Genomic DNA, 51,712 nt, shown 5'->3' on the forward strand with positions numbered 1-51,712 from the left:
GATCAGGACCTGATGCGGGCGTTGTCCGGGTCGTACATCGGACGGAGCGAGACGACTGCAGGGTAGCGCTCCCCGGCCACCTCGACCTCCCACGTCCCGGAGTCGAGGAACGCGGCGCCGACTGGTACGTCGGCCTCGACCATGGCCAGCCCGACCGCCCCGCCGAGGGTGTGGCCGTAGCTGCCCGCTCGGACGTACCCCAGCGCCTGGCTGTCGCGGAGCACGACCTCGCCGTGGTGCAGGAACGGCTCCGGGTCCAACAGCCGCACCTGGAGCAGGCGCCGGCGCAGCGGCCCCTCCGCCTTGCGCGCGAGCACCGCATCGCGCCCGACGAAGCCCCCCGGCTTGTCCAGGGCGACCGCGAAGCCGAGCCCGGCCTCGAGCACCGAGTCGGTGTTGTCGATGTCGTGGCCGTAGTCGCGGTAGCCCTTCTCCATCCGCAGGCTCGCCAGTGCCTTGAGGCCGGTGTGGGCGAGGCCGTACGCCGTCCCAGAGCCGACGAGCTGCTCGTAGGCGTGCACCGCCATCTCCGAGGGGACGTACAGCTCGTAGCCGAGCTCGCCGAGGTAGGTGATCCGCACGCACAACGCGCGGGCGAAGCCGAGGTCGATCTCGCGGGCCGCCCGGAAGGGGAACGCCTCGTTCGACAGGTCGACGCTGGTCAGCGACTGGAGGAGCTCGCGCGACCGCGGCCCCTGGACGTTGACCTGGGCGAAGGCCGAGGTGACATCGGAAACCGTTGCGGTATAAGGTCTTCCGTGGCGTGAGAGCCACGTCTGGACATGCCCGTACGCCGTGTCCGACGCGACCACCAGGAACCGGTCCTCGGCCAGCTTGGTCACCGTCAGGTCCGCTTCGAGCGTTCCCTCGTCGTTCAGCCACTGGGTGTAGGTGATGACGCCGGGCTCACCGTCCACGGCGTTCGCGGAGACGTGGTCGAGGAGGGCTCCGGCCTGCGGCCCCTGGACGAGGAACTTGGACATGAACGACATGTCCATGAGGCCCACCGCCTCACGCACCGCGCGGTGCTCGGCGGCCCACTGCTCGACGTACGCGGGCCGCCCCCACGTGGGCTCGCCCGGCTCGGGGGTCTGCCCCGGGCCGGCGTACCAGTCCGCGCCCTCCCAGCCACTCACGTCCTTGAAGTACGCCCCCTGGTCGGCGAGCAGGTGGTGCAGCGGCGAGCGCTTCACCCCGCGTGCGGTCCGCATCGCCCGTCCGGGCGCATGCGAGGCGTACACCAGCCCGAGGGTCTCCACGGTCCGCTCCGCGCGGTAGCGCGGGTTCGTCTGGTAGCGGTGCGCCCGGTCGATGGAGAAGCCGGTGACGTCGACGTCCGGGCGACCCGAGACGATCCAGTGCGCCACGATGCGGCCCAGGCCACCGCCGGTGAGGATCCCGACGGAGTTCAGCCCGGCGGCGACGAAGTAGTTCTCGATCCCGGGCGCCTCGCCGACCACCGGCAGCAGGTCCGGGGTGAACGACTCCGGCCCGCAGAAGAACGTGCGTACGCCGACCTCGAGGCTGACCGGGACCCGCGCCATCGCCTTCTCCAGATACGGGGCCATCCGGTCCCAGTCCGGCGCGAGCTCGGTGAAGGAGGTGTCCGCCGGGATCCCGTCGACCCGCCAGGGCGCGCACACCGGCTCGAAGAGGCCCACCATGAGCCCGCCGCCCTCCTCGCGGTAGTAGCCGTAGGACGAGGGATCCTCGAACACCGGCCACGCGGGGTCCATCCCGGGGACTGTGTCGGTGATGAGGTAGTAGTGCTCCGCCGCCTGGAGCGGGATGGTCACGTCGTTACGCTCGCCGAGCTGCCGCGCCCACATCCCGGCGGCGTTGACGACGTACTCGCACTCGACGTCGCCGCGCGGGGTCGCCACCCCCGAGACCCGGCCGTCACGGACGAGGACCCGATCGACCGCGACCCCCTCCACGACCTGGACACCGCGCTGCCGGGCACCCCTGGCCAGCGACATGGTGACGTCCACCGGGTTGACCCGGCCGTCGCCCGGCACGTAGAAGCCCGCCAGCAGGTCGGACGTCTCCGCGAGCGGGAACCGGTCCCTGATCTCGTCGGGGGAGATCTCGTGGACCTCGAGGCCGCAGAGCCGGTTGAACGCGGCGACCCGGCGGTACTCCTCGAGCCGCTCCTCGTCGGGGGCCGCCTCGATGAAGCCCACCGGCTTGAAGCCCGTGGACAGACCGGTCTCCGCCTCGAGCTCGGCGTAGAGCCGCCGGGTGTAGAGCCGCATCGCCATCGAGGTCTCGGAGAACGACCCGAAGCAGGTCATGAGGCCGGCCGCGTGCCAGGTCGTGCCGGAGGTCAGCCGGTCTCGTTCGAGCAGGACGACGTCGGTCCAGCCCTCGCGGGCGAGGTGATAGGCGATCGAGCAGCCGATGACCCCTCCTCCGACGACGACGACCCGGGCACGGGTCGGCAGGTCGAGGCTGGGCGTGTCGGTCATCGGGGCACTCCGGGGTCGAGACGTCTGGGACCGCTCGGCATGCTAGAGGGATGGACCTGGGTCGTTTCGGCGTGTGGCGAAGAGGCGCGGAGCTCTCCCCGGACCTCGCGCGCGAGGTCGAGCGTCTGGGCTACGCCACCTTGTGGGTCGGCGGCTCGCCGACCGGGGACCTGGACATCGTCGAGGAGCTGCTCGACGCCACGACGTTCCTCACCCTGGCCACCGGCGTCGTCAACCTCTGGCGCAGCGACGCCACGACCGTGGCGTCGTCGTTCCATCGCCTCGAGGCCGCGCATCCCGGACGGTTCCTCCTCGGCGTCGGCGTCGGGCATCCCGAGTCCGTCGCGGGCTACCGGTCGCCGTACTCGGCCCTGGTCGCCTACCTCGACGACCTCGACGCGGCGGGCGTCCCGCCGCAGCGCCGGGTGCTGGGGGCGCTGGGCCCGCGCGTGGTGGGTCTCGCCGGCGAGCGTGCCCTGGGCGCGCACCCCTACCTCGTGCCGTCGGAGCACTCGCGGCGGGCGAGGGCGCTCCTGGGTCCCGAGCGGCTGCTGGCGCCCGAGCACCTCGCGGTCATCGACCCGGACCCGGTACGTGCTCGCGCGCGCGGCCGATCGGCGGTGGCGAAGCCCTACCTCGAGCTGACCAACTACCGGCGGAACCTGCTCTCGCTCGGGTTCGACGCCGCCGACCTGGCCGACGGCGGCAGTGACCGTCTGGTCGACGCGCTGGTCGCCCACGGCGGGCCCGAGCAGGTCGCGACCCGCCTCGCCGAGCATCTCGGTGCGGGAGCCGACCACGTGGCGATCCAGCTGCTCGCCGAGTCCGAGGACAGCTACGTCGCCGGGCTGGCCGCGCTGGCACAGGCGCTGCCGGGCTGAGCGCGCCCCGCGACCCGGCGGGCGTCCCAGCCCATGACCGCGTCCGCCTCGAGGAGGTCGGGGCCGCCAAGGACCCGGTCGTACGTCGGGTCACCGCCTGCGCCGTAGGGGTGGTTGATGGGGACTTAGGTCCTCACCCACGATCGGCCGGCGGGCCATAGGGTCGGACCAGGCATGGTCGACGTCGACCAGCGGCCCGGAGGGGAGTCCACCCGTGACCCAGATGCTCATCGTCGCCGGGTACGCCGACCCCGCCGCCGCCCAGGCCGACTTCGACGCACTCGCCGTCGCCGTGCACGACAAGCAGCTGCGCTCCGACGGGATGATCCTCGTCGGCAAGGACGACGCCGGCCAGGTCACCGTCCGCGACACCGGTGACCGGTTGGGCCGCAAGGGCGCAGGGTGGGGCGGCGGCGTCGGTGTGCTCGTCGGCCTCTTCGCCCCCCCGCTGCTCGCCTCGGTCGCGGTGGGTGCCGCCGCCGGTGCCGTGGTCGGGAAGTTCACCGGGCACAAGGTCCGCGCGGCGATCGAGGCCAAGGTGGGTGACGCGCTGCAGACCGGGTCTGCGGTCGTGATCGGGGCCTTCGACGCCGAGGACCGCCTCGCCGTGGAACAGGCCCTCGCGAGCTCGCCGATGAAGTCGGTCGTCGAGAGCGACGAGGGCGGCATCTCAGAGCTGAAGGCCGCGCTCGCAGAGGCGATGGGCAAGTTCAACCCAGACCGCACGGTGCTCCCGATCGCCGACCGTGCCTTCGGGGGCGTGGCCGGGCGAACCATGGACGAGTCCGTGGCCGACTGGGCGATCGTCGCCGGTCCGACGCCACCCGAGGGTGCGCCTAACGTGCTCGTCGTCCTCATCGACGACGCGGGCTACGGCTCGCCGGACACCTTCGGTGGCCCGATCGCGACCCCGAACCTGACCCGGGTGCAGCGCATGGGCCTGACCTACACCGGGTTCCACGTGACCGCCCTGTGCTCCCCGACCAGGGCGGCCATGCTGACCGGACGCAACCACCACCGGGTCGGCATGGGCTCGATCGCGGAGTTCCCCGGCCCATTCCCCGGCTACACCGGCGCCGTGCCGAGGAGCTGCGCCTCGCTGCCGCGGATCCTGCGGGAGAACGGTTACGTCACCGGTGGCTTCGGCAAGTGGCACCTGACGCCGGACCACGTCCAGGGAGCAGCGGGCCCGTTCGAGCGCTGGCCGTTGGGATGGGGCTTCGACCACTACTGGGGCTTCCTGTCCGGTGCGGCCGGTCAGTACGACCCGATCATCACCCAGGACAACTACACGCTGGGCGTGCCGGAGGGGAAGAACGGCGAGGAGTACTACTTCCCGGACGACCTCACGGACAAGGCGGTCGAGTGGCTGCACGCGATTCGCGCGCAGGACTCCGCGAAGCCCTGGATGATGTACTACTCGACCGGGTGTGCGCATGCGCCACACCACGTGCCGCGGTCGTGGGCCGACAAGTACGCCGGCAAGTTCGACGAGGGCTGGGACAAGCTGCGCGAGGAGATCTTCGAGCGGCAGAAGGCGCTCGGCGTCGTTCCCGCCGACACGGAACTGACCGAGCGGCCCGACCTGTTCCCGGCCTGGGACGGCCTCAACGACGCCGAGAAGAAGCTGTATGCCCGCCAGATGGAGGTCTACGCCGGCTTCCAGGAGAACGCCGACTGGAACGTCGGCCGGCTGCTGGACGTGATCGAGGAGATGGGCGACCTCGAGAACACGCTGATCTTCTACATCTGGGGCGACAACGGGGCGAGCCTCGAGGGTACGACGACCGGCTCGTTCAACGAGATGACGTTCCTCAACGGGGTCGTGCTCGACGCCGAACACCAGCTGCGGCTCATCGATCAGTACGGCGGCATCGACGCGCTCGGCGGCTCACACACCGCGCCGCACTGCGCGGCCGCCTGGGCGCACGCGTGCAACACCCCGTTCCAGTGGGGCAAGCAGCTGGCGAGCCACCTCGGCGGTACGCGCAACCCGATGGTGGTCGCCTGGCCGGAGCGGATCCGTCCGGACTCGAGGATGCGCGGCCAGTTCACGCACTGCATCGACATCGGCCCCACGGTGCTCGAGGTGGTGGGCATCCCGGAACCCCATCTCGTCGACGGGATCGAGCAGCAGCCGATGGACGGTACGAGCTTCGCCTACACCTTCGCGGATGCGACGGCGGCCGAGCGCCACAGGACGCAGTACTTCGAGATCATCGGAGCTCGCGCCATGTACAAGGACGGCTGGTGGGCCTGTACGAAGCTGGACAAGGCGCCCTGGGACCTCTCGCCGGAGACGCTCTCCAGGTTCGGCCCCGGCAGCGGCTGGGACCCCGATGAGGGTCCGTGGGAGCTCTACTACCTCCCTGACGACTTCTCGCAGGCCAAGAACCTCGTGGACGCCCATCCCGAGAAGCTGCAGGAGCTCAAGGCGCTGTGGTGGGTCGAGGCGGAGCGCAACAACGTGCTGCCCGTGCTGGGCTGTCTGTCCGTCTTCTTCGGGATCCTTCCGCCGTTGCCCACGATCACTCGCCTGTCCTTCGCCAACGACGTGCAGAACCTGCAGCGGGGCATGACGCCGCGCATCCTCGGACGGTCGTACGCCATCGAGGCGCAGCTGCACGTACCGGACGACGGGGCCGAGGGCGTCATCGTCGCGAACGCGGACTTCATCGGCGGATACGGACTGTGGGTGGACGAGAAGGGGCTGCTCAACCACACCTACTCCTTCCTCGGCGTGGAGTCCTATCGGCAGACCGCCACCCAGCCGCTGCCCTCCGGCGACGTCACGGTGAAGATGCTCTTCGAGGCCGACGACGTGAAGCCCGGCACCGGCGGCAAGGTCACCTTGTACGCCAACGATGTCGTGATCGGAGCCGGCGTGATCCCGCGCACGGTGCCGCTGGCCTTCTCCAGTTACGCCGGCATGGACATCGGGCGGGACAACGGCCTCGTCGTGGACCGTGACTACGAGGACCGGGCGCCGTACGCCTTCACGGGAACGATCAAGAACGTCGTCTTCGACCTGACGCCGCACACCCACGACGACGAGTCGGCCCTCCATGGGCTCACCGCCCAGGCGGGCGTGGCGCACGGGGCAGCCGGCTGAGCGAGTGACGGGGCCGCGCACCCGCGGCTGAACAGGAGGTGGTCCGCGTGGCAGGAACCAAGGTCGAGCACCCATCGATCGACGACCGGAAGAGGCGCGGCAAGCAGGCGGCCGAGCGGGCGGCGCTGGATTCGCACGGGATGTGGGCACCCAGTGCCGACCGACCCGACCCAGTTGCGCTCCTCGAGGAGCAGAACGCCACCCGAGAGCCCGACCTGGTTCCCGTGCGGCACGGGAGGATGGCCGTCTCGCCCTTCACCTTCTACCGGGGGGCGGCGAGGATCATGGCGTTCGACCTCCATGACACCCCGACCGCTGGCTTGACGGTTCAGATGTGCGGGGACGCCCACCTGTCCAACTTCGGTGGGTTCGCCTCGCCGGAGCGTCGTCTGCTGTTCGACCTCAACGACTTCGACGAGACCTTGCCCGGGCCCTTCGAGTACGACGTCAAGCGGATGGCCGCGAGCTTCACGATCGCCGCACGAAACAACGGGTTCGTGAAGGCGGACGTCCGAGAGGTGACGCGGGCGTCCGTCGCGGCTTACCGGGAGGCGATGGCCCAGTTCGCGTCCATGCGGACTCTCGAGGTCTGGTACGCACGGATGTCCGAGGACGAGGTCCTCGCCGCCGCCCGTACCTCCCCCAAGTCCAAGGCCGACGCCAAGCTGCTGAAGCGGGGGGAGCGGATCGTGGAGAAGGCGCACTCCCGCGACAGCCTGCAGGCGCTCTCGAAGCTCGCTGAACAGGTCGACGGCCGGTACCGGATCGTCAGCCAGCCACCGATCGTGGTCCCGCTGCGCGACCTCGCCGTGACCTACGGCATGTCGGCCGACGAGGTGGAGCCGGTGCTGCGTGAGCAGTTCCGTTCCTACCGGGCGACGCTGCAGGACGACCGACGCCACCTCCTGGAACGCTTCGAGTTCGTGGACGCGGCGCGCAAGGTTGTGGGTGTCGGGAGCGTCGGTACTCGTGCGTTCATCGTCTTGCTCCAGGGTCGTGACCAGGACGACCCTCTCTTCCTGCAGGTCAAGGAGGCCACCGCCTCGGTCTACGAGCACCACCTCCCGCGCAGCCGCTACAGCCAGCACGGGGAGCGAGTCGTGAACGGCCAGCGTCTGATGCAGGCGGCGAGCGACATCTTCCTCGGCTGGACCAAAGGGCTCGACACCACGCGGCACTTCTACTGGCGCCAGCTGCGCGACATGAAGGCGTCGGCGCTCGTGGAGAGCCAGACGCCGACGGCCATGGGCGTCTACGCGGGTCTGTGCGGGTGGACGCTGGCCCGCGCCCACGCGCGATCGGGCGACGCGATCGCCATCAGCGAGTATCTAGGCGACGGCGATGGCTTCGACAGCGCGATCGTGCGCTTCTCCTCCCACTACGCCGACCAGAACGAGCGCGACTACGAGGAGTTCCGCCGCGCGATCGATACGGGGCGCCTGCGCTGCCAGATGGGGCTCTGACCGGCTCAGCCGAGACGTGTGGCCAAGGACGTGACGATCTCGAGGTCCGCGTCCAGCCAGTCGACGCTGAGCAGATCCTCCCTGGCCAGCCAGCGCAGCTCGTCGTGCGCTCCCGTGGTCTGCGGAACCTGAGAGGAGGTCGCGAACCACAGCCGCATGCGAGAACCGTGGGGAAGCGGCCAGGAGCCGTCGTCCGCGCCGGGCAGCTCCGCCCCGAGCTCTGCGTCGATGCCGAGCTCCTCGCGCAGCTCCCGTCGCAGCGCGTCCTCGGGGCGCTCGCCCGGCTCGACCTTGCCGCCCGGGAACTCCCAGCGTCCCGCCAGCCCTTCCGGTCCCGTCCGCCTCGCCGCGAGGAGCACCGTCGGTGCCGACAGAGAGTCGACGAGGACCGCTCCCACGATGAGCGTCCCAGCGCCAGCCACCGTCAGACTCTAGGTGTCCCGGGGGCCGAGTCGTGACCGACGCTGTCTCGCAGGCCAGATTCGGCTGTCCCGCGGGCACGTCGATCATGGCCGAATTGGGGATGCCGGGCCGCGGGGCGCGCGCGTACGGTCGTGGCCACGCAAGGGGACCGCACACGCCGAGGGGGAGTCGCATGCACGCCAGGACGCGCCGGTTGGCCGGCATCGGGGCGGTCGGGGCCGCGGTCGTCGCGGCGCTGCTCGCAGGGCCGGCCGGCGCGTCGGCGGACACGCCCACCCCGGTCGTCGTCTTCACCGACGCAGGAGCAACCGGCGCCACCGCCCGGCTGTCCGTGGCCGCTCCCGATGGCTCCGGCGTGACGCGGCTGACGCCGTCGAACCTCTACACCTGGAGCTCGGCCGTCTCGGCCGACGGCAACACCCTGGTGCTGGGCGCCGCGATCACCACGCCGACGAAGAACGACGTCTTCGACTTCTCCACCGGTCTGGTTCTCGTGCGACGGGACGTGAGCACGGTCACCACCACCTTGCTGTCGTCGAGCTACGAGGGGACGCCCGCCGTGTCCGCGGACGGCTCGACCGTCTGGTGGCTGTACGACGGCTGCGTCTTCAAGCACGCGAACGGGACCACGACCAAGGAGTCGAGCGGCGTGTTCAGCCCTCCCAAGGGTTATGACACCTACGGCTTCGCGGTCTCGCCCGACGGAACTCAGGGGGCAGCGGTCTTCCTCAAGACGAACGCCGCCGGGGCTGCGACCGCCGGTGAGATCGTGACCCACCCGCTCGACGGCAGCTCGGGGCCGTTCGTCGACAAGAAGTACTCCGGTGGCCCGGTACCCAACCCGACCGACCTGGCCTGGGTGGACAACACCACGGTGTTCTACGCCGACCAGACCAGCGCCTCGGAGTCAGGCTTCGCCACGCACACCGTGGCCCTCTCGGCGGACGGGAAGAGCGGGACGACGGCCGACGGCCCGGCGAACTACTACAACGCCGGCAAGCTGGGCAGCGACTGGTGGATGTGGACCGACACGGGGACGGGCTCCTCGCTGGTCACCCACTGGGGCACGACCGCGGACCCGACCGTGGCTCCGTCGTCGCTGAGCGACCGGGTGGACGGCCAGCACTCCTACTCCTATCAGGCAACCGCGGCCGTCCCACCCGCGCTCGGTACGCCGGCGAACAAGGCCGGCGCCAACGCCTTCCTCGACGTGTCGACGAACGGCACGACCACCGGCAAGAAGGTCGTCTACCTCTCCCAGAACCTGTACTGGGTCCCGGTCCCGGGCACGACCTTCGCCAACGACGCGGACGAGGTCGACTACGGCGTGTTGCAGTACTCGACCGACGGTAGGAAGACCTACCGCACTCTCGCGCACACCAACGCCGACAACCCCGTCGCGTGGCCGGGCGCCTCCGGTTACTTCGGCAACGGACGAACCCAGGCGTTGACGCGCAACACCTGGTTCCGCTGGCACTACCTCGGCGACCTGTTCACCAAGGCCGGGTACAGCAATGTCCAGGAGGTGTCCGTCAGCCCGACGGTGAAGCTCTCCGTGGCCAAGTCGGGGAGCCGCCGCACGATCAGCGGCAAGGCGGCCCGCCAGGGCGGCAAGGCGACGCTGTACCGGATGTCCGGCGGTCACAAGACCAAGATCGCGACGGTGAAGCTGACGTCCAAGGGCGGGTTCAGCTTCGGCAAGCGTTCCCTGGCCAAGGGGACCTATGAGGTCGTCGTCGCCGCGGACAAGTCCTGGGCAGCGAGCACGAAGACGCTCAAGATCTGACCGTTCGAGGGTTGCTGCAGACGGGTGCATTCCCACAGCGGCTCCCTCAAGGCAAGTTGGCGCCGAGTCGAAGCATTCGGTTACGGTGCTTGGAGGGGCACGTCCTGACGCATGTCGGCCGGCGGGCACCGGGGGTCACGACGAACGACCGACCGCAGGCCACCTGGCCGGCACGGAAGGACAGACATGACCGCTCCTCGGCGATCCGCCACGCCCAAGGCGACCACCCAGCACCGGACCGTCAGGTACCGGTGGGCCGTGTGCGCGGCTCTGCTCACGGTCGCGGTCGTCGTCTCCGGGGGTCTGTTCGCGCCAGCGGACGCCACGACGCGCTGGCAGTCCGGGGTGTACACGAGCACGTGCGGCAAGTCCGCCGTCAAGACCTTCGGCTCATGGCGGCACGCCCGCGTGGAGCGCACCTCCGGATACATCTCGACCGGCACGTGGGCCCAGTTCGCCAAGTTCGCAGGGCTGGGTCGGTGCCTCAGCCAGGACGGCCTGCCGATGACGCTGTCCGTCGCGATGCTGCCCGGCAGCGGCGGCGACCTCGCGGATGGTGCCAAGGGCGCGTACAACTCCTACTGGGCCGCTTTCGGGCGCAACGCCGTGAGGTACGGCTACTCCCACGCCACGCTTCGGATCGGCTGGGAGATGAACGGAGCCTGGTTCAAGTGGAGCGCGACCAAGGATCCCGTGCACTGGAAGGCGTACTGGCGCCAGATCGTCCGCACCCTCCGCAAGGTGCACGGCCAGCACTTCACCTACGAGTGGTCGCCCGGCCTCGGCGAGAACTCCACCGGCTTCCAGGCGGCCAAGGCCTATCCAGGCAACGCCTACGTCACCTACGTCGGCGCGAGCGTCTACGACGTCTGGTACGGCTCGCCGTCGGCTAGCCCCGCGAAGCGCTGGGCGAGCCTGGTCCGTGAACCGTACGGCCTCGGGTGGCTGGCCCGCTTCGCCAAGACCCACCACAAGCGGATCGGCATCTCGGAGTGGGGCCTGGCCAGCTCCAGCAGCTTCGGCGGCCACGGTGACGGCGACGACGCCTACTTCATCACCCACTTCTACGCGTGGATGAAGCGCAGCAACGTCGCTTACGAGGTGTACTTCAACCGGCAGCACCAGGGCAACGACCACCGGCTCGCGGTCGGTGCCCAGACCAACGCGACCTTCACCAAGGCCGCCGCCGCCTATCGCAGGACCTTCGGCGGGGTCTGACCCTCACGACCCGTCCTGGACCTGCCGTCCGCTCTCCGGGCGGGTTGGTCCGGCGTGGACGCCTCGTTCACCGAGGGGTCGTGCATGGAGGGGTCGTGCATGGAGTGGTCGTGCATCGAGTGGTCATGGTGAGCATGCACGTCGGGCTCGCCGTTCATCATCGACAGCATCTCGCGCCCGCCGGTGCGCAGGAAGCGCCAGAGCAGCACGGCGGCGAGGGCGAGGAAGGCGATGTTGAGCCACGTCGTGTAGTTCCAAGAGATGTGCGGTTCGAGCACCGTCGCGTTGCGCTCGGTCGGCGTGAGATGCAGCAGGGCGAAGATGCCCTCCACCGCGTAGCCGGCCGTGACCATCGATACATAGAAGGTGGCCAGGAGGAACAGCATCATCCGCGTGCCGTAGTACTTCCGATAGATGACGAGGATCGGCAGGATGATCAGGTCGGCGAAGATGAAGGAGACCACGCCCCCGAAGCTGATCCCGCCGTTCCAGAGCACGGCCGCGAGCGGGACGTTGCCGATCGAGCAGACGAAGGTCAGGACCGACACGACCGGTCCGACCAGCGGACCCCAGACCGCGGACCAGAAGGGGTGATCGACGAAGAAGAAGCTCTGCCAGAACGTCTCCGGGACCCATGCCGCGACGGCGCCGGCGATGAGCAGCCCGGCAGCGATGTCGCGGATCACCGCGGCCCACTCCATGACGAAGACGTGCGACGTCGAGGTGAAGCCTGCGGGGGAGCGCAAGCGCTGCCACACACTGCCCTCACCCCGGACGCTCATGTCCATCGCGGCGTGACCCTCCATCGATCCCGCGACTCCACGGTCGGCCTGCACCCGGGCGTCCTTCAGGAGTCGCTGGCGCAGGAACAGCCGGAAGAGCAGCGCGAGGACGACGATCATCAAGGGCCCGCCGACGAACTCGGCGGCGGTGAACTGCCAGCCGAGCAGGACCACCATGATGATGCCGAGCTCGATGACCAGGTTGGTGGAAGCGATCTCGAAGGCCATCGCGGCCGCGAAGTCAGCCCCCTTGCGAAACAGCGACCGAGCCAAGGCGACCGCGGCATAGGAGCAGGACGACGAGGCGGCGCCCAGCCCGGTCGCCGCGGCCAGGCTGCGCGGTCGGTCGCTGCCGAGCAGGCGGGTGACCGCGTCGCGACGTACCACCGCCTGGACGGCCGCGGACAGCGCGAAGCCGAGGATCAGGGCCCAGAGGATCTGCCAGGTCATCGCCGCCGCGACCTGCAGCGCGTGCACGAGCGCGTTCCAGAGGCTCATCGGGGGCCGGCGCGGCTGTCGGTGATGGTCAGCAGTTGCCGCAGGCAGTGCTCGACCAGCTGGTGGGGGAAGCCGTCCGCGAGCCGGTAGCGGAGCACCCGGCCGTCGCGCTCGAAGCTCACCAGGCCCGCGGTGCGCAACAACTTAAGCGCATAGGAGACCGCGTCCTCCGAGACACCCAGGACGAGGGCCAGATCACCCACGCACAAGGTGTCGACGCTGCCGAGCGCCATGAGCACCCGCGAGCGCACCGGGTCAGCGACGAGGCCCAGCAGGTCCGCGAGGCGGCGCGCGTCGGGCGCGGAGATGCTCGCGGCGCGGGCCTCGGCGACCGCCGCGGGGTCGACCGGCGACGGCAGTGGGGTCGTCTGCACATCCGTACGCTCGCACGGGCATCCGGATGTGTCAAAGGCGGGAGTGGACGTGAGAAGGACGGCCCGGAAGTGGTTCTTGCGTGTTCGCCACGCGGGGGGCCACCGATAGATCGTGCAGCCCCAACCTCATCACAATCGCCACTCCCGTGGCCGTCCACTCATGAGTGTGCCGCTGGTCGAACCCCGGCGGTACGGTCCAAAGTCCCTACCGTCGGCGCGGAAGTTGCTACGGTCTCCGCGACCGGCCCCAGCAGTCTCGTGGAGGAGACCGATGAGCGAGCAGACCCCCGCCCAGCCCGAGACCGAGGGTGGCGCCGAGAACGCCCAGGCCGCGGAGGAGGAGTACGAGGTCGTCCAGACTGACGTCACCTCCGTCGCCGACGACGGGACCGTGGTCTCCGAGGACGTGCTCGCCATCCTCGACGAGGACGGCAACACGGTCGCGGTCGACGACTTGGTGACCGTCGAGGCCCCCGACGGCAGCGCGGCCTTCGACGAGGTGTTCTCCGTGGTCGACGAGGAGGGCAACCTCGTTCCCGTCGACGAGACGGTGGGGGTCCTCGACAGCGAGGGCAACGTCAGCGTCGTGGAGGCGGAGCTCACCGACGACGAGGGTGAGGGCGACGAGGGCTCGGCGGAATCCGAGACCTCGAAGTAGCCCGCGGCGGCTCGGCGGCCTCAGCCCCTGGGCTCCTGCGAGATCCGGATCATGTTGCCGGAGGGGTCGCGGAAGGCGCAGTCGCGTGCCCCCCATGGCTGGTCCATCGGTTCCTGGAGCACCTCAGCCCCCGAGGCGCGGACCCGCTCGAAGGTGGCGTCGATGTCGGGGGAGCTGAAGATGACCGCGTTCAGCGACCCCTTGACCAGGAGGGCCTGGAGGGCGTCACCGTCCTCCTTGGAGCGTCCGGCGTGCGGCTCGACGAGCACGATCTCGACGCCCGGCTGCGGCCGCGGCGTCAGGGTGAGCCACCGGAAGCCGTCCATGGCGACGTCGTTGCGCAGCTCGAGTCCGAGCACGCCGCGATAGAAGGCCAGCGACTCGTCGGGGTCCTGGACGGTGACGAAGCAGTGCGAGAGCGAAAGGTCCATGCCGCCAGCGCCTTCGCGCGTTCGATGCGCCGGGTGATCAGATAGGAGTACGGCGTCTCGCCGTAGGCGGCCTTGAACTGTCGCGAGAAGTGCGCCGGCGACATGAGGGCGGTCCTCGCCATGGCCGGGACGTCCAGCGGGCGGGCGTACTCCCGGTCCATGAGGTCACGCGCGCGCCGCAGGTGCCGCAGATTGGCGATCTCCCGCGGCGTCATGGGCCGAGCCGACGACCGGGCCTTCGCCGAGCCGGGCTCCTGCCTCCCAGGAACTGCACAGACGAGGTCACGTAGCCTCGCCCGGATGAGCGCGGGCGTGCTGGTGGCCATGACCACCTTCCGGGACGTCCAGACCGCCTTCGCGGGCTACGCCTACGCTGCCGCCCTCGTGCTCGTCGGCATCATCGCCTATCGGGGTGCCCCGCTCGCGCTGACCGCACTCGTGGTGATGGCGCTGGCCTGGTTCGGCATCGACACCCTGTGGGAGGGCCCGGTCGTCGTCCGGCTGACCGTGCACCACGGGATCACCCTCGCCGACTCGGTCGGGTTCCTCGCCCTCGCGGCGGCGGGCTGGATCGCCTGGCGTCGGCGGAGAACCTGACCGCTGGGGCGGCCTCGTGCCCTAGCGTGACCCGCAGCCCGAAGGGGGGTTCGCGGTGACCCAGCCGGTCGACGTGTGGGAGGCGCTCGCCGCCCGCCTGGACTGGTCGCTGCGCCGCCCCAAGGTCGCGCCGGACATCGAGTACGGCGCGGTGGAGGACACGCGCGGCGAGCCGTACGTCATGGTCGCCAACCCGCGCGACCTCGTGCACTTCCGCCTCAGCGTCCCCGAGGTCGACGTCATGCGGGCGATGGACGGGACCCGCACCATCGGCGACCTCGTCGTCGAGCAGCTCGAGTCCGGCGGCGGGCTCGACCTGACCCGTGTCGTGGACCTCGTGGCGAGCCTGGAGTCCGGCGGCTTCCTGGTCGACGCCGGCATCGACGTCGACAAGGCGCTGAGTCGGGCCCTGTCCCCGGTCACGTGGCGCTCGCGCCTCAACAACGCCATGTCCACCATGACGGTCCAGTGGTCGCATGCGGAGCCGATGGTGCGATTCCTCTACCGGTACGCGCTCCGCTACGTCTTCGCGCCCGTTGGTCTCGCGCTCTGCGCCGTCATCGCGGTCCTCGGCTTCGCCGCCTTCTTCGCCGTCGCCGACCGAGGCACCTATCACCTCACCAACCGCCACCTGGGGCTGGCCTTCGCCGTCCTCGTCCTGCTCGACCTCGTCATCGTGTTCATCCACGAGCTCGGCCACGCGGCGGCGCTGATCCATTTCGGCCGACGGGTCAAGGGCGCTGGCGTGCGCATCTACTTCGGCACGCCGGCCTTCTTCATCGAGTCGTCGGACGCGCTGATGCTCCCCCGAGGGCGACGCATCCTCCAGGCCGGCGCCGGTCCGGGCCTCGAGCTGGTGGGGACGTCGATCGCGGCGATCCTCCTCTGGTCCTTCCCGGACGGCGGCGCTGCCCTGACCCTCTACCAGTTCGTGCTCATCAACTACTTCGTGCTGTTCCTCAACGTCATCCCGCTGCTGGAGCTGGACGGCTACTGGATGCTGTCGGACTGGTTGCGGATGCCCGACCTGCGGCCGGACTCGCTGGCCTTCGTGCGCTATGACCTGTGGTCCAAGCTCCGCCACCGTGAGAGCTTCAGCAGGGGAGAGCTCGGCCTGGCCGCGTACGGGACGCTCGGCGTCGCCTTCACGATCTGGGCGCTGGTGTCCGCCCTCTACTTCTGGCGAAAGATCTTCGGCAACACGGTGCTCGGGATGATCCACGCCGGACCGGCGGGCTGGATCGGCCTCGCCCTCCTCGTGCTGCTCCTCGCCGGACCGGCGCTTCGTGCGCTCGGCCTGGCGGTGCTCGCCCTGGCGCGTGCCCTCCGGCGTCGCTACCGGGCGGTCCGTTTCCGGTGGGAGACGTCCTGGCGGGTCGACGCGGCGGAGCTCATCGACGACTCGGCGGTCTTCGGCGACCTGCCGGTCGAGGTGCTCAACGACCTGGCCGGCCGGGTCGAGCTCCTGCAGATCGGGCGGGGCCAGCCGGTCTTCCGTCAGGGCGAGCGCGCCCTCGCCTGCTACGTCGTGCGCTCGGGGACCCTCGAGGTCGTCGAGGAGGCACCGGACGAGGGGCCCGTCAGGACGCTGCGCGCGCTGGTCCGCGGCGACACCTTCGGAGAGCTGGCGCTGCTGCAGGGCTCGGTGCGCACCGCAACCGTCCGCGCGACGTCGGACGCCGAGGTGTACGTGCTCGGCAAGAGTGCCGTGGACCGACTGCTCGCCGACGTGGCGACGTTGCCCGAGTACGTCACGACCTGGCAGCAGTGCGCCGACCTCGCGGCGCTGCCGGCCTTCGAGCACCTCGACCCGGGACGACTGACCGAACTCGTCCAGCGCGGGCGGTGGATCGACGTCGCGCCGGGTCAGGCGGTCGTCCGCCAGGGGGAGGAGGGCGACGCCTTCTACGTCGTCAGCCGCGGCCAGCTGGCCGTCGACGAGGACGGCCACGAGGTGCGTACGCTCCACGCCGGAGACCATTTCGGGGAAGTGGCCCTGCTGCTCGACATCATGCGTACGGCAACGGTCCGGGCGGTCACGCCGTCGCGGGTGTTCCGACTGGAACGAGAGGACTTCGACGTCATGCTCGCCGAGGAGTTCCGTCGCGGAAGGCTGCACGGCCACACGCCCGAGCGCTATGTCTGGGACCACTGATGGACTGCTTCACCTGTCGACGTACGGCGGTCGGCTCCTGCCGCTTCTGCGGGCGTGGCGTCTGCGAGAACCACCTGGCGTCCCGGCCGTACATCCTCGAGCTCCTGAAGCTCGCCGGGGTGACCCAGGCCCTCGTCGTCGAGGATGCCCTGTACTGCGGCGTGTGCCATCCCCGCCCGACGCCCGTCGCGATGCCGGAGCTGGACGGCTGATCTGCGCCTCCGAGGGCGTTCGGAGGAGTGTCAGCGAGCGAACAGACGTCGTGACGGCGGGGGAGCACTCTTGCGTCAGCGGTTCCACACCTCGAAGGAGCAGGCGATGTCCGACAAGAAGATCACCCCGAGCAACCCCGAGATGGCGCCGTCTCCCTCGCTGGAGGCGGAGACCCCTGAGACCACTCGCAAGACTCAGCGCCGGCGCCTGAGCCTGCGCAAGAGGATCGCGTCGCGCAAGCGCATCAGCCTGAGGCGGCGGTAGGACGAGGCATCGGACGTGGTCCCGATCATCGGGACCACGTCCGATGCGTTCCGAGGAAGTGTCAGCGGTCTGACAGACGTACCTGGCGACGATGGCCCACAGTGGTGGGCGAGCGGTTCCCAGACCTCGAAGGAGCAGGCGATGTCCGACAAGAAGATCACCCCGAGCAACCCCGACACCGTGCCGGCTCCTGCGACGGAGAGCTCGGCCGACAGCCCCGAGACAAGTCGCAAGACGCCGCGCGGGCGCCTCGCGCTTCGCAGGCGGGCGATGCGCATCAACCTGCGCCGCCGCTGACCTGACCGCGCCGGACGTGGCCCCGAGCCGAAGGGGCCACGTCCAGCCGTCTGTTGTGCTCTCCTTGGCCCGTGGAGTGGCGACTGCTCGAGGGGCTCACGGAGACCGACCGTTCCCGCGTCCTCGCGTCGGCGCAGCGGTTGAGCTTCGCGGCCGGGGAGACCGTGTTCACCGAGGGGGAGCCGGGCTCGTCCCTGCTCCTCATCGAGTCGGGGCATGTCGCCGTCAGGGTCGCGACCGCCACGGGGGAGGTCGCGACCCTGACGGTGCTGGCGCCGGGCGACGCCTTCGGCGAGATGGCCCTGCTGCGCCGCTCGTCGCGACGTACCGCGACCGCGGTGGCGCTGGAGACCACCGTGGCCCTGGCGCTCGAACGGTCGGCCTTCGCCCGGCTCCGCGCGGAGCAGCCCTCGGTGGAACGCCTGCTCGTGGCGGTCCTCGCGGCCAGGGTGAACCGGCTGTCGGCACACCTCGTCGAGGCGCTCTACCTCCCCGTCGACAAGCGCCTGCTGCGTCGCCTCGTCGAGCTGTGCCGGGTTTATGGTGGCCCGGGAGCCACCCGGGTGGTGATCCCGCTGACCCAGGAGGACCTCGCCGGGCTCGCCGGGACGACCCGACCGACCGTGAACAGCGTCCTGCGCTCGCTGCAGGACGCGGGCACGGTGTCCCTGTCGCGTGGCCGGGTCGAGGTTCGCGACGTCGCCGCGCTCATGGCCGCCTGCAGATGACGCGCGAGACGCGACCACCCGGGCGATGAGTGGCACGATGCGGGGATGATCGACCACGTCTCCATCCAGTGTGCCGATGTCGCCGCCAGCGCGGCCTTCTACGACGCGGTGCTCGAGCCCCTCGGCGGGTCCCGGGTCATGGACTTCGGCGACTTCATCGGGTACGGCGTCCCGCCCAAGCCGGACTTCTGGGTCGGCCCCCAGGTCACCGGTGAGGGCTTCCGGGAGAACCACCTCGCGTTCGTGGCCCCGGACCGGGCGGCCGTCGACGCCTTCTTCGCCGCAGCCGAGGCCAAGGGTGCAGAGGTGTTGCACGCGCCCCGGCTGTGGCCGGAGTACCACGAGAACTACTACGGGGCCTTCGTCCGCGACCCCGACGGCAACAACGTGGAAGCCGTCTGCCACGCGCCCTAGTTCGTCGGTGCGGCCCACGTCCCTGGCTTCGATGGGCGATCGCGGGCATCGAGCCGGTTCACACTGATGGATTCCATCAGCGTGGCGCGAGTCCAGTGCATGTCATCGGACCCAACGGCTTTGCATATCGGCTCCCTGGTGCGCTCATCGCCTCTAACCTTGAGCCAGATCGTCGGCAGGGGGCTCTGAGCCGAACCGACGGAAGGGCGGACACTCGTGAATCGAGCGTGGGCTCTCGTCAGCGCCGCCATCTACATGGCCGCCCTCGTGGGGTCGATCGTTCTGGACGGCAACGCGCCCGACAGCGGCGTGACTCCAGGTGCCAAAGTCATCGCGTTCTACACGAGCCACCGTGGCGCGATGACGGCTTCCTCAGTCGTCGTCGTGGTGGCAGCCGTGTTCGCGGTCGTGAGCGTCGGAGCGTTGCGGGAGTACCTTTGCCGGGACCCGCGGGCGCGCATGATGGCCACGACGGCTTTGGCTGGCGCAGCGGTCTATGCGGGCTCTCTGTGCTTGAGCGCCGGCGCAGCGCTGGCCCTCGCCGACGCGCCAAGCCAGCTGGACCCCGCGGCCGCTCAGGCCTTGAGCCTGCTCCGAGCCGACGTGAATACTCCCTTCGCATCCGCCGGGACGGCCCTGCTGCTTGGCTGCATGGGATGGGCCATCGTCCAGACCAAGCGACTGCCCGCCGGGCTGGCCTGGGCAGCCCTCGTTCTCGCGGTCGTGGCCTTGATCCCCCCGATCGCTCCCCCCACGGTCCTCGTGGCAGGGGTTTGGCTCATCATCGCCGGAGTGGTCATCTACCGTCGCAACGCCCCCGAACCCATCGACCCCACGGGGGCACACCGTTGAGTGTCGCTGAACTCGGACGGTCGCTCAGGGCTGAGGAGCCTGACCCGATTCCCCGGATCCGTACTTCTCGTGCACGCAGAGTGGCACGCGATCGACACATCTGTGCTCAGCTCGCGCCGCCATTGCCGTAGGTCTGCTGGCGCTCCGCCCCTGTCTCGAAGAACGACGCCAGGTAGGGGTCCGCGCCCAGGCTGCTGCGCCGGATCAGCGAGAAGACCTCGACTCCGGCTCCGGGCGGATCGGGGAGCCAGTACGCCTGAGCGAGGCCGAGGTATTCGCATTCGAGAACTGCCGCGTAATCCTCCGCTTCCGCTTCAGCTCGCTCGATCGCCTCATCCAGACTGCGCGCCTGCCAGAGAGTGATCCGTTCCTCGTAGTCGGACTGCCCTGAGGGGAGATCGTGTGGTCCCCACGGCTTGTTGGAGCGAGCCGCGAAGACGCAGCGGACGGCGAACCACTCGACTGACCGGGCTCCCTCGGAATCGGTCACGGCCACAGGATGCCCGATCTCGGGTGGTCGTGGTCGCGGGTGGAACGCTGTCGGCGCAACGATCGGAGCCGTCGGCCGCGCGCTCGAGCGGCCGCTCTGAGTAGGTTGGCGCGATGGGGTTGCTCCGGCGGGGTCCGCGGATCCCGGACGCGCGGGCGCAGGCCGCCGCGATCGCGGAGTTCTGGGCCTGGTGGCAGCCGATGGGGGCGACCGCGGTGGCCAGGGTCATCGAGTCGGGTCGGCCGCGCCGCGTGTCTGCGTACGTGACCCACCGCGTCCGTGAGATCCACCCTGACCTTGACTGGCAGCTGGGGCCGGGGACCAGCAGCCGCCACCAGCTCGTGGTCACCGCGGGCGGTGACCCCGCGCTGCGCGCCGCGGCTCGTCGGTGGCTGCTCGCCGCGCCGCGGGCCGACGAGGTCTGGTCGTACGCCGACGCACGGCCGCCCGTGCAGAAGCCGGCGACGGCCGTCCTCACCATCGAGCGCAAGCGCGTGGCGATGTCGGACGCGACGGCCATCGTGGTGCGCCGCCAGACCTGTATCGACCTGAGCGTGCAGCACCCGGCCTTCGCGTCGCTGCCGCAGGAGCACCAGGCGCAGGCCACGTACCTGCTGCTCGACGCGCTGCTCGGGGAGGACGCCGTCCAGACCTGGATCCGGCATGTCGAGTGGTCCGCGGACGTCGACCCGACGGCCGTCGCGCTGCTTCGTTTGCAGGCGATGGTGGCCGACCTCGAGCAGCGGTGGCGACCCAGCCCGGACGGGCGACGCCCGTGGTTGAGCACGGAGGCCGATCTCGAGGGCGGACAGTCGCTCCTGGTGGGCGCCCAGGTCCCGCTCCGGCCGGTCACGGCGCCCTGGCTGGACACCCACGTCGGCCTTCACGTGCCTTACGTCGCCGGCCCCGACGGCCTTCCCGACACGCACGCTCTGGAGGAGATCCTCGCCTTCGAGCGCCACATCGACGATCGCCTCGGCGACTCCGGGCATGTCGTCGCCCATGAGCTGGCGCAGGGGTCCGGACAGCTCCACGCCTACGTGGAGGGATCGACGCCCGCCGTCGATGTGATCCGGGCCGCGGTGACCGGTTGGGCGCACGGCAACGTCGGGGTCGACGCGGCGAGCGATCCCGGGTGGACGAGGGTCTCCCACCTGGTCACCTGACGCGCGGTGTTACCCGCCAGCGACGCGGCCCGTTCCCGCGGTCACGACGAGACCTCCCCGGCATCCGCGAGCGTGGGGCATCGCGAGTGCCGGGGAGGTCCAGGGAGCGAGGTCGTCAGCTGCCTTCGACGACCTCGAGGATCTCGTCGGCCACGAGGCCGTGCGCCTCGCGGTGGACCCGCTCGGCGGTCTCGGCGTCCGGTGCCTCCACCAGGCAGAAGATGTTGCCCTGCTTCTCATCCACCCAGTACGCCTTGTAGGTCACGCCGTAGCGGTCCTGCGTCTCCAGGTCCGCCTTGTGCGCCTGGGCGACGTCGGCCACGGCCACGCCCCCTGCGATCGTGTGCCGGTCCATGTACAGCGGCATCGCCGGAACCTCCTTGTCGGGCCGGACGACGCGGCGGGTACGCCGTCGGCGGAGCCGGCTGCGCCCAGGAGACCGCGGCGGGCACGCGCCCCGCATCGGTGATGACTACCCACCTTGGGGAGGGTGGCTACCCATGCCTCGAGCCCGGGCCGACTCGGCGGCCTCGCGGCGGGTGCGGGCGCCCAGCTTGGCGCAGACCGCGGCGACGTGATGCTCAGCCGTACGCGTGGTCACCCCGAGCGCCGCCGCGATGTCCGCGTTCGAGCTGCCGAGCAGCAGCTGGTCCAGCACCTCGACCTCTCGCGCCGTCAGGCCCGCAGGGTGGGACCGTGTCGTCGGCCGGGGTCCACGGACCGTCCGCCCACCCAGGCGCGCGACGTGCTGCGCCGCCCGAGCCGCGGCGGCGGGAGCGCCCAGGGTGTCGAGCGCGACGACGGCACGGCGTACGTCCTCGGGCGAGGAGCTCGTGGCCAGGGCCATCGCCGAGTGGTAGGCGCAGCCGAGGCCAGCCCACGCGTCGGCGGCGGCGGCGTGCTCGCCCGACAGCTGGAGGGCGTACGGCATGGCCACCTCACCGGGCGGGCTGGTGAGCCGGCCGGCCAGCTGCAGCCAGACCGCGAGCTCGCCGCGGCACCAGGGCGAGCCGATCCGCAGGGCGAGCGCGTACGCCTGGTCCAGCGACTCGTCCATCGACGCGACGTCACCGGACAGCCAGGCGGCCTCGGCCCGCGCGGCCGCGACCGGGGCGACGCGCTGCAGCTCCTCGGTGGGCACGGCGACGGCGAGCGCCTCGTCGAGCTCGCCCGCGAGGGAGGCGCCCCGCCGCGCGCAGACCAGGCCGGCGACGAGCAGCGGGCTGATCCGGTTGACCGCGGCGACGTGGGGGCTGGCCAGGACCCGCGCGGCGTCCTCCGCGGCCTCGTCCAGCCGGCCCAGCAGCAGCCGCAGCCTGGCCCGGTTGCCGGTGAGGTAGAGCAGCCACGAGTCGAGGTCACGGTCGCGGCAGAACTCCAGTCCCGCGCCGACCCAGCGCTCGGCATCGGCGAGGGCGTAGTCGTCCACGGCCTGCCAGCCGAGGTTGGAGTAGGCGCGCGCGGCGTGCTCATGCAGGTCCGCCGCGAGCGCTCGCTCGAGGCTCTCCTCCAGCTGCTGCCGCCCGAGCTCGCCGTCCCCGGCGCGCAGCCGCGCGGTCCCCACGTTGTTGAGCGCGTGGACGACCACCTCCTCGCTGCCGATCGCCTCGCCCATGGCGATCGCCCGCTGTCCCCACTGCACAGCACCGTCCCGGTCGTCGGCGAGCATGCGCAGCTGGGCGTAGTTGCTGAACGCCATCGCCGGCTCGAGGCCGGGCTCGGCGTCCGCCAGCAGCTCGAGCGCGCGCAGGCCGTGGCTCTCGGCGGCCGCTCGTCGGCCGGCGAACCAGTGCAGCCGCGACAGCCACCGGTGGCAGGTTCCCATGACGAGGAGGTCCTCGCGCTGCCGGGCGATCGCCAGGACGTCCCCGAAGGCGCTGAGCGCCTCATCGGTACGGCCCACCAGGTAGAGCTCGTAGCCGAGGCCGCGGAGCAGAGGAAGGCGGTGGTCGTCCCCGGTGGCGAAGCGCAGGGCGCGCTGGTACTGCTGGACGGCCTCTCGGTGCCCGCCGAACTGGGCGGCCCGACGCGCTGCCAGCGCGGCAGTCTCGACGACGAGGGGCCCCATCCGGGCGGCCTCGGCGTGGTGGGCGACCCGCGCCGGGTCCACCGTGGCGAGCGGGCCGCGCATGACCGACACGAGCTGGCGATGCAGGGCGAGGCGCCGCAGCGGCGGGATGTCCGCGTCGACCGTCTCACGCGCCAGCTCGTGCCGGAACCGCAGCGCGTCGCCCTGGGCGACGAGCACCCCGGCGGCGACCGCCTCGTCCAGGCAGGAGACGCCCTCGCCCAGGAGCGCCTCGAGCAGGTCGAGCTCCGCCGGTCGCCCGAACACGGCCACCACGTCCAGGGCAGCGCGGGTGCCGTCGGTCAGGCGGGCGAGGCGTGCCCGCACCGCGTCTCGCACGGTGGCGGGCAGCTCCTCACCCCGGGCGGCGAGCACCTCGGAGACGAAGAAGGCGTTGCCCCCGGTACGCCGGTGGAGCAAGGCGGCGTCGACCGATGCGTCCCCGGCGAGGCGGCGTACGCCCTCCGGCGACAGAGGCGCTACCTCGACCCGGTGCAGCGAGGAGGTGGCGAGGTCGCCGAGCAGCTGTGCCAGCGGGTGGCCCGGAGTCACCTCGTCGGCCCGGTAGGTGAGCACGACCAGTGCGCGGGTCGTGCCGATGCGGCGCCCGACGGCGCGGAGCAGGTCCAGGGTCGCCTCGTCCGCCCAGTGCGCGTCCTCGAGCACGAGGACTGGTGTCGAGGACTCGCCGTCTCGCAGGTCGGCGAGGACGCGGGCCAGCAGGGCGAATCGGTCGTCGAGGTCGGGCATCGCGAGCAGCGAGGGCATCGCCTCGAGCATGGGGTCGAGGGGACAGGGCGTCGCCGAGCCGTCGCACGTGCCCCAGTGGAGCCGTACGCCGCCTCGCTGCCTCACCCACGAGGTGACCAGAGCGGTCTTGCCGACACCGGCGTCGCCCGAGAGCACCACGACGCGTCCCGCGGCCGCGGCCGCGGCGAGATGGCGGTCGAGGGCGGCCAACGGCTCCTCGCGCTCGACCAGCTGCACCCGACGAGACTAGGCGCTGTCGTCCCGCGGTCGATACGGCGTCGCCAGCGGTCGGACCGGGCCGTTGAGGACCTCCTCGGCGTCGGTGGACGCGAACAGCTGCGCCAGCCGGGCCACCACGCCGGTCCACCCGGTCTGGTGCGACGCGCCGAGGCCGGCGCCGTTGTCCCCGTGGAAGTACTCGTGGAACAGCACGTTGTCCCGCCAGGCCGGGTCCTCCTGGAACTTCGTGCTCCCGCCGAAGACCGGGCGGTGACCGGAAGCGTCGCGCGTGAAGGTGCTCACCAGGCGGCGGCTCAGCTCCTCGGCGACCTCGTACAGGGTCATCTGCTGCCCGGACCCGGTCGGGCACTCCACGAGGAAGTCGTCGCCGTAGTAGAGGTAGAACTGCAGCAGCGCACGCACGATGAGCACGTTGATCGGGAACCAGACGGGGCCGCGCCAGTTCGAGTTCCCGCCGAACATGCGCGTGGTCGACTCGGCCGGCTCGTACTGGACGGAATAGGTCTGGCCGTCCATCTGCAGCGAGTACGGGTGGTCGAGGTGCCAGCGCGACACCGACCGGATCCCGTGTGGGCCAAGGAAGCGGTCCTCGTCGAGCATCCGGCGCAGGATCAGCCGCAGCTTGCGCTCGTCGACCAGCGCGAGCAGCCGACGGCCCTTGACCCCAGGCACCCGCGGGTCCGCGACGTTGCCGAGCAGGTCCTCGTTGCGCGTCAGGTAGGTGCGCACCTGCTCCATCACGGAGGGGAAGCGGCTCAGCACCTCTTCGGGAACGACCGCCGTCGCGCACAGCGGCAGCAGACCGACGAGGGAGTTGACCCGGATGCGCCGCCCGCTGCCGTCGGGCATCCGCAGCACGTCGTAGTAGAAGCCCTGCTCCTCGTCCCACATCTCGTCGGGATGGTCGCCGAGGGGGTCCATCGCGGTCGCGATCTGGAAGAAGTGCTGCACGAACTTCGCGACGAATCCCTCGTACGCCGGCTCGTCGAGCGCGAGCAGGATCGACAGCTCGAGCATCGACTGGCTGTAGAACGCCATCCATGCGGTGCCGTCCGACTGCTCCAGCGTCCCGCCTCCGGGCAGGCGCGCGCTGCGGTCGAACACCCCGATGTTGTCCAGGCCGAGGAACCCGCCCTGGAACAGGTTGCGCCCGGTGGGGTCCTTGCGGTTGACCCACCAGGTGAAGTTCAGGAGCAGCTTGGCGAACGCCTCCTCGAGGACCACCCGGTTCTCGATCGACGGCTTGCTGGGGTCGACGCCGATGCCGGTGAGCATGGCCAGCGCCCAGGCGTGCACCGGCGGGTTGACGTCGTCGAAGTTCCACTCGTAGGCGGGGATCTGGCCGTTGGGGTGCAGGTACGGCCCCGAGAGCATCAACGACAGCTGCTGGCGAGCGAAGTCGGGGTCGACCATCGCGAGCGGCAGCGTGTGGAAGGCGAGGTCCCACGCCGCGTACCAGGGGTACTCCCACTTGTCCGGCATCGAGATCACGTCGTCGTTGATCATGTCGAACCACTGCTGGTTGCGTACGCCGTGCCGGGTTGGCGGGCGCAGCGGGTGGCCCGAGTGCTCGCGCAGCCACAGGTCGAGGTCGAAGTAGTAGTGCTGCTTGGTCCACAGCATCCCCGCCAGCGCCTGGCGCACGACGAGCGCCTGGTCCTCGTCGAGCTTCGGCGGGATCACGGTGGTGTAGAAGGCGTCTGCCTCGTCGGCTCGTCGCGCCATCACCTCGTCGAAGTCGGCGAAGGCGTCGCCGGACGGCGCCTCGGCGGTCAGCCGTACGCGCACCTCGACCGACCCCCCGGCCGGCACCGTGAGCTCGTGGTGGGCCGCCACCTTGGTGCCCGAGGAGGCGTTCACCGTGTGCGGCTCGCCCTCGACCACGGCGCGGCCGATGCCGTCCTTGACGTAAGGCCCGTCATTCGGCTCGCCCCACAGCCGCTCACGGTTGTGCTCGTTGTCGCAGAACAGCAGCGGCACGTCGTGCGCCACGTGCAGGTAGTACTCGCCGAGTCGGTCGTGGGTGGCACGGACGCACGGGCGTGCGCCGGGCAGTGCCTCCAGCGACGGCTTCGGCGTGCGTTCCCCCCACGACCAGGTGTTGCGGAACCACAGCGTCGGCAGCACGTGGATCGGCGCGTCGTCGGGGCCGTGGTTGGTCACGGTGACCGAGACCAGCAGGTCGTCGGTTCCGGCCTTGGCGAAGTCGGCCACGATCTCGAAGTACCGGTCGTCGTCGAAGACGCCCGTGTCGAGGAGCTCGTACTCGAAGTCGTGCGGCCCACGGGAGGCGTTCGTGCTGACGAGGTCGGCGTACGGGTACGCCGCCTGCGGGTACATGTAGCGCCAGCGCATCCACGAGTGGGTCGGCGTGTTGTCGACGTAGAAGTAGTACTCCTTCACGTCCTCGCCGTGGTTTCCCTCGGAGTTGGTGAGCCCGAAGAGCCGCTCCTTGAGGATGGGGTCCTCGCCGTTCCAGAACGCCAGCGCCAGGCAGAGCAGGCCCTTGTCGTCGCTGATGCCCGCGAGCCCATCCTCGCCCCAGCGATAGGCGCGGGAGCGCGCCTGGTCGTGGCTGAAGTAGTTCCACGCGTCGCCGTTCTCGCTGTAGTCCTCGCGAACCGTCCCCCACTGGCGCTCGCTCAGGTAGGGCCCCCAGCGGCGCCAGGGGACCCCCTCGCGCGCCTGCTCGAGCCGGTCGCGCTCCGCGTCCTTCATGCAGCCCTCCCGCAAGTCAGCCGGAAGCATCCAGTGTCAGCACGTGCGCGCCCCAGCCGTCGCGTGCGACGTACAGGCCGCCGCCGGCGAGGTCGTCGCCATCGCGCTCGTACGTCGTCCCGTCGAGGAGGTCGGTGAGCCTCACCCGCCGGCCGGCAGCCGCGCCGTGCCCGACGTCGACCATGCCGTCGGCGCGTGCCTCGGACAGGTTGACGACGACGAGGCTCAGCCGATCGCCGTCGGTCCACGTCCACGCGGCGAGCCGGTCGGCACTGGGGTTGTCCGGCCAGCCGTGCACCGGGCGCAGGCTCCACTGGCCGACCCGCACCCGCGCCGCGAGCGCCCACAGCTGGTGGTGGAAGGCGGCCAGGTCAGCGTCCGGCACCTCGTCCGGGCGGCGGCCGAGGAAGACCGGGCAGAAGACCTGCCGTCCCTCGGCCTGTCCCTGGTGCCACAGCGTCATCCCGGGCAGCGTCGCGATCGCGACCGCCGCGACGCGCTCGTAGCCGGCCGGCAGGAACGTCGTGGCCGCCCGCGGCTCGTCGTGGTTCTCCAGGAACCGCACCAGGCGGGCCTGGTAGTCCAGCGGTGCGCCCAGGTGGCCGCGGACCGCGCCCGGGTCCCCGCCACGCATGCGGTCGTACAGCCGCTTGTCGTAGCAGTAGGCGAAGCCCAGCTGCTGCAGGTCCCACTCGCGGTCCCAGTACGCCTCCGCGACGAACCGGAAGTCGGGATTGCGCTCGTGGACCCGGGCGATGACGTCGGTCCAGTACTGCGTCGGCAACGGCTGCCCCGCGCGATCGCCCCACGTCGCGCGCACGACGTCGTCGAGCATCAGCATCGCCATGTCGCAGCGCACGGCGTCCGCGTGCTCGGCGATGCGGGTCAGCGTGCGGGCGGCGAGCTCACGCAGCTGCGGGGCGAAGGCGTTGACCTGCACGACGTCGGGCCACGGCGCGAAGTACGGGTCCTTGCCGCGCGCGAAGACGCCGGTGCCGACGGCGACGTACGCCTTGTCGTCGGCCGTGAGGTCGGCCGGCGTTCCGTGGATGAACGCGGCCGGCTCACGCTCGAGCCACGGGGAGTCCGGCGCCATGTGGTTGGGGACCCAGTCGAGCATGAGGCGGGCGCCTCGTGCGCGCAGTTGGCCGCGCGCGTGCTTCAGGTCGGCCCAGGTGCCCACGAGCGCGTCGGGGACGTAGTCGCGGATGCAGTACGGCGACCCGACGACGTCGGAGTCGGCCCAGCCGGGCAGGGAGGTCGACCAGGAGCGGCGCAGGCCGTCGTCGAGCAGAGCGATGGCTCGGCCCGCCTCGCTGCGCTGCCAGACGCCCATCAGCCACACGACGTTGACGCCTGGACGTACCAGCGCGTCCCACTCGCCGCGCGGGACCTCGCCGAGGGTGACGCGGTGCCCGACCCGCCGGCTGACCTCGCCGAGCCAGACGGCCGTGTTCACCTCGAACACCGTCGGGGGCTCCGGCCAGGTCACATCCGCAGTGTGCCCCAGCCGCTCCGGGCGTCCAGCCCCGGGAGGGACTGGTTGCCGGACGTTCACCTTCGCGTCACCTGCCTACCGGCGTGCCCCGCCCCCGTCCGCCCCGCCTCTGCCCGCCCCGCCCTGCCCGCCAGTTTCTGCAGAAGTCCCAATTGTCCGGTCGGGACCGGCCGAAGAACCGGACAAATGGGACTTCTGCAGAAGATCGCGCCGGGAGGAGGCGCAGGGGGCGCGGTGCGTGGCGGGCGGGGCGCGGTGCGTGGCGGGCGGGGTGGGGTGATCAGGCGCGGCGGTCGTCGACGGCGCGCTTCAGCAGGAAGAACGGCAGGATCCACGCCGCCAGCATCCCGGCCAGCCAGACGATCACGGTCGCGAGAACCCAGGTCGACAGGCCGGTGATGGTCAGCCCGCTGGACAGCACGTCGGTGATGATGAGGGCGACGAGGGTCGCGAACAGCGTCGAGCCGCTACGCAGAGCCCGCGCCTTGCGCTCGGTCGTGGTCCTGAACAGCGGCTCGGCGATCAGCGTCACGACGGTGTAGATGATGACGGCGACGATGAACGCCGAGAAGTCCAGCGTCATCCCGTCGAGCAGGACGGCGGCGACGACGAGGCCGATGGCGCTGGCCAGCAGCGTGATGCCGGCCCGGATCAGCGCGCGGATCATGAAGGAACGCTACCGCCGGTCGCGGCTCGGTGGTCGCGAAACAGCTACTCCGTGGTCGCGATGCCCAGCGAGGCATACCCCGCGAACTTGGGCCCGACCTCGTAGAAGCTGTCCAGCTCCTTGATGGCGAAGCCCGCGCCGGTGAGAAGCTCAGGGATGTCGCGGGTGAGGTGGCAGCCACCGACCAGCCGCTTCCACGTGGGCTCGATCCGTCGCTGCCACCGGCGTACGCCCTCGTCCGGGGCGAGCCCGTGCTCGACGAAGTGCAGCGTCCCGCCCGGCTTGAGGACGCGTCGCACCTCGGACAGCGCTCGATGGGCATCCGGGATCGTGCACAGGGTCCACGTCGACAAGGCACAGTCGAAGCTCGCGTCCGCGAACGGCAGCTCCTGCCCGTCGAGGCCGGCACGTTCGATGAGGACGGACGACGTGCGCATCCGCTTGTCGGCGAGCCGCCATCCCACGTCGGACGGCTCGACCGCTGCCACCCGCGTGACGGCGGACGGATAGAAGGGGACGTTCAGCCCTGACCCGAAGCCGATCTCGACGACCTCGCCGTGAACCGTGTCGCAGACCCGCTGGCGAAGCGGGCGAAGCGGCTTGCCGCCGCAGGCACCGTTGAGGATCCGAGGCAGGACCTGCTCACCGTAGATGCCCATGCTGGCCTCCCTGTCTGTCCGATGCGTCCACGCTAGGTCGAAGACCTGGACATCAGCCATGAGGCGTTCTCCTCACGGCCGTGACTCAGTCGGTCTCGAACTGGCCCATCAGCCCATGCTGGGTGGCCCACAGCGTCGCGGCCGCGCGGCTGGAGACGCCGAGCTTGACGTAGATGTGCTGTACGTGGTTCGACGCGGTCTTGTGCGTGACACCGAGGCGTCGCGCGACCTGCTTGTCCGATTGCCCCCGCGCCACCAGCTGGAGCACCTCCACCTCGCGGGCGGTGAGTCCGCCGGGCCACTGCCGCCGCGCCGGAGCGCGACGTCCGGCTGCGGCGAGCACGGCGTTGACAGCCTCGCCGTCAAGCCGGCCGTCGCGCACCTCCGACTGCAGCACGCGCGCGGCATGGTCGGCGCTGGCCGGCGGGCGGTACGGGCGCGGCTCGGTCATCGCGTGGTAGACGTCGGCGGCGGCCAGCAGGCGATCCTGCGGGGACAGCGCGGCGGCGCCGAGCCCGCGGGGGTAGCCGGACCCGTCGAGCCGCTCGTGGTGGCGTGCGGCGATGGTCCGGCTCGCCGTGAGGGCATCCACCCTGGCCAGCATCCGTTCGGTGAGATGGGGGTGCAGCTGCACTCGGTCTCGCTCGGTCCCCCCGAGCAGGGCGGGCTTGTCCCAGATCGCGTTGGACACGCCGAGGCGACCGAGGTCGTGGATCAGCCCGGCGCGGCGAACGGTCGTGACCTCGTCGTCCGACCCTCCCGAGACCCGGGCGGCCGCGGCAGCCAGGTTCGCCACGCCCCGCGAGTGCCCGGCGAGGTGGGGTGACTTCATGTCCACCAGGTCGGCCATGGCCTCGAGCAGCTCGTCCAGCTCGGCCCCGTCGACTCGGCGGTCGAGGAACGGCTTGTCCGCCAGCACCACGTCCCAGTCGGCGGCGTTGTCGAGGTCGGCGAGCACCTCCTCGGCGTGGTCGCAGAACGCGTCGACGACCCGCGCGTCGAACTGGGTGCCGCGTCGGCGCCGGGCGATCGAGCGGGCGGCCTCGACCCCATGCCGCCGGCTGAACACTTCGACGGGACTCGCGAACGGGACCAGCCGAGCCGGCAGGCAGATCTGCTCGCCCTTGAGACCGCGAGGTAGGCCGCGGCCGTCCCACTGCTCGTAGCCCTGGCCGATCGCGCTGGCCGAGGCCTCGCCCAGGCCGATCCGCATGGCGAACTGCGAACCGAGCGTGGCGTGAGTGGTCAGGAAGGTCATCGCCGTCCGCTTCCCGACCACCGACGCGACCGCGACGCGCCGGGCTCGCTCGAGCCCTGACCCGCGAGCGGCGACACGGCGGAGCATGAAGGGGACGAACTGTGCGGTGGTCATGTCGAACGCCTCGAACAGGTCGCCCTTGAGCCCGATGTCGTCGCCGAACCACTCCGCCTGCTCGGCCGCATCCGCGTGGCAGTAGGCGTTCATCAACAGACCCAGATAGAACGTGGCCTCGCGATCCGCGGCGTCAGCGCCGAGGAGGTCGGCGAGCCGGAGCGCGATGACGGTCTGGCGCATGCAGTGCGCCATGGGCTGGCCGAGACCCAGGTCGGCGGCATAGGAGAGCGTCGCCACCAGCTCGGCGACGCGTACGCCCTCAGGGCGTGGGCCCATGACGCCGGAGTCTAGGGTCCGAACGCGCCAGTGCCGACCGTCGAGCCGGTCTCCCGGCCCGACGATCGGCACTGCTTCGTTGGTGCGGCCTCAGCTGTTGCCGAGGGCCTTGGCCTTCCCGGCCTGGAACTCCGCCTCGCTGATGACGCCCTGGTTCTTGAGGTCCGACAGGCGTGCGATCTCGTCCGCGGCGCTGGGCGTTCCCGCCACGCTCTGCACGTACTGGCGCGTAGCCGCCTCCTGCGCCTGGGCGGCCTGCGCCGCGTGCTCCTGCATCTTGTGACCCCGGGCGATGATGTACACGAACACGCCCAAGAACGGCAGGATGATCACGAACAGGACCCACAGCGTCTTGGCGAAGCCGCCCATGTCGTGACTGCGGAAGATGTCCGAGAACACCACGATGAGCAGCCAGATCCAGACGAAGAACAGGAAGAACCAGAGCATCGACCACAGGACCTGACCAACGCCCCACTGCTCGGCGATGAGCGACATCGTCAATCCCTTCTCATGGGTGCCCCATGCACCCGTCGACGACGGGACGCAACCGTGTGCCGCGACCCGTTCGTGATCGATCCTAGGGGTTCCGACGCTTGAACGTCGTAGGTCCTTGGTCACTGACGGTGGAATCGCGGAGGTGGGGCATGTCACAAGCAGGCCGGACGGCTGCGCCCAGGACACGGCCGTGACGGCCGATCCGCGGGGCCTGCGACCCCACGCGCCGCTCCTCGACGCCTATCTGCGAGCCCTCGACCGCCCGGGCCTGCCGTTCTGCATCCCCGGTCACAAGCAGCGAACCGACCTGGTGGGCCAGGTCGTGCGCGGCGACGTCCCCATGTTCGGCGCCGTGGACACGATGAAGGTCGCCCACGGCAGCTTGGGGGAGGCCGAACGGCGCGCTGCCGCGCTCTGGGGTGCGGACGTGTGCCGGTTCTCGGTCGGCGGGTCGACGCACGGCAACCAGACTCTGGCGCTCGCCATCGGCGCACCCGGGGACAGCGTCGTCGTCGCGAGGACGCTGCACCGTTCGTTGCTGCTCGGGCTGGTCCTCGCGGGGCTGCAGCCGGTGTGGGTACGTCCGGAGGTGGACGACGACACGGGTCTGCCGCTCGGCGTCCCTGTTGGCGACGTCTCGCGCGCGCTTGCGAGCCACCCTGACGCCAAGGCGGTGTTCCTCGGCGACCCGTCGTACGTCGGGACGCTGAGCGACGTCTCCGCGATCGCCGACGCCGCGCACAGCCACGGTGTGCCGCTCGTGCTCGACGCGGCGTGGGCGGCGCACTTCGGGTTCCATCCGGCCCTTCCGCAGCACGGGCTGCAGCGCGGTGCGGATGCCCTCGTGACGAGCGCGCACAAGACGCTGCCGGCGTACACCCAGGGAGCCCTGGTCCTCGCGCGGACCCAGCGCATCGACGAGCAGCGCCTCGACGCTGCCTTCGAGGCGACGCACACCACCAGTCCGGCCGGCTCCATCCTCGCGAGCATCGACGCGGCGCGAGCGCTGCTCGAACGCGACGGTGAACAGCTGCTCGGCCGCCTCGTCGACGTCGTCGCCGACGCACGTCAGCGGCTGGCTCTGGTCCCCGGCCTTCGCGTCGTCGACGGTCCCGTCATCGACCCGGCCAAGCTGGTCCTGGTGCTCGCCGGCACCGGGGCCGACGGCACCGCGGTGGAGCGTGACCTCATCGAGGCGGGAATGCCCGTCGAGATGGCAGACCGCGACACGCTCATCCCGATGGTGACCGTGGCCGACAGGCCCGAGCACCTGGGGCCGTTCCTCGACACGCTGGTCGCATCCATCGAGCGGCACCGCACGGACCCGCGCGCGGTCGTGACGTCGGCGGCCTGGACGGTGGAGCCCGAGACCGTCCTCCTCCCGCGCGAGGCGTTCTTCGCCCCGCGTACCCAGCTCGCGCTGGACGACGCGGTCGGCCGCGTGAGCGCCGAGCTCGTGGCGCCGTACCCGCCGGGGATCCCGGTCCTCGCGCCTGGGGAGCGCGTCACGCGGGAGAGCGTGGACGCCCTGCTGCACGCGCGTGCCACCGGGGTGCGCATCGCCTATGCGGCGGACCCGACCCTGTCGAGCCTGCGTGTGGTGAGCTGATCCCGGTCAGGGGAGCAGCACGAACTTGCCCGGCCCGTGCGGTTCGAACAGCTCCTCGTGCGCGCGGCGTACCTGCTCGAGCGGATAGGTCCGCGCCACGATGACGGTGAGCTTCCCGGCGGCGGCGGTCCGCACGAGGTCGAGCCGCGCCGCGTCGCGGATGTCCTCCCCCTTGTCGCCACCCGCCCCGAGGGTCTGGATGCCGTCCTTGGCCCGGCCGAAGGCCACGAGGGAGGCGATCCGGTGCGGGTCCGGGACCACGGCGAGCGAGACGTCGATCGCCTCGTCGGTCCCGACGGTGTCGATCGCCGCGTCCACCGGCCCGATCGCTCGGACCCGCTCCAAGAGCCCCCCGTCGTAGGTGATCGGCTCGGCGCCGAGGCTCCGTAGGAGGTCGTGGTCGGCCGGGCGCGCGGTCGCGACAACTCTGGCCCCGCGGGCGATCGCGAGCTGGACGACGGTGAGGCCGACCCCGCCCGCGCCGCCGTGGACGAGGACGGTCTCCCCGTCGGAGACCCCCGTCGCGACGACGGTGTGCGCCGCGGCGACTCCCGCGAGCAGCAGCCCCGCCGCCGGCTCCCAGGCCATCGTCGACGGCTTGGGCAGGACCGACGACGCCTGCACGATCAGCCGCTGCGCGTAGGCGCCGGCGACGGGGTAGGCGATGACCTCGTCGCCGACCCGGATCGGGCCGGCCGGCCCCAGCGCGTCCGGGCCGACGGCGCTCACCACGCCGGCCGCCTCGAAGCCCAGCCGTTTGGGCAGCGCGGCCGGGTCGTTGCCCCAGGCGCCGCTGTAGGACTTCACGTCGGCCGGGTTGACCCCGGCGGCCCGTACGTCGACGACGACCTCACCAGGCCCTGGATCGCCGACCTCCACCTCGACCAGGTCGAGCACGTCGGGACCGCCGTATGCCGTTGCCACCACCGCGAGCGTCATGCCGCCGTCAACCTCCGCGCCGTCCAGGTCGATTCCCCGGCTTACTCAGGCCACTGGGCCGAGGACGACCCAGCGGCCGCCCCTCGTGCGCGCCACCATGCCCACGAAGCGGACGCCGATGAACGCCGAGAGCCCCCGCCCACACCCCGCCGATGCCCCATCCGGCAAGTACACCTGGTGGCGCACCGCCGCCGAGGAGGTGAACAGCGTCGGCACCACCCACCACCCGGCGCCGAACAGCGTGGCGAAACGGATCCCCGTCCCGACCAGCGCGGTCAGGAAGGCGACCTGGAACCCGATCTGGCGCATCACCAGGTCGCGACCGATGACCAGCTGCTGGCGCAGCCACGGCCGAGATCCCATTGGCCACCAGCACGACAGCGCCGACGCCGAGGCCGGCGATGGCCACCGGTCCGAGGTGACCCACCACGGCCGTGTCCACCAGCAGGTAGAGCGGCTCCGCCGCGAGGACGACGAAGGCCGAGGCGGCGACGGCGACCAGCCCGCGTGACCGGGCGTCGCCGCCGACCGCCGGTGGCGGGCCGTCCGGCGACCTCGCCGGACGCGTCGGTCACGACATCGGAGCGAAGACGTCCCAGTCCTCGGCGACCAGGCCCCCCTCCAGACGGCAGTGATAGGCCCCGGCACCCTCGACCCGAGAGCCGTCCGAGCGACGAGTCGCGACCCACCGGACGTATGCCGCCACGCGGTCACCGTCGACGAGGACGTGCTGCACGGTGTACGCGCGGTCGGCGAACACCGAGTCGACCCAGGCCATGCCCGCCTGCCACTGATCGAAGGACCAGTCGCCCATCGCTGTGTGGTGGACGTAGTCGCTCGTCACGTGCTCGCGCGCCCGGGCCACACCGGAGGCGTCGTGCCAGCACTCGACCAGGCTCCGCACCAGCGTCTCCTCGCTCCGCACGTCCCGATCCTGCCGCATCCGAAGCGTCGGTCAGTTCGACAGGAAGACCAGGCGCGGCCACGCGGCCGCCCACCCGTCGACCGGCCCCGCGCACACGTAGACGGATGCCCGGTCGGACTCCTCATTGGAGACCGGGGCGGTGACCCTGCCGAGGTCTCGGCAGTCGCGGAAGAACTCGGTGGGAGCGCCGTCCTCCCAGACGACGACCACCGGCGCCATCGACGATGGCGGCGGTCCCCAGAGGCCGTACCCGTTGATACCGCTCCACGCGTGCGGCAGGCCGGCGGCGGCGCCGAAACGGTCGACCGCACCCGCCTCGCCGTAGTTGGCGGTGAAGATGCCGGCTCGCTCGCGCTGGTCCGGGGGGATCGAGCGGTACGCCGCCGCGACCTGCCCGACCAGGTGGGGCCAGCCGACGGTCTCGCGCTGCGTCTCGCCGAGGCCGTTCCACGGCGAGGCCCCGAGCGTGGCGGGGGAGAGGACCGGAAGGGCCGCCGGCAGGAACAGCGCGGAGACCGCCAGGACCGCGACGACGAGCGGCCAGCGCCGGCGGCGTCGCTCCACCGCGACGGCGCCGGCGGCGATGAGCACGGGGTAGGTCCCCGCGGTGTAGTACCCCTGGCCGGCGCTGACCACGAAGAAGGCCAGGACGAACAGCCACGTCCACGCCAGCACGCGGTAGATCCGCCAGCGGGGGTCGCGCCACAGGTTGACCAGGCCCACGACCCACAGGTAGGTCCCGACGCCGAACAGCAGCAGCTGGAGGGCCACGAAGCCAGCGCGCTGGCCGGCCGTGCCGTACTCGGCGCGGATCTCGTGGGCCAGCGTCAGCTGGGGCCAGCCGTGCGCGGCCTGCCAGAGCAGGACCGGCGTCCAGCACACCGCGGCGATCGCCGCGGCCACCCAGGGCCAGGGCCCGCGCAGGAGCGGGCGGGCCTCCGGCGTGAGCAGGATCCCGACCACCAGCCCCCCGAGCAGCACGATGGGCAGCTGCTTGTTGAGCAGGCCGACGCCGGCGGCCAGACCCACCAGTGGCCACAGTCTCCGGTCGCGGGTGCGCAGGATCCGGACCACCAGCCACAGCACGGCGACCCACGCGAGCAGGTCGATGGTCGAGGTGACGAGCAGGTGGCCCGACAGCAGGACGTAGGTGCTCGAGCCGACAGTCAGCGCGGCGAGCACTTGCGCGAACGCGCGCCCGCCGAGCTCGCGCGCGCAGAGCGCGGCCATGACGGTGACCGCGACGGCGGTGAGCGTCGCCGGCAGCCGGAAGACGGTGAGCGAGCCGTGACCGACCCCGTTCATCACCCAGGCGAGGAACGGTGTGAGCGGTGGCTGGTCCGGGTATCCCCACGCCAGGTGCCGACCGCACGCGAGGAAGTAGAGCTCGTCGCGGTGGTAGCCGTAGCGGGAGCTCATCGCCAGCAGCAGCAGCCCCACGGCGGCCGCGACCGCCGCGATCCCTCGCCAGGCGATGCCGGGGGTGGCCTCGGCGGAGGCGCTGTCCACCGGACCAGCCTGACACCCGATCGGGTGGGGTCGTGGAGGATGGCCGGCGTGCTGGCGATCGACCGTCACGACCTGGACGCCCTCCTCGGGCGGGCGCGCGCGTTGCTCGTGCCGCGAGGGCGTCGTCTGCTCGGGGTCACCGGGCCGCCGGGGGCCGGCAAGTCCACCGTGGCCGAGGCGGTGGTGGCCGCGATGGGCGCGGACGCGACCCTCGTGGGCATGGACGGCTTCCATCTGGCAGATGACGTGCTGCGCCGCCAGGGCACGTACGAGCGCAAGGGCGCGCCCGAGACCTTCGACGTCGGCGGGTACGTGCACCTGCTCGCCCGTCTGCGGGCGGCCGACGAGGCGGTGGTCTACGCGCCCCGGTTCCACCGCGAGATCGAGGCGGCCGTCGCCGGCGCGATCCCGGTCTCGGCTGCCACCCCGCTGGTCGTCACGGAGGGGAACTACCTCCTTCTCGACGGACCAGGCTGGTCGGCGGTCGCGGGGCTGCTCGACGAGGTCTGGTACGTCGACCCCGGGGAGGACGTACGGCTAGAGCGGCTGACCGCTCGCCACGAGGCCTACGGACGTCCGCCGGACCTCGCCCGCGCCCGCGCGCTCGGCTCCGACCAGGCCAACGCCGAGCTTGTTGCGCGTACCCGGGAGCGGGCCGACGTCCTCGTGACCGGCTGATCCCACCGACGCATCCCCGCGTCCGGAAATCCATTGTCTTCGCTGGGGATTCCCCCTTGCGCGGGTCCCGGTGACCCGCTACAGTCGAACACATGTTCGAGACAGTGGTCGACGACAGCTGGGAACTGCTGGCGCTTCGCGGCGCGCTCGTCGACCCGGCGGACGAGCTGGACCCGCTCGACTGGGACGAGCAGCCGTGTTCCGGCGAGCTCGGGCCGGCGGACTACGACGAGGTCAGCGGCTTCGAGCTCGCCCAGCTGGTGCACGCGCGAGCGAGCCACCCCCTCGACTCCCCCGATGCGAGGCAGTTGCTCGAGCGGCTCGCGGCCCTGGACCGCGTCCAGGGCTGGCTGTGGGCCGAACGGACCCGGGTGATGGCATCGTTCGCGCTGTGCCGCCCGCCCGACCCGCGAGCGCTCGGCGAGCCGGACTCGGGGCGGCGGGGGGCACAGCCGCTCGGGAGCGGGCCGGCAGCGCGGGTGAGCGAGTTCGCACCGGATGAGATCGCGGCCGTCCTGCATGCCTCTCCCCGCACGGCCTGTGCCTGGGTGGGCGAGGCGCTCGGCCTGGTGGAGGGGCTTCCCGCGACGCTGAGGGCGGTCGAGGCCGGATCCATCAGCCCCGCCGTGGCCGGGATGATCTACCGCGAGACCCATCACCTCAGCGCGGAGCGACGGGCCGAGGTCGAGCGACGCGTGCTGGCGCGCGCGGCCGGCCGGACGTACGGCCAGATCCGCCGGCACACGCGCCGCAGCGTGCTCGCCGTTGACCCCGCCGGGGCTGTCGCACGTGCCCAGGAGGAGGTCGGGTACGCGCGCGGCGTCCGGCTGCGCCCGGCGGGGGACGGGCTGGTCGCCATCGACGCTGTCCTCGGCACCGAGGAGGGCTTGCTCGCATTCGCGACGCTTGATGCCTACGCCGCGGCGAACGCCGGTGAGGGCGAGACCGACGTCCCGGCCGGGCAGGCCTGGCGGCGCGCCGACGTCCTGGTCGACCTGCTGGGCGCGCTGAGGGAGCAGCGCCTGCCCGAGGTCCTCGGCGTCGCTCCCGCGACCGGACCGGCCGCCCAGGCCGTCCAGGCCGTCGAGGCCGTCGAGGGCGAGCGCGGGCCCCTGCCCCCAGTGATCCGCGTCGACGTCGTGGTGGCCGCCTCGACCCTGCTCGGGCTGGACGAGCAGGCGGCCGAGGTCGCCGGTCTCGGCCCCATCCCCGCCGACGTCGCGCGGGCGCTGGCTCGCGACGAGGCCGCGGTGCTGCGCCGGATGCTGACCGCGCCTGGTCCTGCCGGCATGGAGCTCGTGGAGCTCTCCTCGCCCTCCTACCGGCCACCACCCCGGCTACGCGCCAAGGTCGAGGCTCGCGACCGGACCTGCCGGTTCCCGGGCTGCGCGAGACAGGTGACCGGCACCCGGTGGGGGGCGGAGCTGGACCACACGATCCCCTGGCCGCTCGGCACGACCACCGAGTCGAACCTCGAGGTCTTGTGCACCCATCACCATCGGCTCAAGCACGAGGGCGGGTGGCGTCTCGTGCAGCTCAGCCGAGGCCACTTCGAGTGGACCTCACCCGAGGGCAGGACCTACCGGGTCGAGCCGGAGCTGTGCGTGGTCGACACGACCCTCGACGAGCGGCCGGAACCGCCCGCTTCGGATCCGCCCGTCCCGATCCCGTTCTGAGCCGGTTCTGAGCGCGCTTTGAGCCGACGCGCGCGGTCGGCCGCCGCCGGTCAGTCCTCGCGGAAGCCACCGAGGAAGCGGCGGAACAGCCCGCCCTCGCGCGGCAGCGGCTCGCCCGGGGGCGGCGGGGTGGGTGAGGGCGAGTCGATCGGCTTGTCATAGTCGGTGCTCGCGATGGCCAGCACGATCTGGTCCTCGTCGTAGTCCTCGGACCCCGGGATGAGCGGGACGAAACCGACCAGCTCGCCGTCCAGCATCACCTCGGCCTCGAGCCCGGCGGCGCCGTCGGCGTCCCAGATCGCCTCGCGGCCACCGGGGATGCGGACCCGTACGCCGAAGACGTACACGCCGGCCTGCTCGAGGTGAGCGTCCACCCCGCGCTCCCGGAGCCGGTCGACGACCCGCCGGGCCCTGTTCTCGTCCACGTCGCCACGCTACCCGGAGGGGCCGAGTCGAGCCGTTCGCCACCCAGGGGACCCGCATGCGTGCTTGGCTCGGGTGGTCGTTGGTCGCTTGTTGGGGGTTCCCACATGAAGGTGTTGTCGCTGCGCCGTGCCGCCCTGCTCGTTCCCGCGGTGGGGATCGCCCTCGTGCTGCCGTCGGCTGCTTCGGCGGCTCCTGGAGACGCCACCGTCGCCGCCCACGCACCGGGGCTGGTGGGTTCGCCGATCCTGCTCGAGAACAACGCCTCGTTCTCCGGCTACGACGTCGCGGTGGACGGCACGGGGCGGACCTACGTCGGCTGGATCTCCTCGTCCAACAGCAACTCCGCCGGCCGCAAGGTCCACCTGTGCACGCTGGCTCCCGGCGGCACGAGATGCGTCGGCGGGATCCAGACCATCGACTCCCTCGGGGCGTCCTCGGCCGAGGGCCTGCGGGTCCTCGCCACGTCCTCCGGCAAGGTCACCCTCGTGTGGTTCCACGACACCTCGCCGGGGTCCGGCAACGGCCCACGGGGCGGTCGGATCGCCACCGCCACCTCGCAGTCCGGAGGGACCCTCTCCGCGGCGACCGACGTCGAGGACGCGCCCAGCTACGGCGCGCTGCTCGACGCCGAGCTCGGGCCGAACGGGACGCTGTGGACCCTCGCCTACAAGGGCGTACCGACGACGTCGGTGGAGCTGCGGGAGGGCACCTCGGCGACGCTGCAGACCCTCAAGACCCCGTACGGCGTCGGCTACGGGGAGATCGCGATCCACGGGAGCAGCGCCGTCGTCGCGATCCAGAAGTACGGCTCGATCACCGTCCCGATCGGCGTGTCGCACGCCAGCAGCAGCGGCGGCTCGTGGTCGGCGTTCAAGGCCGTCGCGCACACCTGGAGCGCCGGCTGGAACCCGGGACTGGTCTCCGCCAAGTCGGGCATCCGGCTGTACGCCTCCGTCGACAACGCCGACTACTCACCCGTCGTGGCGAAGTGGACCGGGACCTCGTTCAGCCGGCCGACACTGATCGGCGACACCAACTCCTGCACGCCCAACAGCCATGATCCCGTCGCCGACGCGAGCGGGCGGGTGGTGGACGTCACCGACGAGTGCGGCAAGATCACCGTCACCAACCTGCCCGACACCACGCACGCCTCGATCGTGCGCTTCTCCGACCGTGGGACCGAGGCCGGTGGATCCCCGCAGATCGCGTCCACGCCCAGCGGCAAGGCCGTTGTCGCGTGGTCGATCGAGTCAAGCAACGGCGACCGGCTCTATGCCGCCCGCGTCCTGCTGCCGGCTCTGCGCGGCACGGCCACCAAGTCGGTCAGCCATGGGCGGGTCACGGTCACGGGCCCGAAGTCGTGCCTGCCCGCGGTGAGCGTCGCGGTCTCGGTCACCGGGCGACCGGCGTCCGGGTGGAAGGTCGCGAGCAAGACCCTGAAGCTGGGCTCGAAGAAGGTGGGATCCTCGCTCAACGGGGCCAGCCTGACCGCGGGGAGCGCGTACTCCCTCGTGGGAACAGTGGTCTTCAGCAAGGCAGGCTCGCACGTCAAGGCCAGCGCGGCGCTGAAGTTCCGGACCTGCCCGAAGCCCTAGGGCGAGTCCTCGAGCAGGCCGCGACGACGGGCGACGGCCACCGCCTCGGTGCGCCCGCCGGCTCCCAGCTTGGCGAGGATGTTCGACACGTGCACGCTCACCGTCTTGGCGCTGATGAACAGCCGGCCGGCGATCTCGCGGTTGCTTCGTCCTGACGCGATGAGGGCGAGTACCTCTCGCTCCCGCGGCGTCAGCTGCTCCTCCGGGTGCTCTGAGGCGGAGCGCGTACGTGCTCCGCCCGCGAGGCGGATCTCGGCCAGCAGCGGCCGGGCACCAAGGGCGTCCGCGGTCAGCCCGGCGGTCGCCAGCAGGGCGGCGGCCTCGCCGGCCTCGCCGGTGCCGCGCAGCGCCTCGGCCAGTCGGACCTGGCAACGCGCGACCTCGAAGACGTTGCCGAACTCCTCGAAGCCGGCGAGCGCCGCTCGCCACGCCGTCACGAGTTGGTCCGCGTCGGGTGGGTCGACTCCCGCGGACCAGTGCAGGCGCAACCGCTCCGCTTCGACGCGCATGGTCCACGCCCGCCCCTCCACGCCGGCTCCGCGAGACTTCCAGGTCCCCGCCGCCACGGCAGCCTCGGCGGCCAGGCGCTCGCCGTGCTCGACGATCGCCGTGCGCTCCCGGGCCGTGGCCTCACGCGCCTGCACGGTCAGCGCGGCGAGGGCGAGTGCCGCGAGACGTACCTGGGCGGCGAAGCCCTCGCGCTTCCAGACCGTGGACACCGCCGCTACCACCTCCTCGTAGGCGCGCAGCGCGGCCGCTGCGTCCCCGCGCGCCGTGTGGGCCTCGATGGCCGCCCCGCCGGCGAGGATCGCGACGAACCCGTCGCGCGACCACCACGGCCGCAGCGCCGGCTGCAGCTCAAGAGCTCGGTTGCTGCCCCGCCAGGCGAGCACCCCCACGTCCACGGCGGCCAGCATCGCCTCGGCCATCGCCGGCGGCGCCTCTCCGGTCACGTCGACGATGCGCCTCGCCTCGTCCCACTCGCCCTGCACCTGGGCGACGATCGCGGCCAGGGCACGGGCGTCGATGCCGTACGGCGCCCACGCGCGTCCCGACCGCCGCGCGAGGTCGGCCGCCGCCGCGTAGGTCTCGCGGGCTCGTGCGAGCTCACCCCGCTCGTAGAGGAGTCCGGCCAGGGAGAACAGGCTGCGCAGCTCGGCCCCGACCTCTCCCGTCGCGCGAGCCTCGGCGACGCTCGCCTCGAGCAGCGCGAGCGACGCCTCTGGGTCGCCGCGCCGGCGCTCGATCCGCGCGATGAGGGTGGACGCGTCGACGGCCACGTCGGCGACCTCGAGCGTTCGGGAGAGCTGGAGCGCCTCGTCGACCCAGCGCGCGCCCTGGTCGTCTCGGCCGCGCTCCTCGAGGGCGCGCGCGTGCGCGAGCAGGATGCGCGCGTGGAGCTCGGTGGAGGGTGACGACGCGACCAGCGCGACGGCCTGGGTGGTGAGCGCGAGAACGTCGACGCCGGTGTCACCGAGCAGGCCGATGGTCGCGACACCGAGCAGCAGCCGGGCTCGGTCGTGCTCTGGCGCGTCGTCGGGGAGCGCGTCGAGCGCGTCCTCGACCAGCGCGAGGCCGCGGAACAGGTGGCCCGCTGCGGCGGCGGCCTCCGCCGCTCGCAGGGTCAGGTCGACGACGTCGACGTCGAGGCGCTGACCGTCGGGCTCGGCGAGCAGCTCGAGGGCGAGCTCATAGCTTCGCACCGCCTCGTCCGGGCCCCCGACCGCCATCGCCTCGTCGCCGGCCCGGATCCCGGCACGGACGGCGGTGGCCACGTCGTGGGCGGCCCGCGCGTGCCGTGCCAGCTCGACCGAGGTCCCGCCGAGCTCGGCGAGGACCTTGGCGTAGGCGGCGTGCAGGCGGACCCGTTCGCCGGGGAGCAGGTCGTCGTAGACCGCCTCCGCGAGCAGGGCGTGGCGGAAGGCGTACCCGGCGCGGTCGTCTGTCCCGGCGGCGAGGAGGACGTTGGCGTCCACGGCGGCACGCAGCGCCCGGTCCAGACGCTCGGGCTCGAGGGCGGCCACTGCCGCCAGCACCGGATGCGTCACCCGCCGGCCCGCGACCGAGGCGGCACGCACGATCGCCCGCGCGTCGTCGTCGAGGCGCTCGATGCGCACCAGCAGCAGGTCGGCCAGGTCGGCCGGCAGGCTCGCCGCGCCGCCCTCGGCGGCGGAGACCAGCTCCTCGACGAAGAAGGCGTTGCCGTCGGCACGGGCGAGCAGGCTGGTCACCGCCGAGTCGGGCATCGGATCGCTGTGCAGGAGCTCGACGAGGCGGCGCACGTCGGCGTCGTCGAGCGGGCCGAGCGCCACCCTGGACAGCGTCGGCAGGCGGTTCCACTCCGAGAGCGTCGTCCGCAGCGGGTGGCGGCGGTGGAGGTCGTCGCTTCGATAGGACACCACGAGCGCCACCCCGGCGGGCACCCCGCGGGCGAAGAGGAAGCTCAGGAGGTCCCGGCTGGACTGGTCGGCCCAGTGCAGGTCCTCGACCACGATCAGGGTCGGCTGGAGCGACCCGAGGTGGGCCAGCGCGGCCTCCACCGCCTCGAACAGGCTGCCCCGCTCCGTCCGCTCCCCGGTCGCGGCACCCACGCCGCGGCGGTGGGAGGGCAGGAGCGGGGCCACGCCAGGTGCCGCCGCGAGGAGCTGCTCGGCGAGCTCGGGCGCGTCGGCCTCGAGTCGTCCGAAGGCGTCGCTGAACGGCAGATAGGGCAGTCCGCCGTCACCGAAGTCGACGCAGTGGCCGACCAGGACCAGCCGTCCCGCCGCGACGGCGCGCAGGCGAAGCTCGTGCAGCAGCCGGGTCTTGCCGACGCCGGCGTCACCGGAGACGAGGACCGCGCCGGGCGGGGCACCGTCGAGGCCGACGAGCGAGCTCAGGGCGGCCAGCTCCTCGCTACGCCCGACCAGCGGGCTGAGGCGCGGGGCGGAAACGGTCACGGGCTCCATCATCGGCCCGACCCCTGACAGCGAGGGCGGCGTTCCGGCGGGCGTCGCGGCGGGTCTGCCGTACGCGCCTGGAGCGCCGGGAGCGGGCAACGCCTTGCTGGACCCATTGCTGGCGGGCGGTGATCTCGGCGAACTCGGACGCCGGGAGCTGGGACATGGTGCACTCCTTGGACTCGATCGACGTGGTCGAGCCTGCGCGTCTGAGGAGGGCCGGCACATCGGACGTCGTCCCTATCTCGGGCGTCCGGGGGCCTCAGACGGTGGGGATGAGCAGCGGGGATGGTGGGTAGGCTCTGGGCAGACGCCCCGAAGGAGGCGGACATGGCCGCTGCCTTCCTGCCCTCCGTCAACGCCTTCTCCTTCACCAACGCCTGGCCGAAGGAGCCGGCGGTGAGCCTGGACACGCCGTTCGGGACCGTCGCCGTCGGCGACGCCAGCAAGGGACTGTGCGGCGGGATGACGTACGCGGCGCTGGACTACTTCTACGCCGGCCGGATGCCGCAGCCCGACCGGCCGGCCCCCGGGAGCCCGCTGTACGCCTTCCTGGTCCGCCGCCTGGTCGACTCCTGGCACGTGCCGGCCGGCGTGGCGCAGTACTACCAGTGGATGAACCTGCCCGACTCCGACCAGGGCTTCGACGTGCTGGGGCACCAGGTCGTCACCCAGCGCGGGGTGTCCTGGCGAACCGTGCAGCAGCAGTGGCCCGTGGTCAAGGAGGATCTCGACGACCAGCGGCCGAGCCCGCTCGGGCTGGTCACGATCCGCTCCAGCCGGCTGTCCGACCTGGGCTGGAACCACCAGGTCCTGGCGTACGCCTACGCGACCCAGGGCTCCGTGGTCACCCTGCACGTCTACGACCCCAACAGCGGGCAGGACGACGCGGTCACGATCGCCTTCGACACCGGCGCCCCGACCCGAGCCACGACGTTCACCGACACGGTCAACATCACCCGGCCGATCCGCGGCTTCTTCCGCACGGCGTACTCGCCGGTGCCGCCACCCTGACGGCGGGGAGGGTCTCGCCGCGTCCGGGCGGCAAGATGCCCGGATGGCCCTCGCCCTCTCACCCGCCGACCTGCAGCGCCGCACCAGGCTGCGCAAGGCCAAGACGTTCGCGACCGGGCTGCTGGTCCTCGCGGCCGTGGCGTACCTGCTGGTCCGCGGCAACGACGCCACCTGGGCGCAGTACGCCGCCGCGGCGGCCCAGGCCGGCATGGTCGGCGGACTCGCCGACTGGTTCGCGGTGACCGCGCTGTTCCGCCGCCCGCTCGGCCTCCCGATCCCGCACACCGCGCTCATCCCGACCCGCAAGGACGCCCTCGGCGCGAGCCTGAGCAGCTTCATCGGCGAGCACTTCCTCGTGGCCGACGTGGTCCGGCGGCGCCTCGACCAGGTGGACCTGCTCGGGCGCCTGGGCACGTGGCTGTCCCGCCCTGACTCGGCGCGGCGGGTGACGGCGGAAGCGGCCGCGGCGCTGCACGCTGTCCTGGAGGTGCTCAGCGACGAGGACGTCCGCGCGGTCGTCGAGGAGGTAGCCGGCCGACGGCTGCGGGACACCCAGGTCGCACCGGTACTGGGCCGGCTGCTCGCCGACGTCGTCGCGGACGGTTCCCACCACGCCCTCGTCGACGTCGTCGCGAGGCGTACCGCGGCCTGGCTGCACGACAACAGGGACACGGTGATCGCGCTGGTGGAGTATGAGGCGCCCGCCTGGTCGCCGGCCTTCGTGGACCGCGCGCTCGCCCGACGGGTGTACAGCGAGCTGGTTCGCGTCGCGGAGCAGGTGGTGGTCAACCCCCAGCACCCGCTGCGGATCGCCCTCGACCGGTGGCTCGCGAGCCTGGCCACCGACCTGCGCGAGGACCCCGACACCGCGCGCCGGCTGGGCGAGCTGGCCGACCGGCTGCTCAGCCACGACGCGACGCGCGAGGCGCTCGGGACCCTCGTCGGGGCGACCCGCCGGGCGGTTGTGGAGCTGGTCGACGAGCCTGACGGCGAGCTGCGTCACCGGGCCACCGCGTCGGTGCAGCGATGGGGGGAGCGCTTGCGCAGCGACGCGGTGCTTCGCGGGAAGCTCGACGGCTGGATCGGCGCAGCGGCCGAGCACGTCGTCACCGGCTACCGCGACGAGATCACCCGCATCGTCACCGACACCGTCGACCGGTGGGACGGCGAGGAGGCGGCACGACGCATCGAGCTCGTCGCCGGACCGGATCTGCAGTTCATCCGGGTGAACGGAACGGTCGTCGGCGCGTTGGCCGGCGTCGTCATCCACGCGGTGAGCGTGGCGCTCGGCTGAGGTCGCGGCGTCACCCGCCCGCGTGGGCCGGCGTGAAGTTGCCCGTCCCCTGGCGCTCCTCCGCGCGGATGACGTGCACGACCGCGTTGATCTGCGCGAGGTGGGTGAACGCCTGCGGGAAGTTGCCGAGGTGGCGGCCGCTCTTGGGGTCGATCTCCTCGGCGTAGAGCCGCAACGGGCTCGCGTAGGCGAGCAGCCTCTCGCACAGCTTCTTCGCGCGGTCGATCTCGCCGATCTCGACCAGCGCCGAGACCAGCCAGAACGAGCAGATGGTGAACGAGCCCTCCTCGCCCGCGAGCCCGTCGTCGGTCTCCCCGGTCCGGTAGCGCAGGACCAGTCCCTCCTCGGTCAGCTCGTCGGCGATGGCCAGCACGGTCGCGCGGATCCTGGGGTCGTCCGGGGGCAGGAACCGGAGCAGGGGGATGAGCAGGCAGGACGCGTCGAGGGCGTCGGTCCCGTAGTACTGGGTGAAGACCCCGCGGGAGTCGACGCCCTTCTCGCAGATGTCGGCATGGATCTGGTCGGCGAGGGACGCCCACTTCTCGGCGTACTCGGGCTCGTCGTGCAGCCGGGCCAGCTTCGCGCCGCGGTCGAGCGCGACCCAGCACATGAGCTTGCTGGAGACGAAGTGCCGCGGCTCGCCGCGGACCTCCCAGATCCCGCGGTCCGGCTCCTCCCAGTGGGCCGCCGCCTGCTCGACCTGGCGCTTGAGGATCGGCCAGAGCGACTCCGAGACCGCCTCTCGGGAGCGGACGTGCAGATACACCGAGTCGAGCACAGCGCCCCAGACGTCGTGCTGCTTCTGCGTGTAGGCGCCGTTGCCGATGCGTACGGGCTGCGCGCCCTCGTAGCCCCTCAGGTGGGGAAGCGAGGACTCGTCGAGCTCGCGCTCGCCGCCGACGCCGTACATCACCTGCAGGTCGTGGCCGTCGCGGCAGGCGTCGGCGATGAAGTAGAAGAAGTCGTCGGCCTCGCGGTCGAAGCCGAGGGTGTACAGCCCCCACAGCGCGAACGTCGAGTCGCGCACCCAGGCGTAGCGATAGTCCCAGTTGCGCTCGCCCTGCGGTGTCTCCGGCAGCGAGGTCGTCGCGGCGGCGAGCAGGGCGCCCGTCGGGGCGTACGTCAGTCCCTTGAGCGTCAGCGCGCTCGCCTGCAGGTAGTGCCGCCACGGGTGGTCGGGGAACTCGCCCGCGGTGATCCACTGGCGCCAGTACTCCGCCGTCCGGGCCATCCGTTCGGCCGCCTCGTCCCAGGACCGCGGCGGCGGCAGCGGGGACCACGACAGTGCGACGAAGTGCTGGTCCCCCTCGACCATGCGGGTACGGGCACGCACGCCACGGCCCTCGATACCGCACCGGAGATCGGTGGTGAGGCGAAGTGTGACGTCGGCGCCGTCCGCCTTCGCGGTGAGCTCGCCGTACCCCCCGCTCTCGTACTCCCACTCCGGCGCCACCCGGCCGTAGTCGAAGAGCGGTTCGCACGACATGGCGAGGTCGACCGTTCCGCTGACGCACCGGACCGTCCGCACGAGGCAGTGCTCGGCGTCGAAGTCGGTGGGGGAGCGGCGGTGGGTGCGCGAGCGGTCGTCGACGTTGTGCCACGGACCCATGACGAGGGCGTCGCGCACCACGAGCCAACCGGTGCGTGTCTGCCAGGTCGTCTCGAGCATGAGGCTGCCGGGAAGGTAGCGACGCTGCGCCGGGTAGGCGACGTCGTAGGGGCCGAGGCGGAAGCTGCCCGCCGCCCGGTCGAGCAGCGAGGTGAACACGCTCGGCGCGTCGGGCCGGGGCACGCACATCCACTCGACGGCACCGCTCGGCGCCACCAGGCACGTCGACTCGCAGTCGGAGAGGAAGGCGTAGTCCGCGATGGGCGGGAACGGGCTTCGGTGGTAGTCCTCCTCGAGGCGGCGGGGAGCGACCAGGTCCGTGGATGCGTCGACGGAGGCGTCCATGCGCCGATGGTGGCCCCCGCGCGCCCGCCGCGCCAGAGCCGCGCCAGAGCAACGCCAGAGCGACGTCAGCGAGACGTCAGCGCCGCAGTCAGCGGGTCGCGTCGGCCGCGGCTCGACCGGCGGCGCGTCCCGAGAACAGACAGCCGCCGAGGAAGGTGCCCTCCAGCGCCCGGTAGCCGTGCATGCCACCTCCGCCGAACCCGGCCACCTCGCCCGCGGCGTAGGCGCCGGGCAGGGGCGAGCCGTCCGCGCGCAGCACCCGTGCGGACAGGTCCGTGTGCAGCCCGCCGAGGGTCTTGCGGGTCAGGACGCGCAGCCGCACCGCGATGAGCGGCCCGGCCTTCGGGTCCAGCAGGCGGTGCGGGCGGGCCACGCGAACCAGCCGGTCCCCGCGGTAGCGGCGCGCCCCGCGCAGCGCGACGACCTGCAGGTCCTTGGCGAAGGGGTTGGCGATCTCGCGGTCACGGGCGAGGACCTCGCGCTCGACGTCGGCCAGCCGCAGCAGCGGCTCCTCGGTCAGCGCGTTCATCCCGTCGACGAGTCGCTCGAGGGTGTCGGCGACGACGAAGTCGGCACCACGCCGCTTGAACGCCTCGACCGGCCCGGGAGCCCCGCCCCGCGCGCGGCTGAGCACGAGCCGTACGTCCTTGCCGGTCAGGTCAGGGTTCTGCTCGGAGCCCGACAGCGCGAACTCCTTCTCGATGATGCGCTGCGTGAGGACGAACCAGCTGTGGTCGTGCCCACTGGCCCGCAGGTGCGCGAGGGTGCCCAGGGTGTCGAAGCCGGGGAAGAGGGGGACCGGCAGCCGACGCCCGACCGCGTCCAGCCACAGCGACGAGGGGCCCGGCAGGATCCGGATCCCGTGGCCGGGCCAGATCGGGTCGAAGTTCTCGACACCCTCGGTGTAGTGCCACATGCGGTCGCGGTTCACGACCGTGCCGCCGGCCGCCTCGGTGATCCCGAGCATCCGTCCGTCGACGTGTGCTGGGACCCCGCACAGCAGGTCGCGAGGTGGCGTCCCGAGCCGGCGCGGCCAGTTCGCGCGGACCAGGTCGTGGTCGCCGCCGATGCCGCCGGAGGTGACGATGACTGCCTGGCAGCGCAGGGCGAAGTCGCCGACCACGTCCCGCGAGGTGGCCACGCCCCGGGGCTCGTCGCTCGGCTCGAGAACGACTCCGCGCACGCCGTCGACCACCCCGCCGGTGGCGGTGAGCTCGTCGACGCGGTGCCGGAAGCGGATCTCCACCCGCCCGGCTTCGACCGCCGCCTGGACCCGGCGGGCGAAGGGCGCGACGACGCCGGGTCCGGTGCCCCACGTGATGTGGAAGCGCGGCACGGAGTTGCCGTGGCCGTCGGCGAGGTAGCCGCCCCGCTCGGCCCAGCCCACGACGGGGAAGAAGCGCACGCCGAGCCCGTGCAGCCACGCGCGCTTCTCGCCGGACGCGAAGTCGACGTACGCCTGCGCCCAGCGCCTCGGCCAAGCGTCCTCGTCCCGGTCGAAGCCGGCCGTGCCCAGCCAGTCCTGCCAGGCCAGGTCGTGGGAGTCGTGGACACCCATCCGGCGCTGCTCCGGGGAGTCGACGAGGAAGAGGCCGCCGAGCGACCACCAGGCCTGGCCCCCGAGATTCGTCTCCGGCTCCTGGTCGAGCAGGATCACCCGCCGGCCGGCGTCCGCGAGCTCCGCGGTCGCCACCAGTCCCGCGAGCCCCGCTCCCACGACCACGACATCAACGTCCATGCCCCCATCTTCGGGCCAGCGGCGCCACCCGTGCGGTATGCAATCCCCGGGAGGTCGGCGAGCGGATGAGGCGGAGCGCACCGGAGTCGGTGGTCGCGTCGGCGACCGCGATCCTGGACTCGGAGTCCCTCGTCGACCGGACCGTCTTCCTGGCCCGGCTCGACCGGTACTGGGCCGACCTCCTCGACGGGCTGACCGACGCCTACGGCGAGCGTGCGCCGGACCTCGCGGCGGCCGTCGTCGACCTCGCCGCTCGGGCCTACGCCGAGCGGCCGCAGGATCTGCGCCTGCTGGACCTGCGCCGGCACGTGGAGCCGGACTGGTTCCAGAACCCCGCCGCCCTCGGGTACGCCGTCTACGCGGACCGCTTCGCCGGGGACCTCCAGGGCGTGATCGCCAAGGTGCCGTACCTGGCCGAGCTCGGCGTGACCTATCTGCACCTCATGCCCCTGCTCAAGCCGAGACCGCGTCCGAACGACGGCGGCTACGCCGTCATGGACTACCGGAGGGTGCGCGAGGACCTCGGCACCTTCGACGACATCGTCGAGCTGGCCGGGGTGCTGAGGGGCGAGGGGATCTCCCTCACTCTCGACCTGGTCCTCAACCACGTGGCCGCGGAGCACGAGTGGGCCGTCCGCGCGCGGGCGGGAGAGGAGCGGTATCGCGCCTACTTCCACGTGTTCCCCGACCGCATGCAGCCGGATGCGTTCGAGCGCACGCTCCCGGAGGTCTTCCCCGACTTCGCGCCGGGCAACTTCACGTGGAACGAGGAGCTCGAGGCGTGGGTGTGGACCACGTTCAACTCCTGGCAGTGGGACCTGAACTGGCACAACCCGGATGTCTTCTGCGAGTTCGCCGACCTCGTCTGCTTCCTGGCCAACCGGGGCGTGGAGTGCCTTCGCCTGGACGCGATCGCGTTCATGTGGAAGCGCCTGGGGACCGACTGCCAGAACCAGCCGGAGGTCCACTCGCTCACCCAGGCGCTGCACGCGGTGACCAGGATCGCGGCACCTGCCGTGGTGTTCAAGGCGGAGGCGATCGTCGCGCCGAAGCAGCTGGTTCCCTACCTGGGACAGGGCCGCCACTACGGCAAGGTCAGCGACCTCGCCTACCACAACACGCTCATGGTTCAGGTGTGGTCGGCTCTCGCGGCCCGTGACGCCCGGCTCATGACCGAGGCCATTCGCCGGTTCCCCCGCAAGCCGGCGACGACGTCGTGGGCGACGTACGTGCGCTGCCACGACGACATCGGATGGGCGATCAGCGACGACGACGCGGCCGCGGTGGGGCTGAACGGCGCCCTGCACCGACGGTTCCTGTCGGACTTCTACAGCGGCGCGTTCCCCGGCAGCTTCGCGCGGGGGCTGGTGTTCCAGGAGAACAAGGTCACTGGAGACCGG

The 51,712-nt window shown here is 71.7% G+C and carries 43 protein-coding genes and 2 pseudogenes; 22 read left to right on the forward strand and 23 right to left on the reverse strand.

Annotated features, from left to right (window positions below; all coding sequences use genetic code 11):
* Positions 1-2 precede the first annotated feature (2 nt).
* A complete protein-coding gene (locus tag VMI11_01350; GenBank protein ID HTY71053.1) occupies positions 3-2,468 on the reverse strand; it encodes an FAD-dependent oxidoreductase in 2,466 nt (821 codons plus the stop codon).
* A 50-nt stretch (positions 2,469-2,518) separates the two neighbouring features.
* Here VMI11_01350 and VMI11_01355 point away from each other — a divergent pair, with 50 nt between their 5' ends.
* The 3 genes from VMI11_01355 (at position 2,519) to VMI11_01365 (ending at position 7,924) form a co-directional block, all read left to right on the forward strand.
* Positions 2,519-3,349 carry an LLM class F420-dependent oxidoreductase gene (locus VMI11_01355; GenBank protein HTY71054.1) on the forward strand — a complete coding sequence of 277 codons (831 nt, stop codon included), beginning with the start codon at positions 2,519-2,521 and terminating at the stop codon, positions 3,347-3,349.
* Positions 3,350-3,572: 223 nt separating this feature from the next.
* Positions 3,573-6,461 (forward strand): arylsulfatase, encoded by a 2,889-nt coding sequence (locus tag VMI11_01360; GenBank protein HTY71055.1) that lies wholly within the window; start codon positions 3,573-3,575, stop codon positions 6,459-6,461.
* 47 nt (positions 6,462-6,508) lie between these two features.
* Entirely contained in the window at positions 6,509-7,924 is a 1,416-nt protein-coding gene (locus VMI11_01365) for a DUF2252 domain-containing protein (GenBank protein ID HTY71056.1), read from the forward strand.
* 5 nt (positions 7,925-7,929) lie between these two features.
* Here the strand turns inward: VMI11_01365 and VMI11_01370 are convergent, their stop codons facing one another.
* On the reverse strand, positions 7,930-8,346 hold the full coding sequence (locus tag VMI11_01370; GenBank protein HTY71057.1) for a (deoxy)nucleoside triphosphate pyrophosphohydrolase: 417 nt from the start codon (positions 8,344-8,346) through the stop codon (positions 7,930-7,932).
* Positions 8,347-8,519: 173 nt separating this feature from the next.
* On the opposite strand from VMI11_01370, the gene VMI11_01375 reads away from it, so the two are divergent.
* Entirely contained in the window at positions 8,520-10,133 is a 1,614-nt protein-coding gene (locus VMI11_01375; protein HTY71058.1) for a hypothetical protein, read from the forward strand.
* A gap of 186 nt (positions 10,134-10,319) precedes the next feature.
* On the forward strand, positions 10,320-11,351 hold the full coding sequence (locus VMI11_01380) for a glycosyl hydrolase (GenBank protein ID HTY71059.1): 1,032 nt from the start codon (positions 10,320-10,322) through the stop codon (positions 11,349-11,351).
* Between the two features lie 122 nt (positions 11,352-11,473).
* Here VMI11_01380 and VMI11_01385 read toward each other — a convergent pair.
* Positions 11,474-12,631: pseudogene (locus VMI11_01385) on the reverse strand (permease).
* Entirely contained in the window at positions 12,628-13,005 is a 378-nt protein-coding gene (locus VMI11_01390) for a metalloregulator ArsR/SmtB family transcription factor (GenBank protein HTY71060.1), read from the reverse strand. The pseudogene VMI11_01385 and the gene VMI11_01390 overlap by 4 nt, the downstream one beginning before the upstream one ends.
* Positions 13,006-13,276: 271 nt before the next feature.
* On the opposite strand from VMI11_01390, the gene VMI11_01395 reads away from it, so the two are divergent.
* A complete protein-coding gene (locus VMI11_01395; protein HTY71061.1) occupies positions 13,277-13,663 on the forward strand; it encodes a hypothetical protein in 387 nt (128 codons plus the stop codon).
* A 20-nt stretch (positions 13,664-13,683) separates the two neighbouring features.
* Here the strand turns inward: VMI11_01395 and VMI11_01400 are convergent, their stop codons facing one another.
* Complete coding sequence (locus tag VMI11_01400; GenBank protein ID HTY71062.1) at positions 13,684-14,094, reverse strand: VOC family protein; 411 nt, start codon at positions 14,092-14,094, stop codon at positions 13,684-13,686.
* A gap of 5 nt (positions 14,095-14,099) precedes the next feature.
* Positions 14,100-14,309: pseudogene (locus VMI11_01405) on the reverse strand (AraC family transcriptional regulator).
* A gap of 85 nt (positions 14,310-14,394) precedes the next feature.
* On the opposite strand from VMI11_01405, the gene VMI11_01410 reads away from it, so the two are divergent.
* The 8 genes from VMI11_01410 to VMI11_01445 all read left to right on the forward strand — a co-directional run bounded on the left by VMI11_01410 (position 14,395) and on the right by VMI11_01445 (position 19,614).
* Positions 14,395-14,691 carry a hypothetical protein gene (locus tag VMI11_01410; GenBank protein ID HTY71063.1) on the forward strand — a complete coding sequence of 99 codons (297 nt, stop codon included), beginning with the start codon at positions 14,395-14,397 and terminating at the stop codon, positions 14,689-14,691.
* 55 nt (positions 14,692-14,746) lie between these two features.
* Positions 14,747-16,846 (forward strand): cyclic nucleotide-binding domain-containing protein, encoded by a 2,100-nt coding sequence (locus VMI11_01415; protein ID HTY71064.1) that lies wholly within the window; start codon positions 14,747-14,749, stop codon positions 16,844-16,846.
* Positions 16,846-17,058, forward strand: a complete 213-nt coding sequence (locus VMI11_01420) for a DUF2180 family protein (GenBank protein HTY71065.1) — start codon at positions 16,846-16,848, stop codon at positions 17,056-17,058. Before VMI11_01415 ends, VMI11_01420 begins: the two co-directional genes overlap by 1 nt.
* Before the next feature lie 106 nt (positions 17,059-17,164).
* The gene (locus VMI11_01425; GenBank protein ID HTY71066.1) at positions 17,165-17,323 is read left to right on the forward strand and encodes a hypothetical protein; all 159 of its coding nucleotides are present in this window, start codon (positions 17,165-17,167) and stop codon (positions 17,321-17,323) included.
* Positions 17,324-17,464: 141 nt separating this feature from the next.
* Positions 17,465-17,620 carry a hypothetical protein gene (locus VMI11_01430; protein ID HTY71067.1) on the forward strand — a complete coding sequence of 52 codons (156 nt, stop codon included), beginning with the start codon at positions 17,465-17,467 and terminating at the stop codon, positions 17,618-17,620.
* A gap of 71 nt (positions 17,621-17,691) precedes the next feature.
* Complete coding sequence (locus VMI11_01435) at positions 17,692-18,348, forward strand: Crp/Fnr family transcriptional regulator (protein ID HTY71068.1); 657 nt, start codon at positions 17,692-17,694, stop codon at positions 18,346-18,348.
* 45 nt (positions 18,349-18,393) lie between these two features.
* The gene (locus tag VMI11_01440) at positions 18,394-18,762 is read left to right on the forward strand and encodes a VOC family protein (protein HTY71069.1); all 369 of its coding nucleotides are present in this window, start codon (positions 18,394-18,396) and stop codon (positions 18,760-18,762) included.
* Positions 18,763-18,978: 216 nt separating this feature from the next.
* Positions 18,979-19,614, forward strand: coding sequence for a hypothetical protein (locus VMI11_01445; protein ID HTY71070.1), 636 nt, complete (start codon positions 18,979-18,981; stop codon positions 19,612-19,614).
* Positions 19,615-19,720: 106 nt separating this feature from the next.
* On the opposite strand, the gene VMI11_01450 is transcribed toward VMI11_01445, so the two are convergent.
* Entirely contained in the window at positions 19,721-20,104 is a 384-nt protein-coding gene (locus VMI11_01450) for a hypothetical protein (protein ID HTY71071.1), read from the reverse strand.
* A gap of 113 nt (positions 20,105-20,217) precedes the next feature.
* Here VMI11_01450 and VMI11_01455 point away from each other — a divergent pair, with 113 nt between their 5' ends.
* Complete coding sequence (locus VMI11_01455; GenBank protein ID HTY71072.1) at positions 20,218-21,270, forward strand: DUF695 domain-containing protein; 1,053 nt, start codon at positions 20,218-20,220, stop codon at positions 21,268-21,270.
* A gap of 115 nt (positions 21,271-21,385) precedes the next feature.
* Here the strand turns inward: VMI11_01455 and VMI11_01460 are convergent, their stop codons facing one another.
* From VMI11_01460 to VMI11_01495, 8 genes are all read right to left on the reverse strand, one after another.
* Positions 21,386-21,637, reverse strand: coding sequence for a DUF4242 domain-containing protein (locus VMI11_01460; GenBank protein HTY71073.1), 252 nt, complete (start codon positions 21,635-21,637; stop codon positions 21,386-21,388).
* Positions 21,638-21,742: 105 nt separating this feature from the next.
* The gene (locus VMI11_01465; GenBank protein ID HTY71074.1) at positions 21,743-24,325 is read right to left on the reverse strand and encodes an AAA family ATPase; all 2,583 of its coding nucleotides are present in this window, start codon (positions 24,323-24,325) and stop codon (positions 21,743-21,745) included.
* Between the two features lie 9 nt (positions 24,326-24,334).
* Complete coding sequence (locus tag VMI11_01470; GenBank protein ID HTY71075.1) at positions 24,335-27,046, reverse strand: glucosidase; 2,712 nt, start codon at positions 27,044-27,046, stop codon at positions 24,335-24,337.
* A gap of 16 nt (positions 27,047-27,062) precedes the next feature.
* Positions 27,063-28,538: an alpha-amylase gene (locus tag VMI11_01475; GenBank protein HTY71076.1), complete on the reverse strand. Its 1,476-nt coding sequence runs from the start codon at positions 28,536-28,538 to the stop codon at positions 27,063-27,065.
* Between the two features lie 286 nt (positions 28,539-28,824).
* Positions 28,825-29,211: a hypothetical protein gene (locus tag VMI11_01480; protein HTY71077.1), complete on the reverse strand. Its 387-nt coding sequence runs from the start codon at positions 29,209-29,211 to the stop codon at positions 28,825-28,827.
* Between the two features lie 44 nt (positions 29,212-29,255).
* A complete protein-coding gene (locus VMI11_01485; protein HTY71078.1) occupies positions 29,256-29,870 on the reverse strand; it encodes a methyltransferase domain-containing protein in 615 nt (204 codons plus the stop codon).
* Between the two features lie 85 nt (positions 29,871-29,955).
* Positions 29,956-31,521, reverse strand: a complete 1,566-nt coding sequence (locus VMI11_01490; protein HTY71079.1) for an HD domain-containing phosphohydrolase — start codon at positions 31,519-31,521, stop codon at positions 29,956-29,958.
* A 90-nt stretch (positions 31,522-31,611) separates the two neighbouring features.
* Positions 31,612-32,016 carry an SHOCT domain-containing protein gene (locus tag VMI11_01495; protein HTY71080.1) on the reverse strand — a complete coding sequence of 135 codons (405 nt, stop codon included), beginning with the start codon at positions 32,014-32,016 and terminating at the stop codon, positions 31,612-31,614.
* Between the two features lie 190 nt (positions 32,017-32,206).
* Between VMI11_01495 and VMI11_01500 the strand changes: the two genes are divergently transcribed.
* The gene (locus VMI11_01500; GenBank protein ID HTY71081.1) at positions 32,207-33,625 is read left to right on the forward strand and encodes a DegT/DnrJ/EryC1/StrS family aminotransferase; all 1,419 of its coding nucleotides are present in this window, start codon (positions 32,207-32,209) and stop codon (positions 33,623-33,625) included.
* 6 nt (positions 33,626-33,631) lie between these two features.
* On the opposite strand, the gene VMI11_01505 is transcribed toward VMI11_01500, so the two are convergent.
* From VMI11_01505 to VMI11_01520, 4 genes are all read right to left on the reverse strand, one after another.
* Positions 33,632-34,564 (reverse strand): NADP-dependent oxidoreductase, encoded by a 933-nt coding sequence (locus tag VMI11_01505; GenBank protein HTY71082.1) that lies wholly within the window; start codon positions 34,562-34,564, stop codon positions 33,632-33,634.
* Positions 34,565-34,609: 45 nt separating this feature from the next.
* Positions 34,610-34,927 carry a hypothetical protein gene (locus VMI11_01510; GenBank protein HTY71083.1) on the reverse strand — a complete coding sequence of 106 codons (318 nt, stop codon included), beginning with the start codon at positions 34,925-34,927 and terminating at the stop codon, positions 34,610-34,612.
* 208 nt (positions 34,928-35,135) lie between these two features.
* A complete protein-coding gene (locus tag VMI11_01515; GenBank protein ID HTY71084.1) occupies positions 35,136-35,489 on the reverse strand; it encodes a nuclear transport factor 2 family protein in 354 nt (117 codons plus the stop codon).
* Between the two features lie 30 nt (positions 35,490-35,519).
* Positions 35,520-36,998, reverse strand: a complete 1,479-nt coding sequence (locus VMI11_01520; GenBank protein HTY71085.1) for a glycosyltransferase family 39 protein — start codon at positions 36,996-36,998, stop codon at positions 35,520-35,522.
* Positions 36,999-37,046: 48 nt separating this feature from the next.
* Between VMI11_01520 and VMI11_01525 the strand changes: the two genes are divergently transcribed.
* Positions 37,047-37,676 (forward strand): nucleoside/nucleotide kinase family protein, encoded by a 630-nt coding sequence (locus VMI11_01525; GenBank protein HTY71086.1) that lies wholly within the window; start codon positions 37,047-37,049, stop codon positions 37,674-37,676.
* A 92-nt stretch (positions 37,677-37,768) separates the two neighbouring features.
* A complete protein-coding gene (locus VMI11_01530) occupies positions 37,769-39,352 on the forward strand; it encodes a DUF222 domain-containing protein (protein ID HTY71087.1) in 1,584 nt (527 codons plus the stop codon).
* A gap of 50 nt (positions 39,353-39,402) precedes the next feature.
* On the opposite strand, the gene VMI11_01535 is transcribed toward VMI11_01530, so the two are convergent.
* Positions 39,403-39,777, reverse strand: coding sequence for a hypothetical protein (locus VMI11_01535; GenBank protein HTY71088.1), 375 nt, complete (start codon positions 39,775-39,777; stop codon positions 39,403-39,405).
* 105 nt (positions 39,778-39,882) lie between these two features.
* Between VMI11_01535 and VMI11_01540 the strand changes: the two genes are divergently transcribed.
* Positions 39,883-41,373: a hypothetical protein gene (locus tag VMI11_01540; protein ID HTY71089.1), complete on the forward strand. Its 1,491-nt coding sequence runs from the start codon at positions 39,883-39,885 to the stop codon at positions 41,371-41,373.
* Here VMI11_01540 and VMI11_01545 read toward each other — a convergent pair.
* On the reverse strand, positions 41,370-44,312 hold the full coding sequence (locus tag VMI11_01545) for an AAA family ATPase (GenBank protein HTY71090.1): 2,943 nt from the start codon (positions 44,310-44,312) through the stop codon (positions 41,370-41,372). The two genes, VMI11_01540 and VMI11_01545, sit on opposite strands and share 4 nt — an antisense overlap.
* 330 nt (positions 44,313-44,642) lie before the next feature.
* On the opposite strand from VMI11_01545, the gene VMI11_01550 reads away from it, so the two are divergent.
* Entirely contained in the window at positions 44,643-45,326 is a 684-nt protein-coding gene (locus VMI11_01550) for a hypothetical protein (protein ID HTY71091.1), read from the forward strand.
* A 43-nt stretch (positions 45,327-45,369) separates the two neighbouring features.
* Positions 45,370-46,620 carry a DUF445 domain-containing protein gene (locus VMI11_01555; GenBank protein ID HTY71092.1) on the forward strand — a complete coding sequence of 417 codons (1,251 nt, stop codon included), beginning with the start codon at positions 45,370-45,372 and terminating at the stop codon, positions 46,618-46,620.
* A 10-nt stretch (positions 46,621-46,630) separates the two neighbouring features.
* On the opposite strand, the gene VMI11_01560 is transcribed toward VMI11_01555, so the two are convergent.
* Both VMI11_01560 and VMI11_01565 read right to left on the reverse strand, forming a co-directional pair.
* Positions 46,631-48,574, reverse strand: coding sequence for a glycoside hydrolase family 15 protein (locus VMI11_01560; GenBank protein HTY71093.1), 1,944 nt, complete (start codon positions 48,572-48,574; stop codon positions 46,631-46,633).
* An 88-nt stretch (positions 48,575-48,662) separates the two neighbouring features.
* Complete coding sequence (locus tag VMI11_01565; GenBank protein ID HTY71094.1) at positions 48,663-50,312, reverse strand: FAD-binding dehydrogenase; 1,650 nt, start codon at positions 50,310-50,312, stop codon at positions 48,663-48,665.
* A 65-nt stretch (positions 50,313-50,377) separates the two neighbouring features.
* Between VMI11_01565 and VMI11_01570 the strand changes: the two genes are divergently transcribed.
* A partial coding sequence (locus tag VMI11_01570) for an alpha-amylase family glycosyl hydrolase (GenBank protein HTY71095.1) occupies positions 50,378-51,712 on the forward strand: 1,335 nt, incomplete at its 3' end.

It is taken from the genome of Actinomycetes bacterium, assembly GCA_035506535.1.
Classification (GTDB): Bacteria; Actinomycetota; Actinomycetes; order DATJPE01; family DATJPE01; genus DATJPE01.

Coding starts and splice junctions, on each gene's coding strand:
- VMI11_01350 (HTY71053.1), bottom strand. CDS start 2,468: ATGACCGACACGCCCAGCCTCGACCTGCCGACCCGTGCCCGGGTCGTC.
- VMI11_01355 (HTY71054.1), top strand. CDS start 2,519: ATGGACCTGGGTCGTTTCGGCGTGTGGCGAAGAGGCGCGGAGCTCTCC.
- VMI11_01360 (HTY71055.1), top strand. CDS start 3,573: ATGCTCATCGTCGCCGGGTACGCCGACCCCGCCGCCGCCCAGGCCGAC.
- VMI11_01375 (HTY71058.1), top strand. CDS start 8,520: ATGCACGCCAGGACGCGCCGGTTGGCCGGCATCGGGGCGGTCGGGGCC.
- VMI11_01380 (HTY71059.1), top strand. CDS start 10,320: ATGACCGCTCCTCGGCGATCCGCCACGCCCAAGGCGACCACCCAGCAC.
- VMI11_01395 (HTY71061.1), top strand. CDS start 13,277: ATGAGCGAGCAGACCCCCGCCCAGCCCGAGACCGAGGGTGGCGCCGAG.
- VMI11_01400 (HTY71062.1), bottom strand. CDS start 14,094: ATGGACCTTTCGCTCTCGCACTGCTTCGTCACCGTCCAGGACCCCGAC.
- VMI11_01410 (HTY71063.1), top strand. CDS start 14,395: ATGAGCGCGGGCGTGCTGGTGGCCATGACCACCTTCCGGGACGTCCAG.
- VMI11_01420 (HTY71065.1), top strand. CDS start 16,846: ATGGACTGCTTCACCTGTCGACGTACGGCGGTCGGCTCCTGCCGCTTC.
- VMI11_01425 (HTY71066.1), top strand. CDS start 17,165: ATGTCCGACAAGAAGATCACCCCGAGCAACCCCGAGATGGCGCCGTCT.
- VMI11_01430 (HTY71067.1), top strand. CDS start 17,465: ATGTCCGACAAGAAGATCACCCCGAGCAACCCCGACACCGTGCCGGCT.
- VMI11_01440 (HTY71069.1), top strand. CDS start 18,394: ATGATCGACCACGTCTCCATCCAGTGTGCCGATGTCGCCGCCAGCGCG.
- VMI11_01455 (HTY71072.1), top strand. CDS start 20,218: ATGGGGTTGCTCCGGCGGGGTCCGCGGATCCCGGACGCGCGGGCGCAG.
- VMI11_01460 (HTY71073.1), bottom strand. CDS start 21,637: ATGCCGCTGTACATGGACCGGCACACGATCGCAGGGGGCGTGGCCGTG.
- VMI11_01470 (HTY71075.1), bottom strand. CDS start 27,046: ATGAAGGACGCGGAGCGCGACCGGCTCGAGCAGGCGCGCGAGGGGGTC.
- VMI11_01480 (HTY71077.1), bottom strand. CDS start 29,211: ATGATCCGCGCGCTGATCCGGGCCGGCATCACGCTGCTGGCCAGCGCC.
- VMI11_01485 (HTY71078.1), bottom strand. CDS start 29,870: ATGGGCATCTACGGTGAGCAGGTCCTGCCTCGGATCCTCAACGGTGCC.
- VMI11_01490 (HTY71079.1), bottom strand. CDS start 31,521: ATGGGCCCACGCCCTGAGGGCGTACGCGTCGCCGAGCTGGTGGCGACG.
- VMI11_01495 (HTY71080.1), bottom strand. CDS start 32,016: ATGTCGCTCATCGCCGAGCAGTGGGGCGTTGGTCAGGTCCTGTGGTCG.
- VMI11_01505 (HTY71082.1), bottom strand. CDS start 34,564: ATGACGCTCGCGGTGGTGGCAACGGCATACGGCGGTCCCGACGTGCTC.
- VMI11_01510 (HTY71083.1), bottom strand. CDS start 34,927: ATGGGATCTCGGCCGTGGCTGCGCCAGCAGCTGGTCATCGGTCGCGAC.
- VMI11_01530 (HTY71087.1), top strand. CDS start 37,769: ATGTTCGAGACAGTGGTCGACGACAGCTGGGAACTGCTGGCGCTTCGC.
- VMI11_01540 (HTY71089.1), top strand. CDS start 39,883: ATGAAGGTGTTGTCGCTGCGCCGTGCCGCCCTGCTCGTTCCCGCGGTG.
- VMI11_01550 (HTY71091.1), top strand. CDS start 44,643: ATGGCCGCTGCCTTCCTGCCCTCCGTCAACGCCTTCTCCTTCACCAAC.
- VMI11_01555 (HTY71092.1), top strand. CDS start 45,370: ATGGCCCTCGCCCTCTCACCCGCCGACCTGCAGCGCCGCACCAGGCTG.
- VMI11_01560 (HTY71093.1), bottom strand. CDS start 48,574: ATGGACGCCTCCGTCGACGCATCCACGGACCTGGTCGCTCCCCGCCGC.
- VMI11_01565 (HTY71094.1), bottom strand. CDS start 50,312: ATGGACGTTGATGTCGTGGTCGTGGGAGCGGGGCTCGCGGGACTGGTG.